The following is a 57,124-nucleotide window of genomic DNA, read 5'->3' on the forward strand; positions in this document are numbered from 1 at the left end:
TTAAGGCTAAGGAGCAGGACAAGACACCGCGCACCCGTGCCATCGTCATCTATCCGATGAACGCGCTGGCAAATAGTCAGCTCGAAGAACTCGATAAGTTTTTGCATGATTACCCGGATGGACAGCGGCCGTTCTCGGTAGCCCGTTACACTGGACAGGAGACACAGACCGAACGCACCGCCATTGCCGATAACCCGCCGGACATTCTTCTGACCAATTTCATGATGCTGGAGCTCATCCTGACGCGTTTCGACGAGGATGACCGACGCGTGGTCGAACATTGTCATGGCCTGGAGTTCCTGATCCTCGATGAGTTGCATACATACCGCGGTCGGCAGGGGGCGGATGTCGCATTGTTGGTTCGTCGCCTGCGAGAGCGTTTGCAAGCCGATGCCTTGGTCTGTATCGGCACCTCGGCAACCATGTCGAACGCAGGTAGTCACGCCGACCGCAACAAAACCGTAGCAGAGGTGGCCAGCAAGCTCTTCGGTGTCAGCATTACCGAGCAGGATATCATCGGAGAGACATTAGAGCGGGTAACGGACCCTCTCAAGGACGTGTCTTCCATACAGGCGCAACTCTATTCGGCAGTGACTCGGCAGGTTTTTGAGTGGGGTGATTTTGACGCGTTTCGATCCGATCCCCTGGCAATTTGGGTAGAACTCAATCTGGGCATTGAACTCCCGGACGATGAGCCACCGCGCCGCGCCAAGCCCATGACGCTGCAAGCAGCCAGCCAGAAACTGGCCCAGGACTGCGGAAGCACCGTTGAAGAAGCGCGTAATGGTTTACAGCGTTTTCTGATTGCCGCACACGAGGTCCAGACCCCGCAAGGCCGGCCACCTTTTGCCTTCAAGCTCCATCAGTTCATCAGCGGCCCCGGTAAAGTGCTCGCCACGCTCGAAGCGCAAGGCAAGCGCCACATTACGCTGGATGCCCAACGCTTTGCGCCGGGCCGCCAAGACGAAGGCGTTCAGCTGTACCCTGTGCATTTCTGCCGTGACTGCGGTCAGGAATACCACCCTGTCTGGAGGTCAAGGCAAGACCCTGCCCGCTATCGGCCGCGAGAGATCGACGACATCGCCTCGGAGGACCGGGACGACATGGCGTATGGATTCCTATGTCCCGTTCGGGCAAGCCAACAGTACCGGGGGCAATTGGAGGACTTGCCGGAAACCTGGCTGGATCTCAGTCGAGCCGAACCCAAAGTCAAACAGAATTACAAGAAAGCCGTGCCATATCGGGTAACGGTCGATACGCAAGGCAGCGAAGGCGGCGGCGAACAGTACTGGTACATCCCCGGCAAATTCCGCTTCTGCCTGAGCTGCGGTCAAGTTCACGAAGCCCACGGCAAAGACATCAACCGCCTATCCAGCCTCTCGGGTGAAGGCCGCTCGTCTGCAACCACCATCCTCACACTCAGCGCACTACGTCAGCTCTTTACCGAGACCGAGTCCGCACTCCCGGGACAACCCGATCCACGCAAGTTGCTCGGCTTTACCGACAACCGCCAGGATGCTGCCCTGCAAGCCGGGCACTTCAATGACTTCGTTTTCCTGCTGACTTTGCGCTCCGGACTGATCGGCGCTTTACAGGTCAGCAACGGCGAGTTGAATGAGGAGCAACTGGCGGATGCGGTCTTCAAGGCGCTGGGCTTTGACCAACTCGATGAAGCGACCCTCGTCGAGTACCTGCGCACGCCAAAGCTCATGGGTCTAGCGCGGCAGGAAGCACAACGGACGCTGCGCTTCATCATCGGCTATCGGCTGCTGCGCGATCTCCGCCGCGGTTGGCGATTCAACAACCCGAATCTCGATCAACTCGGCCTGCTCGCCATTCGCTACCGTAGCCTGGACGAGTTTTGCGCCGACGATTCGGCATTCACCAAGAGCGCCACGCTCGCCAAGCTGAGTGCTGGCCATCGTGCGGCTTTGTGTCAACTCATCTTCGATGCCATGCGCGGCAGTCTCTGTCTGGAAAGCCGCTATCTGGATGCCGTCGAGCAGGATAAGGCCCGCACCAGCGCCTATTCCTACCTGAACGACCGTTGGGCTTTTGCGCCGGACGAACAACTGGAAACCGCGAAGTATCTGATTCTCGGTAAACGCCCGGAGTACAGGGGTAAGCCACGGACCGACCTCGTTACCGGAGGGCCACGCTCGCGCCTGTTGCGCCGAATAAAATCGGCCGGCTTTTGGAAACAAACCGCCTTCGCCGGCCAGATTCCGCTATGGAAAGATCCGGAGTGGACTGAACTGGTTGAAGCCTTGCTTCAGGCTGCCAACCTATATGGCTATGTGCAAAAACACCCGATCGAGCAACAATTGGTCGGTTGGCGTCTGAATGCGGCGGCGCTGGACTGGCGCCTGACCGCCGATGAGATGCCGGTCGAAGACAGCCGCGTCAATTTATTCTTTCGCGAACTCTACCTGAATGTCGCTGATTTGCTGCGCCGGCCCGGCCACCCTCTGTTTGATTTCGAAGCGCAGGAGCACACCGCGCAGGTCGATGCGTCCCGCCGCCAATGGCTGGAGCAGCGTTTCCGCTACACCGAAAAGGATCGCCAGGACTGGGCCAGTAATCCGGCGCACGAAGCCCCGCTGGAACGGCTTCCCGTCATGTTCTGCTCGCCCACCATGGAACTGGGCGTCGACATTTCCGCGCTCAACACGGTCTATCTTCGCAATGTGCCGCCCACACCGGCCAATTATGCACAACGCAGCGGCCGGGCCGGGCGTTCCGGCCAGCAAGCCCTGGTCATTACCTACTGTGCCTCGTTGAGTCCGCACGATCAATGGTTCTTCCACCATGCCGACGAGATGGTGCATGGTGTAGTACGGGCGCCTACACTGGATTTGGTCAACCGCGATCTGGTTGAAAGTCATCTTCACGCGGTCTGGCTGGCATGCGCGCAAGTCGAACTGGATTCCAGCATCGCGCCCATGCTCGACCTCGATCAGCCGGACAAGCCGCTGATCAAGCATTACTACGACTGCCTCAATGACCCAGCGGTGCAGGAGCGGGCGCAAGAAGCTGCGGCCCGCGTTATCGATCAGCTTCGAAATGAACTCGATGGCAGCGACTGGTTCTCGCCGGCCTATGTTCGGCAGGTGATCGAACAAGCACCGCAACGTTTCTCCAAAGCCCTGGAACGTTGGCGTGTGTTATTCGATGCCACCCGCACGCAAATGAGCATGGCCGATCAGATCGTCAAGAGTCACACGGCTTCTCACAGCGAGAGGCAAAACGCCCAACGTCGTTATAGTGACGCAGCACGTCAATACGCCGTGTTGCTCAAGAGCGGTAATACCCAGAATTCTGATTTTTACACCTATCGCTACCTGGCCAGCCAAGGATTCCTGCCTGGGTACAATTTCCCCCGCCTGCCGCTGATGGCCTGGATTCCCGCCACTGGCAGCAAGGGTGGTACGGGCCAGGATGACGAAGGCAGCATGGTCAGTCGCCCGCGTTTTTTGGCGCTTTCCGAGTTTGGCCCGCGCAGCCTCATCTACCACCAGGGTCGGACGTACCGCGTGGTACGAGCCAAGCTCAACGTGGGGTCGGCCGACCACATCTCCGGCAACAGCCAGTTGGCCACCATCTCATCATTGATTTGCAGCCAATGTGGCTACGGCCATCTGGGCGAACCTGGCGGCGCTCACCCCGTGGTCAACACCTGTGAAAACTGTGATGCTCTGCTGACCGAGCACGACTGGGTACGCGAGCTTTACCGCATCGAGACCGTCGAAACCGTGCCCGTCGAACGTATTTCCATCAACGACGAAGAGCGGCAGCGCCAAGGCTTCGAGCTCCAGACCACCTATCGTTTCCTACCGGGGCCGGATGGGGTCGTCCAAAAGCGCAAGGCAATCGTCACAAGCGGTGACGAGATATTAGCCGAGCTGACTTATGCGCCGGCTGCACGCCTGTGGCGGATCAATCGCGGCTGGCGCCGCCGCAAGGACAAGGAACAACTCGGTTTTTACATCAATCCGATCACCGGCACTTGGAGCAAGCAGGATGCTCCCGACGACAGTGACGAGGGCGGTAACGATGAAGCCCTGCTCGACAAAGTGCCTAATCAGCGCATCGTTCCATTCGTCGAGGATCACCGTAACCTGCTGATCCTGGCGCCGCTGCATCCATTACCAATTGAGACCATGGCCACCTTGCAGGCGGCGCTCAAGCGCGGCATCGAGATGACGTTTCAGATCGAGGAATCAGAACTGGTGGCGGAACCGTTGCTCAAGGCCGACCAGCGTCAGGCACTTTTGTTCTATGAAGCGGCGGAGGGTGGCGCAGGTGTTCTCACCCGGCTGGCCAGCGAGCCCGCCAGCCTGGCGCAAGTCGCTAGCAATGCCTTGCAGCTCATGCACCACAGAGCGCCGCAAGGGCTGTGGCAGCTGGACGAGTTATCGAGCTTGGAGCAGACCGACACCCTGGGCAACCGCATCTGCGAGGCCGGGTGCTATCAGTGTCTGCTCTCTTATTTCAACCAGCCGGACCACGAGCACATCAACCGCCGCGATACCGATGCGCTCAAGCTGTTGGTGGCGCTTGCCAATGCCGAGGTGCAACCGCCCAAGCCGGCGCAAAGCGCCGAACCGGCCGTCACGGCCCGAATTGGAGACAATGGCCGACTCGACCAGTGGCTGCAGGCACTTGCGGATGGCGGCTTGAACCCGCCGGACGCGACCCAGGTTACCGTCAATCAGGGCGCCGCCACTGCCGCCGGCCAGTACAAAGCTACCCGAGCACTGGTTTTTCTTGAACCAATATCGCCCGAGCTACAGAGCCTGCTGACCGATAAAGGCTGGCAAGTGCTCGACTTTTCCGATCCGGGCCAATGGCCCGCTCAATTTTCCACCCATGCCGACGTGTTCGGCCCGCACGAAAAACAACAATGACCACTCTCGAACACGACTTCATGCCCGGTAATCTCGTTCGCGCCCGGGGCCGCGAATGGGTGGTGCAAAGCGAATCGCGTCGCGACTGGCTGCGCCTGCGTCCCTTGGGCGGTGCCGACGACGACATCGTTGCCCTGATTCCCGAACTGGAATTGCAACCGGTCGAGCCCGCCACATTTCCCTGGCCGGAGCCCGATCAAGCCGGCAATCACGCCGCCGCCTTGCTGCTCCGCGATGCCCTGCGCCTCAAACTGCGCGCCGGCGGCGGGCCGTTCCGCTCATTCGGCAATATCGCCGTCGAGCCGCGCGGCTACCAATTGGTGCCGTTGTTGATGGCCTTGCGCCTGACAACTGTGCGTCTGTTGATTGCCGACGACGTGGGCATCGGCAAAACCATAGAAGCCGGCCTGATCGCCCGCGAATTGATCGATCGTGGCGAAATCGCCCGTCTGGCCGTGCTCTGCCCGCCGCATCTGGTCGAGCAATGGCAAAGCGAGCTGGAAACCCGCTTCAATCTGCATGCGGTAGCGTTGACGGCCAGTTCGGCTTCGCGCATCGAGCGCAACCTGCCTCATGGCATCAGCCTCTTCGATCATTACCCCGTGGTAGTGGTCAGCCTGGACTACATCAAGAGCGAGCGTCACCGGGAACATTTCCTCGCCATCGCGCCGGAATGCATCATCGTCGACGAGGCCCACACCTGCGCCGCCAGTGGGCAGGGCAAACAATTGCGGTTTGAATTACTGCAACGGCTGGCGCAAGATTCGCACCGCCACCTGCTGCTACTGACGGCCACCCCGCACTCCGGCGACGAAAGCGCGTTCTACAACCTGTTATCGCTGCTCGATGCGCGCTTTGCCGCGCTGCAAGGCCGCCTATCCTCCGGCGATCCACTGCGCCAGGAACTGGCCCGTCATTTCGTGCAGCGTCGCCGCAAGGACATCGCCGAATGGCAAGCGGAAACCGGCGACGGCCGAGGTTTCCCACGCCGCATGAAAACCGAGGTCACCTACCCGCTCAGCGGCGACTGGGGGGCATTCTTCGATAATGTACAGAGCTACTGCCGCGAGCTGGCCGAAAGCATCGAGCAGTCCGGCGGCGGCAGCGCCCGCCTGATCTGGTATGCCACGCTCGCCCTGTTGCGCTGTGTCGCTTCCTCGCCGGCGGCTGCGGTCAAAGCCCTGACCACCCGCCTGGAAGGCGGTGTGGAAACCGACGAACTGCTCACCGATGAGCGCCTGCACGATGGCCAAGCGGACGATCTCGGTAGCAGCGACCTCGAACCCCCGGCCCAATTGCAGGACGCCAGCCGCCTGCAAGCCCTGATTGCCGAGGCGCAGCGCCTCTCCGGCAAAGCGGGCGATCCCAAGCTCGCCGCGCTGATCCGGCATCTCGAAGCCCTGCTGGAAGACGGCTACCAGCCGGTGGTGTTCTGCCGCTACGTCGCTACCGCCCACTATGTGGCCGAGCACTTGCGCAAAGCCTTCCCGAAAACCGGCGTGGAAGCCGTGACCGGCGAATATACCCCGGAGGAACGCCGCGAGCGGGTCGAGGCGATGGAGGAAAACGAATCGCGCATCCTGGTCGCCACCGACTGCCTCTCCGAAGGGATCAATCTCCAACACCTGTTCACCGCCGTCATCCATTACGATCTCGCCTGGAATCCCACCCGCCATGAACAACGCGAAGGCCGTGTCGACCGTTTCGGCCAGCGCGCCGGCGAAGTACGCTGCACGCTGCTCTGGGGCCAGGACAATCCGGTGGATGGCTTCGTGCTCAACGTGATTCTGCGCAAGGGCGAGGCTATCCAGCGAGAGCTTGGCGTGTTGGTGCCGCTGCCCGAAGACGAAGTGCGCATCAACCAGGCCTTAGTCAAGGCCGCGCTGATGAAACGTAGTGAAACTCAACGCCAGGGGCCGCAGCAGATGAGTTTCGACTTCGGCGAGCCCGAGCGGATCCTCGCGCCGCTGGAAGCCCAGTGGAAGGACGCGCTGGAAAAAGCCAAGGCCAATCGCACGGTGTTTGCCCAGCGCCGCATTCGCCCTGACGAAGTGTTGCCGGAATGGCAAAAGCAACAAGAAGCCCTCGGCACCCAAGCGGATGTTCGGCGCTTTGTGCAGAGCGCCTGCGCCCGCTTGAATGCCCCGCTGGAGCCGGCGCCCAGGCAGCAATTCCGGCTATTGCCCCAGCATCTGCCTGAAGCGCTGAAGCAGCGCCTGGCCGACGAAGGCATTACCAAGCCGCTGCTCATCGATTTTCACGAACTGCACCGCAGCCATCCGCTGGTCTCAATACTGGCCGAACATTTGCTGGAAGACAGCCTGACCGGCGAACGCCCGGTCGCCGCCCGCTGTGCCGCCACCCTGACCGAGGCGGTGGACGTGGTCACCACGGTGTACCTGCTGCGCCTGCGCCACCAACTCGGCTACGTGCGCCGCCGCGAACCCTTCCAGATGATGGCCGAGGAAACCGTGGCGCTGGCCGTGCGAGGCCGCAGCCAGCCGCAATGGCTCAGCGACGACAGCGTGGCCCGGCTGCTCGAATGCACCCCCAGCGGCAACCTGCCGGCGGAAACCCTGCGGCGCGAAATCCGTACCGCGCTGGACTTTCTCGCCGGCCACCCGCGGCAGCTCCAAGCGCTGGCCGAGCAGCGCGCCAAGGCCCTGCTGGAAGATCACCAGCGCGTGCGCGAAGCCGCCCGCGATATCGGCCAATACAGCGTCCAGGCCTGCCTGCCGGTGGATGTGATGGGCGTTTATGTATTGTTACCGGACGCGCTGTGAATGGCGAGTGGTGGTCGAATGCGCTATAAATGTGACCATTCTAGTCATGCACGGGAGGCTATCATGCATACCTGGCCGCTCAATGAAGCCAAAGCCAAAATGTCGGCGCTGCTCCGGGAAGCCCAGCACAGCCCGCAGGAAATCACCTCGCACGGCAAATCCGTTGCTGTCGTGCTCTCGCGCGAGCAATTCGACCAACTGGCCCAACGACAAAAATCCCTCGTCGAGTTCATGCGTCAATCCCCCCTTTGGGGCGATGAAGATCTTGCTCTGGAGCGGGACCGCAGTCTCACGCGAGAGGTCTCGTTTTGAGCTATTTGATCGATACCAATGTGCTCTCCGAACTGCGGCGCAAGAATCCCAACCCGCGACTGGTCGACTGGCTGGCCGCCAAACCCGCCAGCCAGTTATACCTCAGCGTGTTGACACTGGGCGAAATACGCAAGGGCATCGAGGCATGTCCCGATGCCTTCCGTCGTCAAATTCTGCTCGACTGGCTGGAAACCGAGCTTCCTGCATTTTTCTTCGGCCGCGTTTTACCCATCGACGCGGCGATTGCCGATCGCTGGGGGCGCGTGCTCGCCCGGGCAGGCCGGCCCTTGCCGGCCATCGACAGCCTGATCGCCGCGACGGCCCTTGAACATGACCTGACGCTGGTCACACGTAACATCCGCGATTTTGAACAGATCCCCGTCGAACTGTTCAATCCCTGGGATAGTCCCTGATCTTTACCCACCGCCCTCCAACATGAAGCGCACCCGCAAGACCGCCGGCGCCCTCAGCCTGCCGACGCTCACCCTCGAAGGCGGCCTGTTCCTCCCCGACCAGTTGGAAAAAGCCGCGCTCGGCGTCGCCCAGCACCAGACCGAGGCCGATTACGCCATCCCGAAAGGGCTCAAGCTCAAGGATGAATACGGCCGCGCCTTTCAGATCGCCTGTGCCGAGTGGAAGCACTTCGCCGTCCAGATGGAGCGAGCCGATCTGGACACGGCCGCTATCACCCAGAACTTTGTGCGCGAACTGCTGCGCGATGCCTTCGGCTACACCCAAATCCAGCCTGTATCCGATATCGCCGTGGCAGATCGCCGCTACCCGGTGTCGCTGCTCGCGGGCCAGGTGCCCATCGTCGTCGCCCCGCACCCGTTGGGGCTGGATGAGGCCGACCCGCGCTTCGCCGTGATGGCGAATGGTGAATGGCGAGTAGCGAATGGTAAGAAGGAAGACCATTCGCCACTCGCCATTCGCCACTCGCCGACTTCCCATTCGCCACTCGCCACTCGCCATTCAGCCACGAAGGGCAACGCCCGCAAACTAACCGGCAGCTACTACACCCCCGACAGCCTGGTGCAAGAGCTGATCCAATCCGCGCTTGATCCCGTGATCGAACAGCGCCTCAGTGAGGCGGGGCGAATGGCGAACAGCGAATGGTCAATGGTTTCTCCCCAATACCGTGAGGTGTTTATCCACTATGCAAATCCAAAGTTACCGGAATCTGGAGGTTTGGCAGCGCGCGCGCAAACTGGTCACGGAAATTTATCGGTTGACCGAAGCCTTCCCGACGAGCGAGCGGTTTGGGCTGATCGCCCAGATGAGGCGGGCGGCGGTGTCGATTCCGAGCAACATTGCGGAAGGATGGGGGCGGCATTATCCGGCGGAGTTCACTCAGTTCCTCAGAACCGCCAACGGGAGCAGGGTCGAATTGGAGACACAACTGATTTTATCGACCGATCTGGGGTTCAGCACGGAGACCGACCTAACGCCGCTGTTGGAACAAACCACGATTCTCGGCAAACAGCTACTGTCACTGGAACGCCGCTTGAAGGGGCGAATGGAGAATGGCGAACGGTAAATGGAGAGAACAGTGACCATTCGCCACTCACCACTCGCTATTCGCGATTATGGGAAGAAACGCCTTCCTCCATTCGCCATTCGCTATTCGCCACTCACGCACTACTGAGTCTCCGCGTGATCGACCCTGCCTGCGGCAGCGGTCACTTTTTGCTCGCCGCCGCCCGCCGCTTGGCGGAAAAGCTTGCCCAGTTACAAAGCCCGGAGGGTGCAGTTACACCTCAGGACTACCGTCATGCCTTGCGCGAAGTCGTGGCACGCTGCATCTTCGGGGTGGACCGCAACCCGATGGCGCTGGAACTGGCCCGCACCGCCCTGTGGCTGGAAGGCTACGAGGAAGGCCGGCCGCTGTCCTTCCTCGACCACCATTTGCAATGCGGCGATGCGCTGCTGGGCCTGACCGATCTGAAGGCGCTGGAACAGGGCATCGCCAAGGACGCCTACAAGCCGCTTTCGGGCGATGACAAGGACGTGTGCAAGCGGCTGGCCAAGGCCAACGCCGTCGGCCTCAAGCAACTGGAACGCGACCTCAAAGGCAAGCAAACCCGGCTGCGCTTCGACGACGCGGATAGCCTGGCCGCCTTGCAAATCCTCGAAGCCCTGCCGGAGAACAGCACGCAGGACATCGCCGCCAAGGAAACTGCCTACCGCGATTTCTTGCAGCAGGCGAAGGAGAGCCGTCTCGCCCACGCCGCCGACCTCCTGCTGGGCGCCTACCTGCTGCCGAAAACGGCGAATGGCGAAGATGAGGCGAACAGTGAGTGGCGAATGGCGAATGGTGGGGAAGAAGCGAATGGCATTCACCACTCGCCATTCACCATTCACCACTCGCCCGTCCCTACCAGCGCCACGCTGTATCTGGCCCTGTTGACCGATACCCTCGACGCCGGCCACCGGCGGCAATTGGCCGCGGCGCAGGCCGTTTGCCGCGAAGCCCGCGTGCTGCACTGGCCGCTGGCCTTTCCGCAGGTGTTCGCGACGGGGGGCTTTGACTGTGTGTTGGGCAATCCGCCCTGGGAACGGATCAAGCTGCAAGAGGAGGAATTCTTCGCCACCCGCCACCGCCACGTGGCCGAGGCGAAAAACAAGGCCGAGCGCGCCCAGCGCATCCAATGGCTCTCGGAGGGCATGCTGGCCCGCCATCTCTATCCGCAAATGGATCATCCGCCCCACGAGTGCGAGGCGGAACAGCGCCTGTACGCCGAATTCATTGGCGCCCGCCGCACCGCCGAAGCCGCCAGCCTGTTCGCCCATGTGAAGGGGGAAGACGGTGGTCGCTATCCGTTGACCGGAGTGGGGGATGTGAACACCTATGCCTTGTTTGCCGAAACCATCAATCAGATAACGGCGCCTCGGGGCCGTGCAGGTTTTATCGTGCCAACAGGCATCGCCACAGACGACAGCACCAAAGCTTATTTTGCCAATATCACCCAAGCTGGACGCTTGGTGAGCCTGTACGACATTGAAAATCGTGAAGCAGTGTTCGAAGACGTGCATCGCAGTTACAAATTTTGCCTCCTTACGCTAGGGGCTGCCGAGCAGGCGGAGTTCGTCTGCTTTGCCACGCAAGTCGATCAGTTGAAGGATTCTCGCCGCCGCTTCCGTCTCACTCCGGACGAATTCCGCCTCATCAACCCCAACACGCTCACCTGCCCGGTGTTCCGCAGCGAGCGCGATGCCGAACTCACCAAGAAGCTCTACCGCGCCGCGCCGGTGCTGATCGAGGAGGGCCAGCCCGATGGCAATCCGTGGGGAATTTCCTTCATGCGTATGCTGGACATGGCCAACGATAGCCACCTGTTTGCCGATGCCCCCAGCCCCGGCCTGCTGCCGCTGTACGAGGCCAAAATGATCCACCAGTTCGACCACCGCTGGGCGAGCTACGGTTCCGACGGAAACAGCGGCGATGTCACGCTCGACGACAAAAATGATCCGAGTTTCACCGTCACCCCGCGTTACTGGGTCAGCGAGGCGGAAGTCGAACAACGTCTGAGCGATAAGAACTGGTCACGCGGCTGGCTGATGGGCTGGCGGGATATTTGCCGGGCGACGGACGAACGCACGGCGATTGCGTCGGTGGTGCCGAGGGTTGGGGTGGGACATACCATGCCGCTCTTCATGACTACTGCGGAACCGATGAGGGTGGCGGCGCTACTGGGTAATTTCGGCGCATTGGTACTGGATTTCATTGCCCGTGTGAAGGTAGGCGGCACACACCTGACATACTCCTGCCTCAAGCAATTCCCGTTCATTCCGCCCGACCGCTACACAGAAACCGATCTCGCCTTCATCGTCCCCCGCGTCCTCGAACTGACCTACACCGCCCACGATCTGCAAGCCTGGGCCGAAGACCTGGTGAGCGAATGGGGCGCGGCGAATGGTGAATGGCGGATGGCGGGGGTGGCGGGGATGGCGAATGGTGAATGGCGAATAGCGAATGGTAAGAAAGAAGACCGTTCGCCACTCGCTACTTACCGTTCACCGTCTTCCCATTCGCCACTTACCATTCGCCATTCGCCCGAAAACCCACTCGCTATTCGCCACTCGCCACTCACCCCTTTCCCCTTCGACCCCGAACGCCGTGCTCACCTCCGCGCCGAACTGGACGCCTATTACGCCCGCCTCTACGGCCTGACCCGCGACGAACTGCGCTACATCCTCCACCCCGCCGACGTGATGGGCGAGGACTACCCCTCCGAAACCTTCCGCGTGCTCAAGAACAACGAAGTGCGCGCATTCGGCGAATACCGCACCCAACGCCTGGTGCTGGCGGCGTGGGATCGATTGGAGAAGGGCGAATTGTCATGAAGGCTTTGTCACCTCCTTCGGATAGCCGTGGCGAAACCTATAGACATACTTACCATCATGGTAAATACTAGGAAAAACCTGAGCGCTTATGCCGGTACGCCGCCGTCGGACGATCAGGCCGACCGCCGCATCCCCGGCGGCCCGCTGTACACAAGGGAGGAAGTGCTGGCCATACTGGCTACAGGCGAGGCGGCAATTAAGCTTTGGACGCAAAAGTGCATGCGTGATGTCCAAAAATACGATATGGAGCCCGCCGATGTCGTCGATCTGGTGAAAATCGCTTTGAATGGTGGAAAGTTCAAAGGGAGCCAGTGGTGTACCAATAAACCGGGCGGCGCCTGGGCGGCTTGCGACAGTTACCAACTGTTCTTTCGGCAATGGATAGAAACCGCCAACAAGCACATGGATGTTGAATATTATGTGAAATTTGCGATTGGGCGCTCCGGCAACATGATGTTGATCATCTCTTGCCACCCGCCCGAGGAGAGGTAGCCAGTATGAACCCTCAAACCCAACTTTGCCCGCTATGCGAAGAAGGACAACTGCATGAGCGCATGGACTTCAGCGAGGTTGAATACAAAGGACAACACGCATCGTTGCCTCTGTACTTTGCCGAGTGTGATGCTTGCGGATCGGAGCAGGGTAGCGCCGAGCACATTCGCCGTAACAAACGCGCCATGATTGCCTTCAAAAAGCAGGTGGACGGTCTGCTGCCTGGTGCAGAGGTGCGTGCGATCCGGGAGCGCTTGGGTATTACCCAGGCGCAGGCCTCGCAGATTTTCGGCGGCGGGCCGGTGGCGTTTTCCAAATACGAAGGCGACGATGTGATGCAATCCGAAGCCATGGACAAGTTGCTGCGGCTGGCGTCTGAGGTGCCCGAGGCATTCGCCAAGCTGGCGCGTGATGCGGGCGTGGAGATACCTGCGGTCGCCGCGCGTTCGGCCGACTGGCAAGCCGTGGATTGGCAGCCGGATCAGTCCAGCCTGGCGACGCCGCGAAAAACGCCCCGCCTGCGCGTGGTTCACAGCTCGAAACCCGAACCCGCCGCACACTACGAAAACGCCGCATGATCAGCGCCGACCTGCAAAAAGCTATCGATGGCCTGAAGATTGAGGACGTCTATCTGCGCGGTGCTTTTGCCCATTGCAGCGACGATTTCGACCCGAAATACGCTCCCGACCTTGCGGCATTGACGGTACAGCAGATGCATGCGGTCAAGCAGTCCACCCTCGTCGAGGTGGAGGGAGAAGGGCGGTTGCTGCGCGTGTTTATGGTGCTAGGCACGCGTTGGATTGAGCCATTACGAGAGGCCGAGGACCCCAAGGTTCTCGCGGTCATCGAAGCCGAGTTCGTAGCCGAGTATCGCCTGCAAACCGAACTCGCCCAGAGCTGCATCGATGAGTTTGCGCTGAAAAATGCCAGCTACCATGTCTGGCCCTATTGGCGCGAATACCTCGCCTCGCAATGCGAGCGCATGCGCCTGCCGCGATTGGTGCTGCCTGCAGTTCAACTGCCCCATCACCGCCATAATGATCCAGCGGCAGAGTAAGCCGCCTTGATGTATTGGCCGTGAACCCGCTGCAACGCGCCCTAATCGAAAAAGTCGGCGTTGACAACGGCTTCGAACACACCCTGGTAGCCGACGAGCATGACGTCACACTTGCATCAGCGCGGCATCCCACCCGTTCCACCATCTCTGTGCTGGACGCCGGCTTCGGAGTCCGTTTCACGTCCGGTGCCGCCGCGTTGTTACCGGAGTTATCGCGTGGCTTCCCCCAAGCTGTCCGGGATCGGGGCGACTTCGTAGTGGGCAATGAGGCTGCGCTCGCCGCGCTGTTGCGCCGAGCGGCAAGTTTGTCACGCGCATTGCCCACTCAGGCCGCAACCAGCTATCAGAAGGCGCTGGATGAGGAGTTGTCGGCTTTGCCCCCGGGATTGGCCGGGACGGAAATCGAACGCATGGTTCGCCAGCGTGTGGGGCAACAGAAGTTCCGCGAAGCAATGCTGGAATATTGGGGAGGGGCCTGCGCGGTAACAGGAGTGGCTGTCCCTGAAGTTCTGCGCGCCAGCCACGCCAAACCTTGGGCGGAATGCGAGTCCGATGCCGAGCGTCTGGATGTGTTCAACGGCTTTCTGCTGACCGCCAACCTCGATGCCTTGTTTGACCGATTCCTGATCAGTTTCGATGAAGGAGGTCGGTTAGTGCCATCGCCTTCTCTTGCGGAGACCGATTTAAAGCGACTCGGAATCGTGCCGGGCTTGGAACTGCGCTGGGTGGCTCCCGAGCATCAAAGCTATCTAAGCTTTCACCGCGCCCGATTCTTGCTTTCTGTCAACCAAACAGCTGATTGCCAAGCGCTCGCTTCTGCGACGCAATAATGCAGGGCGGGGTTGAGGTGAGTTATGCTCGAAAGTTGACGGGGCGGCAAAAAGTCCTTGGCCACCGCTCCGAGCAACGTGGTCAAGATCATGTTTCCGGGCTTGTTCGGAGAAATTTGAGGGTTCGAAGAATTCAGAAGCGTTGAATTCATGAGTCACGGATAGAGATCGGATAGTTAAATGGTTTTAGGTCGCACAAATCTGATCTGAAGAGTATTTTTGCGAGAGGCTCTATGCCTGCTAACGGCATGGTAGCCCTTGGAGTTTTCACCATGAAGCTTCCGATCTTTGGATGGTTCATGCACCGGTCGCCAGCAGCCCCGGCTGCGCTGTCGCCTGAACCAACTGATTGCCGGCCAGCCGGCGCTTTGCCGGTTTTGTCTCCCCAGGAACTGCTGCTCAGTCGCCGACAGCATGTCAACCTTATCGAGGAGTTGGCGGGAGCAACTCGGCATCATTTTCAAGTCTATTACGTCGCGGCCATCAACCGATTTGCCGAATTCGTGCAGCAGCTCCCCGCCTCGGAAGCTCACCATCATGCCTATGCCGGCGGCCTGCTCGATCATGGATTGGAGGTCGCTACGATCGCGCTGAAACTGCGACACGCCTACCTGTTGCCGCCCGGCGCTGTGCCGGAGGACATAAACCATAAGCGCGATCTTTGGACCTATGCCGTTTTTACGGCGGCCTTGCTGCACGACCTGGCGAAACCGGCCGTCGACCAGGTTGTTACAGTGTTCGACGAACGCGGCAAAGACTCCGGGCAGTGGGACCCCTGGATAGGCAGTCTGACGGACGATCCCCATGCTCGGTGGTATCGCACGGCATTCGTGCCGAAGCGGCAGTATCGATTGCATGAAAAAGCTTCGCTGCTATTGGTGAATCGAATCATCCCCGCCGAAGGCTTGACTTGGCTCGCCGGCGACCGCGAGGCGTTTTCGGCCTGGCTTTCCTGCCTTGGTGGAGATACGGCGGAGGCCGGAGTAATGGGCGAGATCGTCAATAAGGCCGATTCCGAATCGGTGGCGCGGAATCTGGGAGCGGAGCCGGGGCAGCGCGCAGCATCCAGCGCCGTCGTTCCGTTGCATGAAAAGCTGATCGCCGCCTTGCGGTTTCTGATCGACGAAAAGGAACTGCCGCTCAACCGAAACGGCGCAGCCGGATGGCGAGTCGGTGACGATCTCTGGATGGTCAGCAAGCGCACCGTCGATGCCATACGTTTGCATCTCGTGCAATCAGGACACACCGGCATTCCGACCCAGAACGACCGCATCTTCGATGTCTTGCAGGAACACGGCGTTCTGGTGGCCTGCAACGATCGCGCGATCTGGCGTGCGATGGTCAATGGCGAAGGTTGGGGGCATGAGTTGACGCTGATTCGAATTCCGGTCCCCCGGCTTTGGCCGAATCGGGATCGCTGGCCCGACGAATTCCAGGGTACCGTCACGCCGGATTCCCCGCCTCAATGCCAGCCGCCGGTGCAGGTGGATAAAACTCCGGAAGGCACGGTTTCCGGCGAGCCTCGACCCACTCCAATCCCAGAGATCCCGGAATCCGTGACTGCCCCGGTGAATGCCAGCCCCAACCCACCCGGCCATTCAGCCGAGCATCAGCACTACGAGCTAAAGTCGCCTCTGTCTTTCGCTTCTCCCGATGATCTCGGTGAAGCCTTCCTAGCCTGGCTGGTTGCGGGAATTGCCAGCAAAAAACTGGATTACAACAATCCGGGCACCCGGATTCATGTCATACCGGAAGGCGTGTTACTGGTCAGCCCGGGTTTATTTCAGGATTTCGCCAAAGAGCCCGATGCATCCGATGGCTCCTGGGACAAAGTGCAGAAGCGTTTCCTGAAGCTGGGCTTGCACGAACGGACCGCGAACGGCATGAACGTCCACCGCTATATCGTGACCGGACAGAACCGTTCGACGGCGATCAACGGGATTCTGGTGAGGGACGTGGGACGAATCTTCAGGACCACCAATCCCCAGCCGAACCCGCATTTACGGCGAGCGTCTTAATGAAGGTCTGATTAAGTCCTTCGACAGGCCTGTCCTGAGCCCTTCGACTGGGCTCAGGACAGGCCTGTCGAAGGGCATGAGCGGAATCCACTTATTCAGAGCTTCCTTAACGAATCTACTGTTTGGATTGAATGTTGTGCGGTCGATTTGCGCTGATCAGTTCGCCGGACATCCTCGCCGAGTTTTTCCGCCTGGAGGAACGTCATATCACCGATCTTCTCCGGCTCTTCCTCCTGCACGCGGGGGCGGAGCAGGAAGTACACGTTGCCCTCGTCGAGTACGGTCGACTTGCACCCCTGTCATAAGCCCCTCCGGAATTTGATATATCGCAACTCATTGGGCCGGATGATAGGGCCGGTGTTGCTAGTAGGTCCGCAAACGAAATCGTACCGCTTCAAGCCGGTCTAATATTGTACCGACCGAATTCGGCCTATCTCGAACGCAACGATGATGCCTACTCTGGTTCTGGTGGCGCTCACCGTGTTCTTCTTGGCCGGCTGCGATTCCCTTCCGCGCGACAGTGCCGGGGCGCTAAACCGCGTGCGCGGTGGCGAATTGCGTGTCGGCGTGGCGGACAACCCACCCTGGGTACGCTTCGAGGGCGGCCGCGTCACGGGACTCGAACCCGAGCTGATCGAGGCTTGGGCGAAAGGCCTCGGTGCCCCCGTGACCTGGCGGAGCGGCGCAGAAGCGGAACTCATTGAAGCGCTGCATCGCCGAGAGATCGATGTACTGGCGGCGGGGCTCGACAGCGAGACGCCTTACAAATCCAAGCTCGGTCTTACGCAGCCTTACATTGAGATCGAGGATCGATACGGAACCGAGAAGAAACACGTGCTCGCCGTGACGCCGGGCGAGAGCGCGCTGCTTTTTTCGCTGGACCGATTCCTTGCCGCCCAGGACAAAGCCATGTTGCGACGCCGTGCTCAGCAGGCGCAGCAGGAGAACGCGCAGCCATGAGGCCCCTCGATGCTTTTGACCTGCCGCCCGAAAAGGAACGCGACCTAAAAAAGGCGCGGCGGTTGGAAACGTGGACATTGATCTATATCGCCTCGTCCACGACCTTTCTCGGTCTCACCATGGGCACCTCGCAAGCCATGCGGACGAGCTTCTTTGAAGACGCGTTTTCATCGGTGCCGGCGATCGCCTTTCTCGTCTGCACGCGCATCGCGCGCCGCAGAGCGAACGAGGATTTCCCTTACGGTTACCATGGCGTCGTCTCGATCGGCTATCTCACCGCCTCGCTCTCGCTCGTCGGTCTGGGCGGGTTTTTGCTGGTTGAAGCCGTGACCAAGCTGATAGCTGTCGAACGCACGACGATCGGCGGGATGACGCTTTTCGGCCATACGCTCTGGGCCGGCTGGCCTATGCTCGCGGCAATCGCTTACACGGCGATACCGAGCGTCTTTTTCGGTCGCGCGAAACTCAAGCTCGCACCCCAAATCCATGACAAAATCCTTTACGCCGACGCGAAGATGATGAAGGCCGACTGGATGGCGGAGACGGCGACGGCCGTCGGCGTGCTCGGTGTCGGCCTCGGTCTGTGGTGGCTCGATCCGGTGGCAGCCGCGCTGGTTTCCGCCGATATTCTCAAGGACGGCGTGGTCAACGTGTACGTGGCCGTACACGACCTCATGGAGCGCCGCCCGATGAAAACCGATCGCTCGGGTCCCGAACCGCTCCCCGATGAGTTGCGCGCATGCATCGAAAGGCTCGACTGGGTCGCCGGCGCCACGGTCAGGCTGCGCGAAGTCGGGCACGTATTCTTCGGCGAAGTGTTCGTGACGCCGCGCGGTTCGCCCGAGGACTTGCCCGCGAAGATTCGTCACGCTGTGGCGGATGCGAAGTCGATCAACTGGCGGCTCCACGACGTGACAATCACGGTGCTGGACCGGCCGCCTGAGTGAGCCTGACGCTTGCCGGAGGAGGAGATTGCATGTCGAGGGCAGCGCCACTTTCGGAATTTCGGCGCCCTCGCGCAATTTTCGCCCATCCTAGAAATCTAGGATGCGGCCAGCCAGATACGTAGGTCGGCAATCCCTTGCCGACAAAGCCCTTCGCCGAGCCGATACGTCGGCAAGGGATTGCCGACCTACGTTCTCCCCTCCTGGCACGAATCCGTACACCGGGATGGAAAACGCTCTAAGTACATTCAGGGAAGTCTTGCGGCATAGGCAACCTGCAGGACAACCCCGCCAATCAAGCCAAACAGTCGAGATTCCGCAAGTATTTGCGGAATGTACTTAGGTGCGGCCAGCCAGCTTTTGTCCGTCTGCTGTTGTTTTTCCGAGATGATCAGATCAAATCAAGTCATGCTCGACGGCATACCGGATCAGGTCGGCGTTATTTTTGACGCTGAGTTTCCGCATCAGGCGCGTTTTGTGGGTGCTGACGGTTTTTTCGCTGAGGGATAACGCGTCGGCGATGTCCTGAACTCGCTTGCCCGAAGCGAAAAGACGGAGAATCTGCCGCTCTCGCTGCGAAAGTGCCGCGTGAGGAAATTGGTCCGGCACCATAGTGAAAACGATTTTTTCCGCCAGCGAAGACTCTATGAAGCGTTGACCGCTCGCTACTCTTCTTATGCCGGCAACCAAGATGCCCGGTTCGCAGTCCTTGGTGATGTAACCCGCGGCGCCGGCTTTGATCGCTTCTGCGGCGATCTGTTCCGAGGTATGCATGGTCAGGATCAGTATGGGAAGCGATGGTCTGATCTGCTGGACGCGTCTAATCAAGTCGACGCCTTGAGTGCCCGGCATGGACAAGTCCAAAACCAGAACGTCGATATCGGTACAGCGGCACTTGTCCAAGACTTCGGACGCATCCGCGGCTTCATCCACGACCGAGAAATTGACGGTTGAAGACAAAATATGAGTTATTCCATGGCGAATGATAGGGTGGTCGTCGGCTACCAGGATCTTGATCATCAATCATTCCGATTTTCAAAAAGGAGAACTTCTAGGAGGAAGCCGAATCGCAAGCCGGGTGCCTTTCCCGGGTGTACTATGGATGTCGAACTTGCCGCCCAATGCCGACACCCGTTCCCGTATTCCCAAAAGGCCAAAGGACTTGGGTTTGTGCTCGGCCGTCACATCGAAGCCGCAGCCGTCATCCTGTATTTCGACGCGAATATGATCATTCCGGGAAACCAGGAGTACGGAAGCGTGGCGGGCATTGGCATGCTTTGCCACATTGTTCAGCGATTCCTGGGCGATACGGAATATCGCGATAGCCAGTTGTTCATCAAGGACGATATCGCTCATTGTGGTTAAGACACATGGGATACCGGTGCGGGTCTCAAACTCTTTGACCAGCCATTCCAGTGCGGCTGCAATGCCGAAGTCGAGTGCGCTGGGGCGCAAATCGGTCGATATGTTGCGTACGACCTGAACCGCTCTATTTACCAGGACGCCCAAGGCCTGGATCTTTTTTGCCAATTCGGAGTGGTTTTGAAGAAAGTTCATTCGTATGAAGGAAATATCCATCTTCATGGCCGTCAGGATCTGGCCCAGTTCGTCATGGATTTCCCGAGCGATCCGTTTTTTCTCTTCTTCCCTCAAATTTTCCCTGTGAGCGGCCAGGCGTTGCAAAAGTCGCCGGGAGTCGCGGATTTCTTGCTCCCGTTCCCGCAGCATGAATTCTGTTTTCTTGAGGACCGTGATGTCTCGGCAGTTCAACAGCACGCTGTGCACTGTGCCATCGGGCGAGAGCTCAGGTACATGGCGGGACTGAAAGTGCTGTTCGCCGTCAGGGGACGGCAGGACGAACTCGGCGATTTGTTCCTTACCGCTGGCGAAAACGTTTTTTAGCGGCGACTGTAGGCATCTCACCAGATCGTCAGGTAATTCGAGGTCTTGATACGTCTTGCCCGGAAAGCTCGACGCCGGTCGGCCCAGAACGCGTTCTATGGCCGGGTTGACATAAATAAAGCGCAGAGCTCGATCGAAGCGAGCGATGATATCCGGCGAATTTTCCACGAGTGCCCGGAATTCTCGCTCGCGCCTATCCAATTCGCTTTTTAGGTACGCTCTCTCGGTAATGTCCCGTGCAATGATCAGGAAATGCCGCTCGTCCTTCGATTCGAGTTCGTCGATGGCCATTTCAACCGGAAAGAAGGTGCCGTCCTTACGCTTGCCTTGCCAAGAGCGGAATCCGGAGCCGTGAACTTTGCGCATCTCGGAATTCCGATGATTTTGGATAGGAGCGTAGTGTTTTTCGGCCTGTGTTTCCGACATCAGTTGATCGGTGCTGAGCGGCAGCACTTCGTTCAATCCGTAACCGAACATCCGGGTTGCAGCCGGATTGACGATCTCGATTCGTCCGTACCGGTCGGTGACGATCACTCCTGATGGCACACGGTCCAGAATTTCGTGTAAATAGAGCTCGGCTCGCAGCAAGCGTTTCGACAGTAGCCGCATCCGATGTCCGAATAGAGCGAAGAGCCCTAAAGTGGCTATGACGAGAGTGAGATTCACTTGAGGATTGACTGGAGAAAGCGAGTTTCAGGCATGTTCGGAGTTATAGCTCGCGTTTGCTTGCTTGCGATAGGCGATGGAGAAACGTCTGTGGACGTTGATGGATTGCCATACGGTCGAATATCGGCCGTCAGGCCGACGCGGTCAGCGGCGACAGCGATTTCGGAACCGTAAACTCGAGCGTTTTGCCGGTCCGCAGCATCGCTTCGACTTCATCGGCGGGCGTCGGTTTACTGAAGTAATACCCCTGTATTTCGTCGCAATGGCGGGTCTTCAGGAACTCGGCTTGTTCCGGCGTTTCGACACCTTCTCCGATCACCCCGAGATTGAGGCTATGGGCCAGAACGATGATGGCTTCGACGATGCGTGCATCATCGGGATCCTTGGCTAGATCGCGTATGAAAGACCGGTCTATCTTGAGATAGTCCAGCGGAAACTGTTTCAGATAGCTCAAGGAGGAGTAGCCCGTTCCGAAGTCGTCGACCGCCAACGAGATACCGAGTTGCTTCAACCGGCCCAGCACATCGGCCGCTATGGACCGGTCGCGCATCAGCATGCTTTCAGTGATTTCCAGTTCTAGGGTCTGCGGCGGAAGACCCGTTTGTTCGACGACGGCGGTAACGACCTCGACCAGATCCGGCTGTGCGAATTGGCGTGCCGATAGATTGACGGCCATTCGGTTGAAGGCCAGCCCTTTATCGCGCCATACTTTTGCTTGCGCGCAGGCAGTGCGGAAAACCCATTCGCCGATCTGAGCGATCAGACCGGTTTCCTCCGCGATCGGGATGAATTTGGCCGGTGCAATGAAGCCTTTTTGGGGATGCTGCCAACGTATCAGCGCTTCGACACCGCAGATTCGACCGGTGACAAGACTGACTCTGGGCTGATAATGCAAGGTGAATTCGCTTCGGTCCAAAGCCGTGCGCAGGTCGTTGACGATGTCCAGTCTTTCCCGAAGACAAGCGCCCATTTCGGCAGTGTAGAACCGGAACTTGCTCCGTCCTTCGTCCTTAGCCTTATACATGGACATGTCGGCATTGCGCAACAGTCCGTGAACATCGTCGCCGTCGCCGGGATAAACGGTAATACCGATGCTGGCGCTGATAAGAATATGGTGGTGCTCGATCCTGCAGGGCTGCGCAATGGCGTCCAGCAGTAATTGCGCCTTTTGCGCCGCGCACGAGGAATCGGTGATGTGGGGCAGGAGTACCGCGAATTCGTCGCCGCCCAGCCGCGCTACGGTATCTTCCTCGCGCAGGGCTTCTCTAAGGCGGCCTCCGATCAGCTTTACCAACTCGTCGCCGAAATCGTGTCCCAAGGTATCGTTCACATCCTTGAAATTGTCCAGATCGACCAAAAGCACTGCGACCAAGCTGCCATTGCGGAATGCTCTCAGCATCGCCTGCTCCAGCCGCTCGCGAAACAGGAAACGATTGGGCAATGCGGTTAGAGGATCGTGGGTGGCCTGAAATTTCAGCATCGTCTCGTACTGTTTCTGATCGGCGATGTCGCGAGCCACCGTCGACCAGTAAGCGACCCGCCCGTCGTTCCCCTTGTGGGCTATGATGACCTGGGAGAGCGGGATTTTGTTGCCGAACCGGTTGACCAGTTCCGTCTCGCCCCGCCAGACGCCGCTCTTCTCCGCCTCCGCAAGTCCTCCCCTCAGTAACGTATTGAATACTTGAGGCGGGTGAAACTGTTCGATATGCAGGGCGGAGATGTCTTCCTCCCGGCCGAGTCCCAGCATCGCGCGTCCGGCCTGATTGATGTAGATCGGTTTGTAGTCGGCGTTGACGATACCGATAAGATCCGAGGTCCCTTCCAGAATGGCCACGAGTCGGTCTCGCTCCTCCTCGCGTTGTTTTCGTTCGGTGATGTCGCGTACGGCGACGATGGTCATCAATCCTTGTTCGGTATGCAATGGACCGAGCGTTACTTCGGCGGGAAAATCGGATCCGTCGTTGCGGCGTCCCCATACTTCCCGTCCTACCGATAAGGTTTGCTTTTCCTTGCGATGAGTGTGCCATCGCGCTGAGTGCTTTGCCCGGCAAATCTCAGGAATCAATGTTTCTATCGACCGGCCGATGAGTTCCGCTCGCGGACAGGCGAAAATGGCCTCCGCTTTGGCGTTGGCCATGGCGATGCGACATGCGCTGTCGGCCAGCAAAACCCCGTCCGGCTCGAATTCCAGCAGATCCTGAAAACGTGCCTCGCTTTTCCGAAGCGCCTCGCGGGAGGCCTGGAGCCGCAGATAAGGTTCGTGCACGCCTTCGACGAAGATTCCCCGGTAGACGAGAAAATAGGCGATCGCTTTGTAAACATGACCGACAAAATTGCACAGATCGTCGACCGCCCGATATCGCGAGAAACACAACTCGCTCAAGGCCGTAACCGCCGAGGCGCCCATCAAATACGCCAGAACCCGGGGCTGCGGTCGGCGCAAGCGATAGAGCAGAACGAGAGTGACAGTGAAATAGATGAGCGTCAGCGCATATTCCGCCTTCATTTTGAAAGGCGTTAAGCCTTGTCCTGACAGAAACGTCCGCGGCCAAAAATCTTCCCGGAATAGGCCAAGCCAAACGATGAGCGAAGTGAACGCCAGGCATCCGGCCAGTATGGCGCATCGAAATGAAAGCCGCTTCATCGGGCGCCAAGGCAGCAAGCCGGCGGCCAGGAACGTAACGGCAGCCAGGTAGCGTGCGGACAGCCAGAAATTGATGGCTTTTTCCGGGCTGCTCGGCGTAATGAAATTCGGCATTCCCGGAAACGACAGTACGTGCATCAGGTCGAGCAAACCGACGGTCAGAAAGCCGCAGGCGAGGATCGGCAAGGTCAACGGACGATTCTCCTCGTAGGCGTTCCAGCCGATGCCGAATACCATTGCGGCGATCACGATGGCGGGAATCTCCACAAGCGTGTGAAGAGCGGAATAATCGGCGAAACGGACGCCGTGTTCCTGTACGCACAGCCAGAGTCCGAAGGAAAACAGGCCGAGAGGAAGGAGCAGCAATACAATCTGCCTTACCGTCTTCTCCGTATCGGTACCGAATACGAATACCGAGTGCCCGGACCGATCAAAGTCTATGTCTGTCATAACTTCCGTTTCCGAGAATGATGCTAATCACGATGTAGGGTTCTAAAGACCAATCGTTCAGAAAATACCGCGGTGATGGCGATGTTCGTGTATGGAGCGAGTAACTTACCTGCTCGCGCCATAATCCAGGATCGCTGACGGGATATCCGAAAGCGCGATGCTGCGTTCCACCGCTCCGAGTCTCACGGCCTCTTTCGGCATGCCGTACACAACACAGGTTTCTTCGTCCTGAGCCAAGGTTCGGCTCCCGGCCTCGCGCATCTCCTTCAGGCCGCGGGCGCCGTCGTCGCCCATGCCGGTCATGATCACCCCGAAAGCATTTTTTCCGGCGGTATTGGCCACGGAGCGGAACAACACGTCCACCGACGGGCGGTGCCGATTGACCAGCGGGCCGTCAATCACGTCCACGTAATAAAGAGCGCCACTACGTTTGAGCAGCATGTGGCGGCCGCCGGGTGCTATCAGTACCCGGCCGGGCAAGACCCGGTCGCCGTTGGCGGCTTCTTTGACTTCGACCGCGCTGAGCTTGTCCAGGCGGTTGGCAAAAGCGGTGGTGAATTTTTCCGGCATGTGCTGAACGACGACGATGCCGGGACAGACCCGAGGCAGAGCCGTGAGCACCGCTTCCAGAGCCTGCGTGCCGCCGGTGGAGGCGCCCAGGGCGACCACTTTGTCGGTTGTCTGCGTGAGAGGGCGATGAGAATAGGACAGCACGGCATCGGCTGTATGCTTGGGTTCGGCCTTGTGCGGCAGGCCCGCGAGCGTCAGCCGCTTGAGATCGGCCAGGGCCGCGGACTTGACGGCGTGGATCAGTTCTGCGGCGATGCTTTGCAGATGTTGCTTGATTCCCAGCTTGGCTTTGGCGACGACACCCACCGCGCCAGCGGACAAGGCTTGCAAGGAGGTTTCTGCGCCTTTCTCCGTGAGCGAGGAACAAATCACGACCGGGGTCGGGTGTTCCATCATGAGCTTCTTCAAAAAGGTGATTCCGTCCATGCGGGGCATTTCCACATCCAGGACGATGACGTCCGGCCACCGCCGTTTCATTCGCTCCATGGCGAAGAGGGGATCGGAAGCCGCGCCGATGACTTCCAGGGCGGGATCCTGGCTCAAGATATCACTGATGACCTGGCGCACTACGGCCGAGTCGTCCACGAGCATGACGCCTATTTTTTTCATTTAGATTCGTTCTTTCTTCTCGTCGTGGAAAATTCGATGAGCTCCTGGCGATGTTCGAGGCGGGTCTCGCCGCTCCAAAGTTCGAATGCCAGCTTCCTATACCCAACGCCACCCAAGTGTGCCTCGTCGATCCGGGAACCGAGGCGATTTGCCAGGTTTCTTGCGGCTTCCACGTTGCGTGCGCTCACGTTCAGGACGGCGGGTACGGAACGGTTCGAAAACATGTTTCCGCCGCCGAACAATCGAGCACGGTATTCGGACGACGGCGCTCCGGCGCGCAAGATTTCCCGGCGAAAGAGTTCCATAGCCTCGTCGGCATAGCGTCCGTCCGGTTCCGACGCCCGCCCGTGGCCGCGGGCCGGCAACATGTAATGGCACATGCCGCCGAGGCAGAGGCGCGGATGCCATAGAATCACGGCCACGCAGGAACCGAGCAGGGTAACCAGGCGCACTGCTCCTTGCCCGAAGTAGAAGTCGCCCGGACGCAAATGGATTTCCTGAAATCCGGGGGGCGAAACGGCGATGCATCTCATGGTTTGCGGTAAATGGTGGGGGCGACGGGTTTCAGAGTTTCATCGACACCGTTCAGGGTTTCCGCATGGCCGACGATAAAATGGCCGCCGGGTTTCAACGTCTGGATCAGACGGGCCACTATCCGTCGTTTTGCCGCCAGGTCGAAATAGATCATGACATTGCGCAGAAAGATGGCGTCAAACTCGCCGATCTTGGGGAGCGGTCCGTTCAGATTGATCTGAATGAATCGCATGCGGCTCTTCAGCGGGGTGTCGATGAGAAAAGTGCCTTTCTGAGAGCCGACTCCCTTGAGGCAATAGCGGGTCAAATGATCCTTGGGGATGTGTCTGGCCCGCTCCATGGAATAATGGCCGAGCCGGGCTTTTTCGAGGACGCGCCGACTGATGTCGGAGCCCAATACTTCCCAGGAACCGCTACCCAATCGATCGGCCAGCACCATGGCGATGCTGTAAGGCTCTTCGCCGCTGGAACAGGCCGCACTCCAGACCCGGAAGGTTTGAGCCCGGCGGTGGGAGCCGAGGATGTGGTTCTGCAAAAAATCGAAATGCCCCGGTTCGCGAAAGAAATAGGTCTCATTGGTGGTCAGTAGGTCGAGCGCGTGCTGAAGCTCCTCCGCCTCCCGTCGGTCGGTCAAGAGGCGAAAATAGTCCCCGTAACTGGTCAATCCGTGCTGGGCGAGACGCCGGGCTAATCGTCCGCATACTAGGGCTTTTTTCGCCGGCGACAGATGGATGCCGGCGATGTCGTAGAGGAGCTTTTGGTATTGGCGGAATTCATGATCGCTGAGGGTCAAAGCGTCCATGGTTCAAGAACGGTCGTTTTTCGGATAGACGATTTTGGTTTTGCGGCTCGCTCCTGCCGCCGGGAAGTTCGATGGCCGATCCGGACCGACTGGGCCGTCTTGCCGCCTATTCCCCGTTTCCATGGTCTCCTTGTCCCATCTCGGCGAGCAGAGCCATCTCGTCCACGGACAGCACCTTGGCGAGATCCAGCAAGATGACGAAGCGGCCGTCGAGTTTGCCCATACCGGCGATGAAATCGGTGCGGATCTTGGCGCCGAAGGCCGGCGCCGGCTCGATTTCGGCCGGCGGAAGCTCAACGACCTCGTTCACGGCATCGACGGTCACCCCGATGTCGTGGCGTTCTTCCTCGTGTTGCACCTCCACGATGACGATACAGCTTCGCCGGGTCACCTCGGCTAGGCCGCGGCCGAAGCGCGCATGGAGATCGATGACCGGCACCACCGCGCCGCGCAGATTGATGACGCCGCGGATAAAGGTCGGGGTCATGGGTACCGGCGTGACGTGGCCGTACTCGAGGATTTCCTTGACGTGAAGAATATCTAGGGCGAACAGCTCTCCGCCCAGTTGAAAAGTCAGGTATTGCTGTGCGCTGTCCGATTCGTGGTCGATCTGCGGCGACGACTTTTGGTGCGCAATGATATTCGCCATAGCGGCTCCTCGTTATTCGGATGCTTGTCTCAAAATTTTTCGAATTCGTGCTGGCTCATGGCGTAGGTTTCCAAGAGACGTGGCGCTTGGGCGGGTTTGGGTTGACGAACGGAGGGCTTGGCCGGCGCGTCCCGGTTCTCGCCTTGTGCCAGCCTGAAGAATTCCATGAGCTGTTGCAATTGCTCGGCTTGGCTGCTCATTTCCTCGGCGGTGGCGGCAAGCTCTTCCGAGGACGAGGCGTTCTGCTGCGTGATCTGGTTGAGCTGCATCATCGCCGTGGCGATCTGGTTCACGCCGGCGGATTGTTCGTTGGAAGCCGCGGTGATCTCCTGCACCAGATCGGAGGTCTTGGCGATGGAGGGCACGATATCATCCAAGAGCTTGCCGGCTTTCTCTGCCAGTTTCACGCTGCTGTCGGCCAATTCCCCGATCTCCTGGGCGGCGACTTGGGAGCGTTCGGCCAATTTCCGCACTTCCGCCGCCACCACGGCGAAGCCCTTGCCGTGATCGCCGGCGCGGGCGGCTTCGATAGCGGCGTTCAGGGCTAGGAGATTGGTTTGGTAGGCGATGTCGTCGATGATGCCGATCCTCTGGGCGATCTGGCGCATCGCTTCGACCGTGGACTGAACCGCCTCGCCGCCTTCCTTGGCCTCGGTGGAGGCTTTGCCGGCCATGCCGTCGGTGACCCGAGCGTTCTCGGCGTTCTGGTTGATGGAGGCGGACATCTCTTCGACGGCGGCGCTGGTTTCCTCGACGCTGGCCGCTTGTTCGCTGGAGGCTTGGGACAGGCTCTGGGCGGTTGCCGAGACTTCTTCCGAGGCGCTCGACAACTGGCCTGCCGCGCCGCGCACATCGGTGATGATGGCCGAGAGCTTATCCACCATGAACTTCATGGCGGCAACCACGCTGGTGGTATCGCCGTGCCGGGTCTCGACGGTGGCGGTAAGATCACCACCCGCCACCCGGCGCGCCACCTCCGCGACATAGCCGGGCTCGCCGCCAAGTTGCTTGGCGAGGTTGTTGACGAGCCACAAGCCGACCAGGGAGCCGATGAGAATGCTCGCGACGATCGTACCGATGGCAAAACTGAAGACGACGCGATAGCTTTCTTGCGCTTTGTCGAACTCCTGTTCGGCGACGGTCAATTGCAGATTGGACAGATCGGCGATCTTATCGGTGACCGGATCGATCACAGCGTAGAGCGGGCCATCGAATTCGCCGAGTTGTCCCACGATATTTCCGGTCTTGGCATCCAGTACCTCGAGCAGACGATCGATCTTTCGGTCGGACTCGCTAAACATCGACTTGACCGCGCTGACCAGTCTGCTCTCCTCTTCGGTCATGCGGGTAGCGGCGTAGGCGTTCCATTCCGTCCGGATGCGTTCGTTGGCACTGCGTATCCGCTGCCGGGCGTCTTCTGCGGTAATCAATCCGGCATTGGCCTTGTTGACCGCATCTATGATGTGGACGGCATAAGCGTCGGAAATCCTCTTCAGCTTTCTGAGAGGCACGACGCGGTCGTTATAGACGGTATGGAGCCCGGCGTTGCTTTGCTTCATGCCGGACAAACCGTTCCAGCCGATCATGATCTGAAAGGCGCAGAGCAGGAAAACCAGTCCGAGTAACCGGGTTCTGACGGTGAATCGATGGAATGCAGTCATTTTTGTTCTTCCTTTTTGTCGTGTGGGAAGTGATCGTTGTGTGTTTGCGTATTGCCTTCTCGTGCTTCTGAGCTGTCGTTTGCCGTTGGCTAGAGAAGGGTTCGCTTTCAGGCTGCTTTTTGAGCTTCCAGACCGGCGGCATACTGGATCAGCGAAAGCACATCCAGAATCAGCGCCACTTCGCCGGAGCCCAGGATGGTGAAGCCGCTGACGCCGCGCACCTTGCCGAATAGCTTGCCGAGCGGCTTGATCACGGTCTGGAACTCGCCCATTAGTTCGTCTACCAAAAGCCCCGCCTTTTGCCCGCCGAAGTGCGTCACGACGATGTTCTGACGGCGGGAGGTTTGGCCGTGTATCTTGAAGTGTTCGCGCAGGTTGAGGATGGGCAATACCTCACCCCTAAGATTCACATAGCAGCCGTGGCGCTGTTCCCGTTCATCAAGCTCTACGCATTCCGATACCACTTCCAGGGGAATCACATAGGAGCAGCCGGCGACGCTCACCAGGAAGCCGTCGATAATCGCCAGGGTCAAAGGCAGGCGAATGCGTACGGTCGAGCCTTGGCCCTGACGACTGTTGATTTCCACCATGCCGCGGAGCGCTTCGATATTGCGCCGCACGACGTCCATGCCGACGCCGCGTCCGGACAGGTTGCTGATCGTGTCGGCGGTGGAAAAACCGGGCTCGAAGATCAAGTTGTAAATCTCTTGCTCGCTCAGGTTTTGGCCGGCGTTCACCAGTCCCCGCTCTATTGCCTTGCTCAATATTTTGTCGCGATTCAATCCTCCGCCGTCATCGGTCACTTCGATGACGATGCTGCTGGATTCGTGATAGGCGTTGAGCCGAACCGTGCCCTTTGCCGGCTTGCCGGCAGCGACACGCCTATCGGTAGACTCGATTCCATGGTCGATCGCATTGCGCACCAGATGCGTCAGGGGATCGCCGATCTTTTCCACCACGGTTTTGTCCAGTTCGGTTTCAGCGCCGCTGATCTGGAGTTCGATGTCTTTGCCGAGTTCTTTGGAAACATCCCGGACAATGCGATTGAAGCGGTTGAAGGTTTCGCCAATCTGCACCATGCGCAACTGAAGGGCGCCGCCGCGGACTTCCTCGACCAGGCGCAGAATGGTGGAAAGCGCTTCTTGCAGTTCGCTGTCGTTCGTTCTCTGCGCCAGCAGGGATGCCGTCGCGCCGGCAATGACCAATTCGCCCACCTGATTGATGAGTTGGTCCAGCTTTCCGGAATCGACACGGATGAATCGGGATTCGCCGATTTTTGCGTCGCGGATTTTCTTTTGTTTTTCAAGAGCCGCTTCGACGACCGGTTGTTGCAGCATGCCTTCCTGCACCAGTATTTCGCCCATGGGCGGATGTCTTTGGGTTCTGGCGTCAATCTCGTTTTGCAGGGCCAGCGCCTCTTCGATTTCCCGAGGGGTGACGGCATCGGCTTCGATCAGGATCTCGCCCACCTTGTCCGCTTCTGCTTTGAGAGCTTCGATGCGTTCAATGGCGACTTCGGCGAAAGCGGGCGGCGGGGTGATGCGGATATGGCAATCCTCCCGTACGAACTCGAAGACGTTTTCGATGGTTTGTTTGTCCGCAGCGCTTCTGAAGTCGATTTCGAAACCGAGGTAACAGCTCTCCGGATCCATGAGCTCGGCGGGCGGAAGCCGTTCCGTTTTGGTTGCGAGATGAACGATTTCCCCGAGATTGCAGAGGTAGCGTATAAACGATGCCGGGTCGAAGCCGTTGCGCAGGACGTTTTCGCCGAAATCCACGACGATGCGCCAGCAGTCGCCGGACACGGCAGCTTCGCCGCAAACCTCTACCGGTGGGGGCGCTTTGGCCGGTAGGTGACCGGCATCGCTGCTAGCATCGGATGTCTCAAGATAGGCGCGTAATCGATGGAGCAGCCCGACGCCGTTGGACGTTGGGTCGACGTCTGATTCGGAGCCCGCCGCTGCAGCGTCGATGAGCACCGAGATTTCGTCGCACGATTGAAGTAAGAGGTTGGTCAAATCCGGCTGAGTCAGGATTTCGCCGGCGCGCATCCGATCCAGCACGTTTTCCACGACATGGGTGAAGGAGACGATGCCGTCAAGACCGAACAAGCCTGCCGAACCTTTGATGGTATGGGCAGCGCGAAAAATCGCGTTCAGGATATCCGGATCGTCCGGCGTCTGTTCCAGCCCCAGGAGCCCTTCTTCCATTTCTTGGAGTAGGGCGCGACCTTCTTCGATGAAGACCGGTAGTGCTTGATCCAGGTTCATGACGACCGTCCTCCCGCACCGTGCGCGGCGGTGATGACCAGCGGATCGCCGAAGAACCCCGCCAGGTTATACAGCTCGATCAATTCCAGAACAGCCGGGCTGTGCGAGGTCAGGCGAAGATTGCCGCCGGTACGATCGGTTTCCCTCTTGGCCAGCATGAGAAGTTGAAATCCCGCTGTGTCGATTTCGCTGATGCCGGATAAGTCGATTTCCAGTTCGTTTCCGGATTGCAGCATCGTCAGGAGTGGCTGTTTGATCTCCGCGGCATGATAGATGGTCAGTTCGCCGGAGAGACGCAATGCGCCGCCGTCTTCTGTGAATTCGATGGCCATGGCTAACGCTCTCTTAGGGTGCGATCAATTTCGATACGGCATCCAGCATTTGGGCAGGCTGGAATGGCTTGACGACCCAAGCCTTGGCGCCGGCCGCCTTGCCTTCGGCCATCTTGCTTTCTTGAGACTCGGTGGTGAGCATGATCACCGGAGTGAACTTGTAAGCTGGGAGCTGTTTCGCTTCTCTGACGAAGCTTATTCCGTCCATATTGGGCATGTTGACATCGCTGATGATCAGGTGGATTCGTTGCCCGTTCAGCTTGGTCAGGGCGTCTTGGCCGTCGCGGGCTTCGACGACGTCATAGCCCGCTCCTTTCAGGGCGATGCTCACGACCTGGCGAAGCGAAGCCGAATCGTCGACGATGAGAATGGTTTTGGCCACGGAGCTACTCCTTATGGATTAAAAGAAGGTAATGTTTGCGGATCGATCGGAACTGACAGGCTGTACGCCGGGGTGGTGCCGGCGTTGCTCTTCGGTGGTATAGGTTTGCGCCAATTCCTTGAGCCAAAGCTTGGCATCGATCGTTTCTTTTCCGGATGCTTCGGAAATACATGCATGGAGCTTTTCCAAATCGTCGCGCACGTGCCCCAGAATTTGGCTAACCCGGTCTTGGAATTGCAGCGAAACCAGAATGTCCGATAGCTCGTTCTTGATCTCTACGCTTTTTCCTTGAAGGATCTCGGCGGATTGGCACAAAGCGCCGCCCGCCTTGCTGAATTGGTCGAGAACACGGTTGATCGCGGTCTCGGAATCGGTCAGCAATTTCACGTCTTGATTGGCAGTTTTTTCGGAAAGCTCCAATGCCGAGGTGATGGCCTCGTTGACGACATTCACCCGTTCGCTGATCCGTTTTCCGGTTTCTCCGGAAAACGTCGACAATTTCCGTACTTCATCCGCGACGACCGCAAATCCTCTTCCGGCCTCCCCCGCGCGTGCGGCTTCGATGGCCGCGTTAAGGGCCAGCAAGTTGGTCTGCCCGGCGACATTGGCGACTTCCGCTGCCATCTGTTTCAACTCTTCCGTGAAGTGGGACAGTTGCAGGATTTCCTGCATCGCCATCCGCCTCATGTCGAGAGCGGTCTTTAAAGAGGCGAGAACTGAGTTCAATTCGTTTTGGCTCTGCGTTAGAAGCGAAACCATGCCGCTGTCGCCCGCTTGTCCACCGATATCCAAGGCCGCTTCTTGCGAAGCGATCACCGTGGTTTGTAGGTCGTGCGCAATATCGGCAAAGCGGTCGCTGAGTATGACTATGGCCTCTTCCATCTGCGACCGCCCCATCTCGATACATGCCGGCTCTTGTCACGTCCTAGAACCGTTTTCATTAGTCAAAATAAAGCTCGCACCCTCGGTAACTGCATAGCGGTTAAAGAGGGCGTTATTTGGGTAAGGTTGTTATTTCAGTGCTGGGGATAAGAGGATTCGCGGCAAACTGCCACTATGTATCCCTAAAGGTCGACACTATCGGCACTCCTTATCGAGTCGGATATGTGGCCATGCGTGCATATGACACGATTGTCTATGACGCTGAGCACAGCCGTTTGTGTCGGCGGGAAGAGTCCAAGATGGCCCGTGCTGGGGCTGCTGTTCGAAAATTTTCCCGGTACATCGACTTGCGGCCGCAGCCTTGATTTCCGTGACGATTCCGGGGCTATATTCAAACTAATCAGACCAGGCGGTCGTAGCCATTAGCAATTGAAACTTTCCCGAGCATTTTTCCAGCGAATGTAAGTCTGGTACGGATATCACAGAATGAAAGTAAGAAAATTCTGATTTTTTTGTAGGAAAAACGGAATTAGATGTAGGGGTGTCGGATGCTTGCCGTCTCGAAGGTATGGTTCGCCAAAGCGTGCAGGCTAAGGGAGGGAGAGAGGGGGTGAGTCCGTCAAGGTGGTGTAAATTCCGAGGGTGAACTCCGGTTCACTCTCACAACTGGATTGCAGCGTGCGTCCATCCAAAATCGCAGCCTTCGGCTGCGGTTTTCGCCCCTGAGCCAGGCGCAAACCTTCGCGGAGATCGTGCACGATCGCGTCGAAGCAGCCCGCCGCGAGCCAACGCCGGGTCTGCCGATAGACGGCTCCCCACGGCGGCAAGTCATGCGGCAACATCATCCGCAGGGCTCACCGGTCCGCACCAACCAACGCAAGCAATTGACGATTTCGCGCAGATCGTGCTGGCGTTGGGGCGCGGCCGCCTTCATCAAGGTTAAATAAGGGACCGCGAACGTCCATTCGTCGTCTGAAACATCGCTGGGGTAAGGTTTTCGAGTAAGCATCCCTGCAGTACCTTGCCCACAGCAAAAAGTTCATAACACGCTCTGGAGTGTCAGACAGGAAACTGACACATTATTCGACAATAAGCACGCAAATCAGGAAAGCCGCGGGCTGTAACGTTTCTTTCACAATCTTATCCACGGACTTTTCCACCCGAACTGTGGATAAACGGATGCATTCCGAGGCTCTTGCCTTCCTCACTTTTTTATGTCAAATGGTTGTGCGAAGTCTGGGCGAATGGACGTGAGAATAACTGGGGTAGGCTGATTCCAGCACGGTCGATGCGTCTTCGTAGATTCGGTCCTGGTTACCCGCCTCGTGATACCGACGGAGTAGTGTGAGCAGATCGATGGCGTCCTTGGGATCTTCTCGGCCACGGTCAACCCAAGCAAAGAGTTTGAGGATGACAATCCCAGCGATGGAAGCTACCGATACGATAAGTCTAGGTTCAACTTCAACTGGCACCGCGGATACCAAGGCATCTCGGTAGCCGGCGACGTTCATTAGGATACTCATGTCCGGCGGCCAAGCGATGGTATTTTTTTCGACTTCGAGCCCACCAAACGGGATTAAATCCACGACGAATTTACGCCTACAGCCTGCTGGTTGGTAAAGCAGCCGCTGCATTACCCGCTCCATTTCTTGAAAACCGGAGCCGGTGACAAGATATCTCTTGATTGCCTTAAACTGGTCCCAGTTTTCAACCGCAAAAGCAAAATCGATATCGCGGGTAGCACGTTCAGCCTGCAGCCCGAATACGTGCTCAAGCAAGATGATTCTGGCGGTTGCTCCTACCAGGAAGGCTTCCAGACCCAGAGCAACTGATGCATTCTGAATTTCTCTCAGGACCGCGAGGGTAATGGGGTCGATCGGGCGCTCAGCCCTGGGTGCCAGAACCATCGATGCTCTGCTCGTAGATCATGTGCGCCGTTTCAAGATTCCGCGGATCGAGGGTGGCGAGAAGGTCCGCGTAGACGAGGATCGGTGGCACGGTTTCGGACAGGGTGTCATCGGCTGGAAAATTCCAGAAGGCATCCAATACCTCGATCTCACCTTTAGGATCAGCACGCAGCTTGTTTTCGACCACTAGCTTCGTGAGATTTTGACGAACGTTTTCGGGTCGGAAATACAGAGTGAAGGTGTTGGGCCTCAAATAGCCGGTCAGCTTGTCGGCCGCGACTTCGCCGCCCCATTGGGCTCCGTACCGGGTGACATCGACTTGCCGCCACCAGTCCGGAGTCGGAGCATGAAACCGTCTTGGGTTTAACTTCGGACGGAGCTTGATGGGGTAGTTGGTCACCCATTCGTCAATCAATCGCTTGCGCTCCAGAATGCGTCGCTCGCCCATTCCCTTGCCGATTATGGCGTAACCCCTGTTATTCAGATCTAAAAAAACCTCTCCCACCGTCCCCAGCGCAACGCCGGCCGCTCGATTGATCTCGCGATAAGGTGCATTGACCAACTCGGGACGGCATAGCAGGACGAATATCACTCTAAGGGCAGTTGCAGTACCTGCACGAGGTGGTTCCGCAGTTGTGATATCCATCCCCTCCTTGGCTCGAGGGCGCAGTCCTTTCACGAATATAAACAGGCCTAGGTCATGAAGATAGGCGTTGCCGTTGGCATCGATGAACTGCACGTCCAGTTCACGGCATTTGTCGGCCATTTCAGCGGTGATCCGCGGGGCCACGAGTAAGCCGGGCTGCTGAAATGAATCGAATTGGTTCCTGACTTGGCCGATCGCGGTAAAGCGATCGATTCGTTTGATTTCAGCCCTATAACGATGGGGCTGACCGGCTACGTCGATTTCCACGGCTGCATCGACTCTGACTCCCTGTTCCAATAAGGGCTCCGCGGCGATGATTTTCCCGGTCAAGCCAGTGGTTTCCTGCAGTGCGGCTAAGGCACGCTCTAGAAGGGCTTGCTCTTTGTGATGCAGGGATTCTTCTCGATAGCGAAGCGGCATGTTCACATTTAATCATTTGTTCACGTAACGTGAACATTATAAGACAGCGAACACAAGATCAAGCGAAATGTTCACGTAATGATCATGTTCACGATGCATGAACATGATCATTACGTGAACGTCGCGGGCAATCAGAAGACGGAGTATCTATGAACTGAAAATCGCGTCGGCGCCCGCCTCGATAGAGCCAAGCATGAGTTCAGATAGATTTCCGATAGCCACGGAAGAGCCCTATATGGCCAGAAATAGAGGCTGCTCTCATTGTCTGAAATTCGGCCATTTGCGGCCATTCAGTCTGTCCAATACCTGTCGGTCACGAACGACTGCTTTCCTCAACGTCGAGCGAGCAGCACGTGCCCGAATGAGCCACTCGGCCAGGGACTCCGAACAGTAGCAAACCGAGACAAAGCGGATGTTTGGTTGTGACAGGAAACCGTCCAAAGCTAGCGCAATGATGACGCGCTGCACGAGGGGGTGTCACTTTCGCCGTTCAGTCTTTTTCACGGGCCGGCCTCCGCTCGACCGACGCGCCTCAACCTTACATTGCTCACGCCCAGCAGGCTTTCCCTTTCTATGGTGGACAAATAGGGCGTGGCGGGGGCGGCTTACTGGATCTAGCGAGAAGATTGGACGGCGCCTACAGTCCGGGCAGCCAGTTGTGCGCCTCACTCTGGCAATGCGGCACTAGGCATAGTGACCCAGTGATTGTGGAGGCGTCTTCACCACCGCTTTAACCAGGGCTGGATGGCTTGTAGCTTTCGGGCCACCACCCCGTAATCGACGGGCATGGTTCTGAGCTGGTCGAGCTTCGGCACGTCGGGCGGGGTTTCCACGCCAGGGTGCAGTGGAATTTGGGCGCAGTCGGCGAAAGCCAGCTTGCGCTCGGTGTCCGGAGACAGGAGGTAATCGACGAGCTTGCGGGCGGCCTCCGGGTGCTGCGCGCCCCGGATCGGCACGACGGCGTTGGGCAGGATCAGGCAACCCGGTTCGCCCTCGCCCTGGTCCGGGCAGATCATCTCGACGGGTTTGCCCTGGCGCATGCGGTTGACCGCGTCATCGCTGTCCACCAAACTGAACTCGAATTCCCCGGCGGCCACCAGGTCCGCGCTTTCGCCATTGCTGGTGGAAATCTTGGTGCCGTTCCTTTTTAGGGCGTCCATAAACCCTTTGGTCCGCTCATCGCCCCACAGCGTGAACAGGGCCGCCACATGGGTGGCGGTCGTGCCGAACAAGGGATTGGCAATAACGCCTTTGCCCGCCCACTTGGGATCGGTATAGGCGGCGAGGCTTTGCGGCTTGAGGCGGGCCTTGTGGTGGACGATAAACACCCGCGCCCTTGCGGAAAAGCCGGTCCAGTACCCTTCGGGGTCCTTGAAGACCTTAGGGATGCCTTCGCCATTGGGGGACCGGTAAGGCGCCGAAACACCCCGCTGCTTCAGGACTTCCGCCCGGATCGGTTCGTTCGCCCAATAGACGTCCGCCTGCGGGTTGTTCTTCTCGGCGAGCAGCCGGTTCATGACGCCGGTACCCTTGGTTTCCTCGGTGTCGTACACCGCTTTGACGCGGATGCCGGTATCCCGCTCGAAATCCCTGAGGATCGGTTCCGAGAACACTTGATCCTCGCTGGCATAAACCACGACCGTGGCTTCCGCGCCCACGGCAGTCCGGACGAGCGCCAGGCTCAGCAGCAGCGATAGCCATCTGTAGGATTGCATTGTCATCGTTGCCTCCTTAAGGGTTTGGCGAAAACAGCAGATTCAGGCCGATGAGCAAAGTCAGTTCCGGCTCGTCCCGGAACGAGCGGCCGGCGGACACCATCAACACCCGGCCGGGGGCCATGACCCACTTTCCGCCCAGGTTGAAGCCGGCGTTGGGCTCGCCGCCGGGGGATGGGGACGTAATGGCGAACACCTCGCCGCCGAGCTTGAGCCGCTTGCCCACGGCGTGCTCCAAGGCCAAACCGAAAAACCAGTAACTTTTGCCCTCGGCCCCGGCCCACAGCTTGTAACGCGCATCGCCGTAGATCACGGTGTCGCCCCACTGCTTCTGATAGAGCAGCGGCAATTGCAGGGTCGCGCGCCCGGCACCGAGGCCCCTTTTCTCGTCTCCCGTGGGCAGGGTGAGCTGGGGGTTGATGCCGAAATACCCCGCTTCGGCGTCGAGGCCGAAGCGCCGCTTGTACTCGAACAGCACATCGCCCACGCCGGAGCGCAATCCGCCTTCGGCGGGGAGCCTGTAGGGCGCGGGCAGCTCGATGCTGAGCTGGGTGTAAGGGTCGTAGCCGTAATTGACGTCCACGCGCACGAATTCGCCGATCGCCGAACCATCCCGGCTGCGTTCCATGAACCAGGGCAGGTTGATCTCCCACTGGCCCGGTTCCGGCGGGTCGGGATCGTTGGTGAAGAAGGGCGGGCCGCCGAAGGCGGAGGCCGATCCGGCCAAAACCAAAGAGAAGACCCACCGAGTGGACGCCGGCGTGCCACGGCCCATCGATTATCGGGCGGTCACCACCAGATCGTCGAACGAACTGGCCGCATCCGCCTTGCTCCAAAAGCCGATCCCGCCCGCCTTCATAAAGGTTCTATCGGTAGTCTCCAGATATTTCCGGTCGTTCAAATAGGCTTCGATCTTGTCTCCCTGCTGAACGATCTTCAACCGGAACCATTCGCCGGATTTCACGCCGGAGATGTTCGCGCTGTCCAGTTGCTTGCGCCGCCCGTCCTTCACGAAGTACAGGCGGATGTTGTCTTCCAGGGGGTTATAGCGGGCGACGTAATAGTTATTGGCGTCCTGCACCCGCCAGATGAGACCACCCCCCTGATCTTCCTTGCCGCCGTCGGCGCGGAGGCTGACTTCGATGGCGCCGTCCCGGAATTTCACCGCGTTCGTCCAGCACAAGTTAAAAACATCCCCGGAATCGTCGTGAATCTTCGTGATCGCCAGAACATGGGGCGCGCTCGGCGCCTTGGGATCGGCCTTGACTTGCCACTCCGCCGGGGGACCGCCGGGATTCGTGGCCGCGATGGTCCAGCCGGGCGGAATGCCGCCCGGCGTCAGTTCATCGAAGCTCAGCCGGGATACCGCGGGACTCGTAGCCGCTTTCTCCTCGGCCGAGACCAGACCGGTGAATGTGCACAGCCCGAGGCACACAGCCAAATGGATGAGTTGTTTTGTCGCCATGATCAAGGGTTTCTCCTCTGGGTTTCCAAGGCGGATTGGAGCGCCCGCGCCAAATCGACCGTGGGGCCGACGCCCCAGTAGTGCAGGAAGACCGTTCGTGGCGATTCCATGGTCATGTGGCTGTGGATCGCTACGATCTGGATGCCGGCGCGGCGCAGCGCTTTGAGCACCGGCTGCAGTTCGTCCTCGCACATGACGAAGTCACCGTCGACGACCGCTTGCTCGTCGCTGCCTGCGAACGCGGCCCAGGTGTTGACGCCCATCGTGCTGCCGAGGGTGTTACCTTCCATGGTCGTGGTTCGCCCGAGGGTGATCTTGAAGACGCCTCCGGCCAACTCGCCTTTGGCGCCGATGACCGCCTCGATTTTCTTGGGATCGAGCGAGGTTTGGGCGGGGTCGATGGCAGCGAAGGGTACCTCGCCTCGGCCGCCGCGGGTCTCCTCGACTTTGGCGAATACCTCGCCCACGGCGGCCGCCAGCTTTTCTTCATCCCCCGTGCCGCCGATGTGCATGAACATCACCTTGGGGGAATCCCAGAAGAAATGGTTGTGCAGGGCGGTGATTTCGAGGCCGTTGTCGAGGGCCACGCTCATGACCGGATTCACCTGATCTTCGAGCAGGACCATGTCGCCCATGACCAGGGTTCGGCCCCCCGCCTTCATGAACGCGGCCCACGAGGTCAGCCCCAGGGGCGGCGTCATTTTGACGCCCGCCGCGGTCACCCGGAGATCGGCGCGTGGCTGGCTGACTTTGAATACGCCCTCCTTTTCGTCCAGTTTCCCTTTGACGCCGGTCAGCCGCTCGATTCTTGCCGTATCGAGCCCTTGCCCGCCGCTGGGGGCCTCCGCCGCAGCCGGGCCGGGCAAGAGGTTCAAGAGCGTTATCATGAAGATGGCGGTCAAGCGGTAAATCGTATCTCTGTTCATGGAGAATACCTCGATCGGTCTCACAGTGTGTTCACCGTTTGCCGGCAATAGGCATAAAGGGCCTCGTAGACGATGAATTCCTTTTCCAGAATCTCCCCATCATCCTTCAGTCCCAGGTGCTGAAATCCCTCGGCGATGGCCTTGAGCCCCGCGGCTTCCGGCCGCCCGTAGAGGTCCTGTTTCACGTCCGCGCCGTGCACGATTCTCGCGAGCAGGGCCACGGCGGGATCGTCGATCCGGTACTTGGCCACGACCGCCTCGAAACTGCACCGGCCCTCGTGGTGCCCGAGTTCCACGCCGGGGACATCGAAAGGAATAGCGCCGTGTCGCTCGGCCACCGCCAGGACCTGGTCGGCCGGAACGAACAAGAACTCGGCCTCAGGGTCAATGAACTTTTTGATGAGCCAGGGGCAGGCCACCCGGTCCACCTTAACGTTCTCGCGCGTGATCCACTTCATGATGTTTGACCTCCAGTGAGTTATGGAAGCAGTTTTTTATCGGCGCCTTTCTCGGTATGCGTGAGCACGCCTGCCGCGGCGAAGGCCGCGTAAACAGGTAGCACGCGCCCATGGCATCCAAGAGATCCACGATGAGGACCTTGCGGACGGGTTCGTCCACCTCTTGAGTTCTAACCACTTCGCCACGCGCGCTATCCCGTTGACCGATGCCATTCCGTCTTATCCCTTTACACCGGCCGATTCCGCCGTCCCGTCAGTACCCGAGGCGAGGAGTCCCCGGCGAACCTGGTCGAAGTGGGCGCGGATTTCCTCCACCGACCCCTGGCGGACGATGGCGCCCGCGCGCATCACCACGATCCGCTGGGCGATGGCGAACGCCTCGTCCAGATTGTGGGTGACGTAGAGCAGGGTGAATCCGAGTGCTTCCTGGAGCGCCAGAATCTCGCGGCGCAGTTCGAGGGCCAGTTCAAAGTCCAGGCTGGACAGGGGTTCGTCCATGAGCAGCAGGCGGGGTTGGGTGACGAGGGCACGGGCCAGGGCGACACGCTGCTGCTCGCCGCCCGAAAGTTCGCCGGGGCGCGCGTCCGGCCGCGATTCCAGGCGCACCAACCGCAGGGTTTCCCGGATGCGCCGTTCCCGCTCCGCCCTGGCAACGCCCTGCGCCTTCAGGCCGAATTCCAGATTCCCGCGCACCGTGAGATGCGGCCACAGGGCCAGGTCCTGAAACACCATGCCGAGACCCCGCTGTTCGGGTTCCAGGTCAAGGCGGCCGGCTTCCGCCGCGACCGCCCCGTCCAGCAGTACGGCGCCCCGCTCGGGCACGCGGAAACCGGCGGCGAGGCGCAGCACCGTGGTCTTGCCGCAGCCGGAAGGGCCGAGCAGCACGACCCGCTCGCCGGCTTCCACGTCCAGGGAAAAATCCCGCACCGCCGGCTTGCCCCGATAGGACGCCCAAACCTGCCGGAACTCGACGGCGCTCATGGCGAGTGCGCCTCTCTGCGAAGGCCAAGTCCAGTCAGGATGAGCGGCGGCAGTGCCGCGGCCACCAACAAGGCGCACAGCGCCGCCACCAACCCGAACGGGCTGTTGGCCATCACGGTGAAGATGCGCACCGGCAGGGTGTCCCCGCCGGGCGGGTACACCAGCAGGGCGAGTCCGGTATCGCGCAGGCAAAAGAGGTAAGCGACCAGCCAGGCGGTCAGGAGTCCTCGCCGGCTCAGGGGCAGCGCGATGAACAGGATCCGCCGCCACCAGCCAGCCCCGGCCACGGCCGCCGCCTGCTCCAGGGACGGCGGGAGGCGCGCCAGAGCGCTGTGGGCGATGCCCCCGGACAATGCTCCATACTGGATGAGATACCCCAACAGCAGGAGACCCGGCGAGGCGTAGAAGCCGGCAGTCGCAGGTTGGTTCCACAGTCCGATCAGGCCGATGCCTACAACTGAGCTGGGCAGGATCAGGAGCAGCAGGGCGGCGAATTCGGTGAGGCCTGCGCCGCGCGTCCGCTCGCGCCACAAAAGCCCCAGAAAAAATCCGAAGGCCGTCAAAAGGCTCGCCCCGAGCGCAGCGTACAACAGGCTGCGCCCGAGGGCATCGCCCGCCCGACGCCACGCGTCGCCGAAGTCCGCCGGGGCGGCTTGAAGCAGTAGTGCGCCGAGCGGCAACACCACGAGCATCAAAAGCAGACTGGATACGCCGACCGTCCATAGCCATTTGCAAGCGCCCAGGCGGATGGAAAGCGAGGTTCCCGCCGGCCGAAGATCGGGTGCCGCGAAGCGCCGCGAGCGCCATTCCGCCGCCAGCGGCAAGCCCACGACCAGCGCCAGCGGAGCCGCTGCCGCGATGGCCGCGTCGAAATCGTAGAAGGCCGCGAACTGGGTCAGGATTTCCACCGGGTACACGTCATAGCGCAGGAACATGGGCACGGTGAGTTCGCCCAGGACCAGCAGAAACACCAGGACAGCGCCGAATAGAACGCCCGGCCCAACGGCCGGCAGGGTGATGCGGCCAAGCACTTTCGGCCAGGCGGCGTACAGCCTCGCAGCCTCCTCCAGGCGGGGATTGACGCTATGGAGGAGGGTCGCCGTGAGTAGCACGATCAGGGGCAGAAACACCGTGGCCAGCGTTACGGCACAGCCCGGCAGTCCGAACAGCCATTCTGAGAGAGTTCCGGCCACTGAAGCGGGCAGCAGGCGGGCGAGCCAACCCTCCCGCCCCAGCAGGGCGAACCAGCCGAGCGCGAGGAAATAGGGCGGGAGCAGCAGGGGCAGGATGAACCCCGCGGCGAACAGGCGCCGCCCCGGCAGATCGGTCTTGCCGAGCAGCAGGCCGAGCGGCACGCCGAGTCCCAGCGCGCCCAGGGTGGCCAGTCCCGCGAGCAGCACGCTCCGACCGAAGAGCCGAGGCAGGCGGGGCGATGCCCACAGGTCCCGATAGCGATCCAGGCCGAACATTCCGTCCACGGTGAGACTCGATGCGAACATGACCACGAGCGGCGCCAATCCCAGCCCCAGAAACAAGGTTGCCGCAAGGGTCAGGGTGAGGCGTCTCGAACCCATGGAACCGGTGGTTTAATGCCTGACGGCAATACCTTCAGGCATTTTGGAGAAGGGAATGGTCTTCACCGCCTCGTCCCGCTTGGCGTCGATCACCCCCTGAACCGGGTCGAAAGGCGGCGGTGCTTCCGCGCGGGCCGGCAACATGGCGCACATCAGGAAAAGGAAAGTTCCTAGCGTAATCCTCGGAAAGACGATGCGGTTCATAACAGCACTCCCGCCTGGGCCAACCAGGGTTTGAGGAAGGTGAACAAGAAACCGACCAGGCCGCAGACGCCGATGACCGGGATGACGCCGACCCGGCAACGGAACAGGATCAGCAGCGCACCCAGGCCTACCAGAGCCGAAACGCCATCGAAGCGCCCAGAGAAGCCCTGCGGCCAAAATACGTGGTAGGCGAAAAACACAGCGAGGTTGAGGATGACACCCACCACGGCGGCGGTAATGCCGGTCAGGGGCGCGGTGAACTTGAGATTGCCGTGGGTGGTTTCGACCAGGGGGCCGCCCGCCAGGATGAACAGGAAACTGGGCAGGAAGGTGAACCAGGTCACCACGGCCGCGGCTGCGGTGCCTGCCAGAAAAAGCTGATCCGGTCCGAACAGTTGCTTGGCCCAGCCGGCGACGAAACCGACGAAGGTCACCACCATGATGAGCGGCCCCGGCGTCGTTTCGCCCAAGGTCAGGCCGTCGATCATTTGATGCGGAGCGAGCCAGTGGAAATGCTCGACCGCGCCCTGATAGACGTAGGGCAGCACCGCGTAGGCACCGCCGAAGGTGAGCAGGGCCGCCTTGGTGAAGAACCAGCCCATCTGCGTGAGCGCGCCGTGCCAACCATACTGCGCGTATAGGAAGCCGATCGCGCCACTCCATAGGATCAGGCCCGCTAGAATGATCTTGAGCAAGCTGGCCCAGGTGAAGCGGGCATGGGCGGGAACCGGCGTATCGTCGTCGATCAGCGCCGGACCGTAGCTTTGCTTGGCCGCACCATGGCCTCCGACCACAAATTTGCCGGGTGCAAACTTGCCGCCGATGCCGCCCAGAATCGCCGCTACCAGCACGATCAAGGGAAACGGCGCTTTGAAAGCAAAAATGGCCACGAACGCCGAGGCTGCCATGGCCCACAGCACCCAATTTTTCAGCGCCCGCGAGCCGATGCGCCAGGCTGCGAACAAAACGATGGCGGTCACCGCCGGCTTGATGCCGTACAGCACGCCGGCCACGGCGGGCACCTGGCCGAACGCCAGGTAAATCAAGCCCAGTCCGATCAAGATCAAGAGCGAAGGCAACACGAACAGCCCTCCCGCGATGATCCCGCCCCAGGTGCGGTGCATCAGCCAGCCGATATAGGTCGCCAGTTGCTGCGCCTCCGGCCCCGGCAGGAGCATGCAGTAGTTGAGTGCGTGCAGGAAGGCGGCCCAAAAACCTACGGCGACCGGGCGAACATTGTTCTTAGTGGGTGCGGTGACGTGGGAAGTTTCGCTCATGGCGCGGAATCCTTTTCAAATGCGGCCAGTAGCCCGTCAAACAGAACGCTGGCGGCCGTGAACAGTTGATCGTCATTGGCGCTGGTTTCACGCAGGCCCGCCAATACGCGCTCAATGCCTTGGGCCTCCGGAGGTTGGATGCCGCCGACGTCGAGGAAGTGCACGATGCCGGCGAGTCGCGCGAGCGGTGGCGACTCCAGGCCGAATCCGGCGAGGAGGGTCTCGAAGGTCACCTTGCCGCCCACATGGGAAAAGGCGGCACCGTCGAAGTCGAACCCCAACGCGTCCTCCGGGCAGTCGGCGGGTGAAGCCAACCAGAGAATGCGGGCGTCCGGGTCGATGAAGCGGCGAATCAGCCAGGCGCTCGCGAGTCGATCCACCCAGGGGCGGGCACGAGTCGCCCACACGCGGCCGCGATAGTCGGCAATATCCAAGCGTGGGATCGCACCGGCCGCCGCATGCGGTTCGTCGGGGGACAGGCAGCGGCTGACCGAACTTTCCAGCTCCTGCAAGGCGGCATCGGCTTGTTTCTGGGCTTCCCCCGGGAAAAAGTCGATGGCGGCCAGTTGTCCAAATGTCTTGCGGAGCTTTCTGGCTTGTTTCAGTGTCGCCGGCGCGGTTTCGCTCGTCAGCTGAGAGCCGCATTGGGCAATCTCCGCCAGCAATTCGCCGAATTCGGATGAACGGTCAAACAGACCCGAAAAACCGTCTTCACCTTTTCCTTCAGCCGTCAGCAAATAGGCCGTGCCGCCGTTCTCACGGAGATCGTCGGCGACCTCGGCCAGAATCTCTCGACAGCCGTCCTGTTCGGGCAGCAAATAGACGCCATCCCGGAGCACCGCGGCGCCCGAGGCTTTGAGCGCTCGCCAGGCCCGCATTCGGGCCGTGGCGTTCTCCGTCGGCAGAGTCAGTATGAGCAAAAGCCAAGACATGTGTAGCATTCTCTACAGTAATGTAGATTATGCTACTCATTAAGCTGAAGGGCTTCAAGTTGCGTAAACGCCTTTTAAAACAGGTTTCTCAGCAATAAGACCAAGCCATAGCACACGCTGGTAGCTATCGCCGCGAGGCCGAGTGCCAGCCAGAAATTCAGCGACCGTTCCAGCAGCAGGGGCAAGATCCAAAAGAAGGCCAGTGAAGGTATCACCAGCCAGACGATTTGCCGCGAAAGCTCAGTTATCAGTTCGGTGTCCCCGGTGTCGACATAGAGCCAGATGAAGGCCAGAATCGATGTGATCGGCAGTGATGCGATGAGGGCGGCAACCAGGCTGCTACGTTTCGCCGTTTCGGAAATTACTGCGATCAACAGCGCGGATATCAACACTTTGAGGTACATGGCCGTTTGTGTTATTTGCTTGCCGGCTTGCAGCGGAGGTTGGTACGCCAAGATCGTACCCATTTTCTCGTTATGGTTTGCGCTTACGCTCGTAGGTGTTCATACCGACTCGTCTGCATTCAAGTCCTTCTGAATCTTTCAGAATAAATCAGACGTCTCGGAGCGGGCGTGCTTTATTCATGCCTATCAATAGACCGTAGCGCATTCGAAGTCGTTGGCCCAATCACCATGGGAATATGAAAGGGGACGCATGTCATGAGAATAGGCTCTGCTCTCTCCGAACATACGAGGGCTTACACTGAGCGGACTTTCAGGGCGAGTCTGCTCATGCTATCCGTGGTAATCGACCGCTCGGAGTTCAGTCCATCTACCGTACGCTTAACAGGCAGACCTCGCCCTCTGCCGAACCGACGGCCAGCATGTTGCCCTGAGGACTCCAGGCCAGCCGGGTCAGCGGATTTTTCAGGATACAAAGATCCTTCATTATGCCTTCGGGGATATTCCACAGGATCAACATTCCATCCTGCCCGACCGTGGCGAGAACATCCCGCTTCGGATGAAACCTGAGGTCGGCGATGCGGTCGATGTGGCGGCTGAGCACAAAGGGCTCCCGATTGGCCGGACCCGGTCCCGAGAAATTCCACAGCACCGCCTCACGGTCCGCGCCGCTGGCCAGATATCGGGATGAGGCATCCCAGTTCAATAGGCTGATCTTGCCGGGATAGCCCGACATGCCGACGTTCTTGGCGGTCTTTACATTCCAAACCAACAGGCTGGCATCCTGGCAGCCGGCAGCGAGGTGTTCGTCGTTCGGCGAAAGGCTCAGGGAGAGAAACGAGCCTTTCCACTGGAAATGCTTTTTCGCTTGCACGGCGTCTATCCGCCACAGCTTGACCCCGCCGTAACACGCGGTGGCCAATCGGCGTCCGTCGCGCAGCCAGGCCAAGCCCGTCACCGTGCTGGCATGATCGCCGTAGACTCGACACAATTCGCCGTCATTCTTCCACAGCTTCACGAACTTGCCGGCCGCCGAGGAGAGGAGATCGCCGCGCGGCGACCAGGCCACGTGTTCCACCCAGCCGCTGCCGCCATCCAGTACCATGGCCTCTGCACCGGTACCGGCATCCCACACCCGCGCCTTGCCGTCCTGTCCGCCGCTGGCGAGCCAACGTCCGTCGCAGGACCAGTCCAGCGCCAGCGTTCCCAGGCCGTGACCGGGCAGTTCATGAACGACCCCGCCGGTTTCTCCCACGAGCAGCAGGATCGGACCGCCGGCCGATGCCGCTGCCAGCGTAGATCCATCAGGCGACCAGGCCAGAGCGGTGATGTAATCGTCGCCCACGACCCGCCATTGCGGCTCGATCAGCTCGAACGGTGCTTTCTCATTCAAGCCAGACATTGCCGAAATCCCTCGTTCAAAGCGTGCCGGTCCAGATTGCGGCCGATGAACACCAGCTGGTTGCGGCGCGGCTCGTCGCCCCAGGGTTTATCGGCCTGCATGTTGAACAGCATATGCACGGCATGGAACACCAGCTTCTTTTCCATGCCTTTCAGGCTGACGATGCCTTTGGTGCGGAAGATATCCGCCCCTTTTTCCCGGAGCAGCTCGCCGATCCAGTTGTTGAAGCGGCTGTAGTCCAGATCGCCGGGCTCGCTGATGCCCACCGACGTCACGTCATCGTCATGTGTGTGCCCGGCCTCCCATTCACGGGTCATCACCGGTTCGACCCCTCGATCCCCGCGCAGGAAGGTCATGCCGAACTCATCGGGATGATGCTGGGTGAAGCAGGCGTAATGCCCGTCCCGCTCGACCGAAACCCGAATTTGCTTTATGCCGCCGGCGCTCAGATCCAGCTCGTGCAGGCATTCCTCCGTTAGGCCGGCATCGGGCGCGAGCCGCTTGGGAGGGTCCGAGAACAACCGGACCATGCGCTCTTGCAGACCCATGAGGCAACTGTCGCTGGCATCGGCCACCGGCAGCCAAATCAAGCGGATGGCGGGATCGGGGCCGTCTTGGATAATCCAGCGGTAATCCCCGGCGGCGAGATGGAACAGCCCGGCCCATTCGAAGGGATATTCCGGATCCAGGAAACCGGGCTTGACCGTCAGCGCCCGATCGAGGTCGAACCCGCCGACGTCCAGTACCTCGGCCAGATCCACCTGGCCGTTCACCGTACGATGGATTCGGGCCATGGCATTCATGCCCCGCACCCGCTTTTCCAGGGCGGCCAGCTCCGGTTCCGAGACCAGGTCGGCCTTGTTGAGGAGAATCACGTCGGCGAAGGCGATTTGTTCCTTGATCTCCTCGCTGTCTTCGATATGCAAGTGCACATGTTTGGCGTCCACCACGGTGATCACGCCGTCCAGCCGGAGCTGCGAGGCGATTTCCTCGTCGACGAAGAAGGTCTGGGCCACCGGGGCGGGGTCGGCAATCCCCGTGGTCTCGATCAGGATGGCGTCGAACTTGTCGCGCCTCCGCATCAGATTGCCGAGGATGCGGATCAGGTCGCCCCGGACCGTACAACAGATACAACCATTATTCATCTCGAAAATTTCTTCATCGGCATCGATGACCAGGGCATTGTCGATGCCGATTTCGCCGAACTCGTTTTCGATCACGGCGATGCGTTTGCCGTGGTTTTCGCTCAGGATTCGGTTCAAGAGGGTCGTTTTGCCTGCACCCAGGAAACCTGTCAGCACGGTGACGGGGATGCGGTTCGAAGTGATGGCGGTCATGTCATGGCTCCGTTTTGTTGGGGAGATGAGTGGTGTAGATCGCGATCGATCCGCGCATAGGCAGAATGGTTGTGGATGGATTCGAAGTTCTCCGCTTCGACCGTGTAGGCCAGGATGCGGGGCTCCGCGTCCATCCGGGCGGCCACGTCGCGCACCATGTCCTCGACGAACTTGGGATGGTCGTAGGCGTATTCGGTGACATACTTCTCGTCGGGACGCTTGAGCAGTCCGAAGATCGGGGAGGAGGCTTCGGCCTCCACCCACTCGATCAATTCTTCGATCCACACGAAATCAGCGGTCGTCACGGTCACGGTGACGTGAGAGCGCTGATTGTGGGCGCCCCGTTCGGCAATCGTCTTGGAACAGGGACAGAGGCTGGTGACCGGCACCGCGACCCGGATTCGGGTCGTGACTTCGCCTTCGGCGATTTCGCCGACCAGGGCCACTTCGTAGTCCATCAAGCTGCGCACGCCGGTGACCGGCGCCGCCTTTTCGACGAAATACGGAAACCGCATTTCGATGTAGCCGGACTGGGCTTCCAGTCGCCGAATCATCTCGGCCAGCATGTCGCCGAAGGACTCCACGCCGATTTCGCGTTCGTAACCGTTGAGTATCTCCACGAAGCGGGACATGTGGGTGCCCTTGAAGCCGTGGGGCAGGTTCACGTACATGTCGAAGCGGGCGATGGTGTGCTGCTCGCCCTGGCTGAGGTCCCGGACCCGCACCGGATGCAGGATGTCCTTGATCCCGACCCTGTCGATGGCGATGCGGCGGGAGTCGGCCCGGCCCTGCACGTCTTCGATGCCGATCGGAGCGCTCATCGATCCTCCTCCGTATAGCGGACGCACGACGTGTCGGTTTCCCACAAGGTCACGGCGCTGACCCGGGCGAATTCCCCGTCGATCCGTTCGGCGAGCCGGCGGTAAAACCAGCCGGCCAGGTTCTCCGCCGTCGGATTGATCCGGTCGAACGGCTCGATCTCGTTGAGATAGCGGTGGTCCAGGCTGTCGGCAAGCGTTCGGGCTTCCGCCTTGATGGTCTTGAAATCCAGGGCGATGCCCAGCGCGTCCAGGATGCGCGCGGAGACCTCCACCTCCAGCTTCCAGTTATGCCCGTGCAGGCGGCGGCAATCGCCGGGATAATCGCGGAGCGAGTGCGCGGACGAGAACTGGACCTGCACGCGAAGCCTATAAAGGCTGCGTTTGCCTGAGGCGGCCGCGGCGAGGGACGAGTCGTTGCTATGGATGTCCATGGGTTGCGATAGGATCGTTAGTCAATGCAGGCGGATCGCATCCGGAACCGCGATGCCACCCACGGCCGCCATCAGTTCCTCGGCGAGTTCGTGAACGGCGCCTGCGGCGATGAAGACCAGGCGTCCGAGCCCGTCGTCGGATGCTCGGGCCGGCAAGGGAACCGGCGGATACAACCGGCCCGTCGCGGCTTGCACGATGACGGGCTCGGACCGGTCGGACAGGCGAACCACTCCCTTCACCCGCACCAGACGGGAACGATGCTGGGCCAAAAGGTCTTCCAGCACGGTTTGCAGGCGCGGCCAGGGAATCGGCGCGCTCAGGTAGAGGGACACGCTGCGGAAACCGTGATCGGGCAACTCCTGGCCCTGTGGCAGTCGGCGATTATCGGGAGCCACCGGCGCCAGAACGGTTTCCGGATCGATGACTCCCTGTACTGCGACCAGCCTGGGCGTGGCCGGCGCGAGTTCGTCCAGCCGGACAGCCAAGCGCACCATCTCCTCCGCGTTTGCCTGATCGGTGTGGGTGAGCACCAGGACATCCGCCCAAGCCACCTGGGCGCGGGCTTCGGGAAAACGGCCCAATTGTTCTTCGGCTGCCGGTACTGACACCATCGCGATCACCGCTTGCAGATGGTAGCGGGATGCCAGCCAGCGGTCCCGCAGCAGCGTGTCCAGAACGGGTTCGGGGCTGGCGACGCCGCTCGCCTCGATGACGATCCGGTCGAACCGCGGCGAGCGGGGATTCTCCCAGGCCAGCCGGAGGTTTTTGAGCACCGGCGCCAAGGCGCCCCGCATCTGGCAGCACAAACAACCGCCGGACCGATTGTGTCGCCATTTTTTGCAAAACCTTTTGGGACTTCCGAGTCACCAAAAGGAGCAAAAACTTGGCGACAAGTTATTGCCTGCGGCGCCCCGGACGCCCTGCGTTCGACCGGTCCCGACCCGACAAGGGGTCGGAACCTGGCTCCACAATGGCTCGACGCCCGGTCGCGATGCCTTGTGGATGGCCTACGACCGTTGCTAACGCAACGACCTTCGGCCATCCACCCGGCGCTCGGGCTTCCGGGGACTACTCGACTCGCTCGCATTCGCATCGCTCCATGTCTCGCAGCGAGGGTCATGAGCGGGATGTCCTGACGCTCGATCAGGGCCTGGTCCACCGGGGTGGAGCCGAACTCGTTGATCAGCACCGCCGTACGCGGTCCCTGATCCAGCAAACGATTCAGCAGCGTGGTCTTGCCGCTGCCGAGAAAGCCCGTCAGAACGATGACGGGAAGCGGGGTTTTGGGGCTTAGCGACATGTTTGCACCGGTGCTGGCCGGTTCGAAACGGGAACCGCCCGAAAACGTTCCGCATCCTTGAGGGCGAAGTCCACGTCGTTCACTTTGAAGTGATCGAGGGACAGGCTGTGGAAGCGGTCGAAATGAACTTTGACGGATCGCTCGATGCGGCGGTCGTATCCGGGTTGAATCACCTGCGCCGTCCCGTGGACGCGCTCGACCACTTCGCCGTCCCGCACCACCACGCGCCCGTTTTTCAACACCAGCGCGGCGTCGGCGAACATGGCGCGCCGGTCGGGTTGCGGCCGATAAACGGCGATGTCGGCGACGGCGCCGGGGGCGAGATGGCCGCGGTCGCCAAGACCCAGCAAACGTGCCGGGGCGGCGCGGGTCATGATCGCGATTTCAGGGAGCGAAAACTCCCGCTTCAGCTCCGGCAAGAGGGTCAGCGCCAAGGCTTCCTGATTAAGCCGTGCCATGCAGGACTGGCGATAGTCGGCGTCCATGAGCAGGCGGATCAGTTCCGGATAGGCGGTGAAGGGCGCGCCGTTGGGATGATCGGTGGTGAAGAACACCCGCCAGGGATCTTCCGCCAGCAGGAAGATTTCCAGGCCGATGGCCCACTGTAAGGTGTTGACGAAGCTTTTTTCCCGGTAGCGGTAGGGCACGATGCCGCCCGCACCGTCACATTCGGCGTCCCACATCACCCATTTGCCGGGGCTGGCATCGTCCCGGCGGCTGTATTGAGCGGTGACATCACCGGAAATCGTCACGGTCCGGCCGAACAGTACCTGGCCGACGTCCATCGTGATATTCGGATGGCGGCGGAAGGCTTCCATCAGGCGCGCCGCGCCCGAGGAAAAGCCTTTGGCGCCCTCCTGTCCGTAGCCGTAGAACTGGATGTGCGCCAAGTGCATGGGCAAGCCTTGCGCGGCTTCCATGGTGGCGACGGCGGTGTCCACGTTGCCCGGCATCCCCAGGTTGTTGCAGTGGACATGGACGGGATGCGGAATGCCCAGATCGCACACCGCACGCTGCAGGGCTTGCAGGATATGCCGGGAACTCACGCCGTAGAACGGCACCACATCATCCAGATCAAAACACCGCACATTCCATTTGAAGGCATTGGCCCCGCCGGCGTTGATGACCTTCAGGCCCAGGCAGCGGGTGGCGTTCAAGGTCCAGGCCACGTAATCGTCGACTTGCGCCTGGCTGGCCTTGTCGCGCAGCAGCCGCAACAGGAAATCGTCGCTGCCGAGGATGGCCAGGCCGGCCGTGTCGATGATCGGAATATCCGCCATTTGTAAGTGGGCATCCAGGGCGTTGGCCGGCAACACCGCCGGTTCGACCACGGTGGTGTAGCCCATTCGGGCGTAGCGGTAGCCGGTGTCCGTGCTCGACCATTTAGCCGTGCTGAACGGGTGGCCGAACCGTCGGGCCATGACATTGCGGTGCTGTTCCGGCAGCAGCACGCGGGCGGTGTTGACGTTGCCGCCCGCAATGTGGCTGTGGATGTCGATGGCCCCGGCCATGACGATATGTCCGGAGATGTCGTGAACCGTGTCGACTCGCGCGCCGGGACCGGGGTCGGAGACGATAAGGCCGTCCCGCACGAACAAGTCGCGGATTTCTCCCGCGAGCCCTTGGGTTGGGTCGTAGATCTCGCCGCCCGCCAATTTGATCAGCATGGTTCGGCGCTCACAGCAGATCCAGGGTCAATAGGAGACGGCGCGGTTCCGCCGGCGTCGGCTTGGGCGAGCGGTGCACCAGCCCGTGGCCCTTGTTGCCCTCCCACTTGCCGCCTTTCATCAGCCCGACCGCATAGGGCGGCATGGCGTGGATCGCGGTTTCATCCAGAATCAGCCCGGACTCCTCGTCGGGCAACCCTTGCGCACCGGGTCCCAGCTTGGTCCGGTCCACGCAGTCATCCGGCAGCCACTGGGTGCCGACGCCGCCGTAGGTGCAGACCAGACGAGCGGGCACATGATCGACGTGGAAGCGCGGACACATGGGCCTGGCCAGGGTGCGAAGGCGGAGGCCCGCCCGCTCGGATTCGAACAAGTCGCAATAGGCGCCGGTCAAGCGGGCGACATCGCGCCACCAGTCGTCATGCCCCGAAATGTGCTTGCACTCCGGCAACAGCGAGCCGAAATCGAAATGCTCGAAACGAATTTCTTCGGCCAGTTCGATTTCAATCGGGCTTCGCAGGAGTTCGGTAACAAACCTCCGAAGCGGCTCCTCGGGTTGCCGGTGAATCAGGCACAGGCTCACCCCGGGCTCGTAGATGCGGGCGAGGTCGGCCAGATCGTTCGACTGGACGGCGAAAGAAACGTTTTGAGCGGGTTCGATCCGGTGGGCGGATGCGGTCATGGAACCTCCTTATCCGGGTAACAACAGGTTTTCGAAAACGACGATGCCTTGCATGAAGCCGATCCCGAGGCCGAAGGTGGTCGCTTGTCCGACCAGGCCGGGCAGGGTGGGAATTTCGTGCAGGGCGGGAATCAGGTCGGAGCCGGCGATATAGATGAAACCGCCGGCGGCGAGGGGCAGCAGCAGGATCAGGGAGGACTCGGCCGCCTGACCCAGGGCCAGGGTGAAAACGACGCCAGCCATTACCGTCAGCGAGCAATAAAAGTTGTAGAGCACGGCCTGCCGCGGAGTGTAGCCGCCGTAGACCAAGGCGCCCACGTCGCCTAATTCCTGGGGGACTTCATGGGCCACGATGGCGAAGGTGGTGGTGAAGCCGAGGATCGGATCGGCCAGGAAGCTGCCGGCAATCAGGATGCCGTCGACGAAGTTGTGGATGGCATCGCCGATCAGGTTCATTCTGGCCAGGGGCCGAATATCTTCGGAGCCGGTATCGAGCGCGAAACGATGGTCATGGCGCCAGCGCACCGCTTTCTCCAGCAGGAAAAAGACGAATACGCCGACGAGGGCGGTCATGCAGACCGTCGACACCGAGCCGTGGCGCGCGGCCGCATCGGGAATCAGATGGATGAAGGCATCGCCCAGCAATACGCCCACCGCCAGGGAGACCAGATTAGGCACTATGGCCGCCAGCCGTTCCGGCTTTATCCACAGGACGAACAACCCGCTGAACGAGACCAGGCTGACCGTCAGTCCCGCGGCCAAGGCATAGATCGCGGTGACCCAGTCGTTCACGCGTCCGCCTCGTCCTGAGGCCACGCCGGGAAACGGTCTTCGCAGGCTCGCCAGACCTCGGAGCCGACGTCAGCCACCGTGACCAGCGTAGCGGATCGCGCCATGGCGGAGAGGCTTGCGCCGTCCTCGCCGCGAAAGGTGAATGCCGCGTCGGTGGGCAACGGTCCTGCGATACCTGCGGACCGATCACACGCATTCTTGTGTTTCATTCTGCGGGCCTCCATGCCCCCAAATTCGCTCCGGGCGAATTTGTCGATCGCCGGGTAGCCGAAGCGCCTCTCGTGCGGCAGTCGTCCGACCTCGCGTCGGTCGTTGACGATCACCGCCACCAGGCGCTTTTCCCGATTGGACAGAAGGTGATTGAGCAGGGTTGTCTTGCCAGGTCGAGCGAAACCCGACAATACGGTAACGAGCAGTTTGCGCGGCAAGTGATCCGAGTTGGCTGTACGCATCGACGACTGAAAAGTCATATAAAATGTTATAGCGTTACATTATTTGGAAATGAGGCGCACGTTACTCCGTTGGTTCCGGGACTTAAGGGCTTGTTTGCGTCAACAGCTGAAACGATCGCCGCTTTCCACGCAGCTGTTCGGCGGGGATGGCCCGGTTGCGACAGCCAGCGTGGTAGGTATGGGAGGATGAAACAGTTCCATGGGCGGCGAAACAGGGGTTGACATCATGGATCGATCACGTCCTGCCCAGATCAATGATGTGACTATATAACATAACTGATCTGGGCCGCAAGCTCATAGATCTATGTTGCGGCTACTGGCCGGCGTCAAGGCGGATGTCATCCTCGGATGACTCCGCCGAGGAGGGCCTCTGCATTCTTGAGTAGCCTGGGCCAGGAGTCACTGCTGGCCTCGACCGTGACATGAACCAGCTCCTGGTGAACGCGTAATAGCCCTCTGAAGTACTCCGGGTGAATATCCTCTTCCATGGCCAGGTTGCCGATGCAAGCGAACTTGCCTTTGCCGACGCGCCAAATGTGAAGATCGCAAATTTCGGCCTGGATCGGGCTTGCTTCTATGATCGCGCGGATTTCCGCCGTCACCGGGGCGTCCATTTCGCCATCGAGCACCGGACGGGTGGGCTCCTCGGGTTTTTGGCCGCAGGCGACCGCTAGCATCGCCGTTCCGACCCATACGATCCACGCTGAGATGGGGACCCGGCCCTTCAGTGATGCGTTCATCAGAGACCTCCCGTCTCATCGTTCGGGAGGAGTTCGTAGCTGACGACCCGGTGGACCGGATCCACCTGGAGGCGAAAGGCCGGCCCACCGAGGACCCGCAAGGCGTCCTGCACGGTGAGCGGTCCGAGATGGCGCTGGACATCGGGAACCGTCTGATTCAGCAGCACCTGCACCTTTGGGCCGTGTTCATCGGGATCGGCAAGCCGATACCCGGAATGCCGCAACAGATACTCCGCCGCGTCCCTGACCGTAAAAATGTCCCGCGGGAGGCGGACATCGATGACCATGAGAAGCGGATCGATCTGTTCCGCGCTGGGCCTCGCCGTCACCACCGAGTAGCGCCCGGTTTGGACCCGGATCGGTTCGAGGGTCTTCACCGGACGGTTCCCGGAGGCTACCGGATTCGCTTGGGCGTCAGAACGATTCGCTACCGGTCTTGCAGGCGGCCCGGACAGACGCTTCGTGTGTCCGGCACAGCCGGTTAACGTCAGGCTGAGCGCCAGGATCGGAAGCAGTGTCTGGTAGGGAAGCTGTCGCATCGGCGGCCCGTATCGATGGTGTTGCGCCGATGGTGCAAGCATTATCCGGTGGATTCAAACGGAAACCGTTCATCGATTCGTGGGCGGTTTGGCTACAGGCGTTTCCATATTCCAATTCCATTTGTTGGAGGACGGGTACCCTTTCCATTCAAGCCCTGTCCGGTACCTTTTTCCCTTCTTTTCCGGACCTTTTGGCTCTTTACCGTTTGTTTTGTCGAACATCCTATTGGTCGGTAAGGTGTGATTGTATTTTCAAGATGGGTGAAGCCTATGCCTATTTCGGTCAGACTCGATCCGGCGTTGGAGGCGCGGCTGGATCAGGAAGTCCGGCGCCTCGGCGTCACCAAGTCGGAATTCGTCAAGGATGCGCTTGAGCGGGTTTTAGGGCTCAAGAGCCCGGCAAGCCTGTTGCAACAGGTCAGGAGCGGCACTCCGACGGGCGTTCCAGCGTGTCGGAAGACGTCTCAGCCAAAGTGAAGGCCAAGTTGCGCGCGAAGCGTTCTGATTGATGCCGGTCCGCCAGTGTACCTTTTGCGGTGAGCGAAGCGCGTTTTCAGGAATGACTGGTTATCGGCAACTTGTGGTCGCACAACATCTGTCCCCACATTGAAATTCTTTTCGGTGCCACATTTGAAGAATCGCTAAAAAGCCTTCGCGAGAGTCAACGGGATCCAGTTAAAGCCTCGGATCGACCGGTTCCGACTCCAGCGCCAGCACGCCGAACACGCATTCGTGTACCCGCCTTAGCGGCTCTCCTGCGACGAAGCGTTCCAAAGCCTCCAGCCCCAATGCAAACTCCCGGACGGCCAGCGCCCGTTTGCCGGACAGGGCGCGTCTGCGTAGCCGCTGGAGATTGGCCGGTTGGGTATATTCCGGACCATAGATAATGCGCAGGTAATCCCGGCCGCGGCATTTCAGTGCCGGCTGAACCGGTTTGCCGGAAAGCTTCGGTATGAAGTCCACCGGTTTGACGACGATGCCTTCGCCCCCTTCATCGGTGAGTCCGAGCCACCAGTCCTCCAGACCTGCACGGGCAGCGTCGTCGCTCAGATCG

52 protein-coding genes and 3 pseudogenes are annotated in these 57,124 nt (G+C 60.0%); 14 read left to right on the forward strand and 41 right to left on the reverse strand.

The genetic code is table 11. The features are described 5' to 3' along the window. The 4 genes from B2A78_RS23025 to B2A78_RS23040 all read left to right on the forward strand — a co-directional run. Nucleotides 1-4,907, forward strand: a 4,907-nt coding sequence (locus B2A78_RS23025) for a DEAD/DEAH box helicase (protein WP_077732394.1), incomplete at its 5' end; no start/stop codon positions are given. Next, nucleotides 4,904-7,690: a helicase-related protein gene (locus B2A78_RS23030; protein ID WP_077732395.1), complete on the forward strand. Its 2,787-nt coding sequence runs from the start codon at nt 4,904-4,906 to the stop codon at nt 7,688-7,690. The genes B2A78_RS23025 and B2A78_RS23030, both read left to right, overlap by 4 nt. Before the next feature lie 63 nt (nt 7,691-7,753). After that, the gene (locus B2A78_RS23035; protein ID WP_077732396.1) at nt 7,754-8,002 is read left to right on the forward strand and encodes a type II toxin-antitoxin system Phd/YefM family antitoxin; all 249 of its coding nucleotides are present in this window, start codon (nt 7,754-7,756) and stop codon (nt 8,000-8,002) included. Next, nucleotides 7,999-8,415, forward strand: coding sequence for a type II toxin-antitoxin system VapC family toxin (locus B2A78_RS23040; RefSeq protein ID WP_077732397.1), 417 nt, complete (start codon nt 7,999-8,001; stop codon nt 8,413-8,415). Before B2A78_RS23035 ends, B2A78_RS23040 begins: the two co-directional genes overlap by 4 nt. On the opposite strand, the gene B2A78_RS25885 is transcribed toward B2A78_RS23040, so the two are convergent. Then, on the reverse strand, nt 8,393-8,917 hold the full coding sequence (locus B2A78_RS25885; protein ID WP_168175532.1) for a hypothetical protein: 525 nt from the start codon (nt 8,915-8,917) through the stop codon (nt 8,393-8,395). The two genes, B2A78_RS23040 and B2A78_RS25885, sit on opposite strands and share 23 nt — an antisense overlap. A gap of 241 nt (nt 8,918-9,158) precedes the next feature. On the opposite strand from B2A78_RS25885, the gene B2A78_RS23045 reads away from it, so the two are divergent. The 7 genes from B2A78_RS23045 to mobH all read left to right on the forward strand — a co-directional run bounded on the left by B2A78_RS23045 (nt 9,159) and on the right by mobH (nt 16,743). Continuing rightward, on the forward strand, nt 9,159-9,539 hold the full coding sequence (locus tag B2A78_RS23045) for a four helix bundle protein (RefSeq protein WP_077732442.1): 381 nt from the start codon (nt 9,159-9,161) through the stop codon (nt 9,537-9,539). Between the two features lie 104 nt (nt 9,540-9,643). Then, a complete protein-coding gene (locus B2A78_RS23050) occupies nt 9,644-12,346 on the forward strand; it encodes a DNA methyltransferase (RefSeq protein ID WP_346425857.1) in 2,703 nt (900 codons plus the stop codon). Between the two features lie 27 nt (nt 12,347-12,373). Further along, nucleotides 12,374-12,838, forward strand: coding sequence for a hypothetical protein (locus tag B2A78_RS23055; protein WP_205780882.1), 465 nt, complete (start codon nt 12,374-12,376; stop codon nt 12,836-12,838). 5 nt (nt 12,839-12,843) lie between these two features. Then, on the forward strand, nt 12,844-13,416 hold the full coding sequence (locus B2A78_RS23060) for a type II toxin-antitoxin system MqsA family antitoxin (RefSeq protein WP_077732399.1): 573 nt from the start codon (nt 12,844-12,846) through the stop codon (nt 13,414-13,416). Then, nucleotides 13,413-13,895, forward strand: coding sequence for a preprotein translocase subunit SecB (locus tag B2A78_RS23065; protein ID WP_077732400.1), 483 nt, complete (start codon nt 13,413-13,415; stop codon nt 13,893-13,895). The genes B2A78_RS23060 and B2A78_RS23065 overlap by 4 nt, the downstream gene beginning before the upstream one ends. Nucleotides 13,896-13,915: 20 nt before the next feature. Continuing rightward, nucleotides 13,916-14,725 (forward strand): HNH endonuclease, encoded by an 810-nt coding sequence (locus tag B2A78_RS23070; protein WP_077732443.1) that lies wholly within the window; start codon nt 13,916-13,918, stop codon nt 14,723-14,725. 272 nt (nt 14,726-14,997) lie between these two features. Further along, complete coding sequence (mobH, locus tag B2A78_RS23075) at nt 14,998-16,743, forward strand: MobH family relaxase (protein WP_168175533.1); 1,746 nt, start codon at nt 14,998-15,000, stop codon at nt 16,741-16,743. 95 nt (nt 16,744-16,838) lie between these two features. Here the strand turns inward: mobH and B2A78_RS26220 are convergent, their stop codons facing one another. Beyond that, nucleotides 16,839-17,006, reverse strand: coding sequence for a hypothetical protein (locus B2A78_RS26220; RefSeq protein WP_168175534.1), 168 nt, complete (start codon nt 17,004-17,006; stop codon nt 16,839-16,841). Nucleotides 17,007-17,190: 184 nt separating this feature from the next. Between B2A78_RS26220 and B2A78_RS23080 the strand changes: the two genes are divergently transcribed. Then, nucleotides 17,191-17,703, forward strand: coding sequence for a transporter substrate-binding domain-containing protein (locus B2A78_RS23080; RefSeq protein ID WP_077732402.1), 513 nt, complete (start codon nt 17,191-17,193; stop codon nt 17,701-17,703). Then, nucleotides 17,700-18,650, forward strand: coding sequence for a cation transporter (locus B2A78_RS23085; RefSeq protein WP_077732403.1), 951 nt, complete (start codon nt 17,700-17,702; stop codon nt 18,648-18,650). The genes B2A78_RS23080 and B2A78_RS23085 overlap by 4 nt, the downstream gene beginning before the upstream one ends. A gap of 393 nt (nt 18,651-19,043) precedes the next feature. Here the strand turns inward: B2A78_RS23085 and B2A78_RS23090 are convergent, their stop codons facing one another. The 38 genes and pseudogenes from B2A78_RS23090 to B2A78_RS23280 form a co-directional block, all read right to left on the reverse strand. Further along, a complete protein-coding gene (locus B2A78_RS23090; RefSeq protein ID WP_077732404.1) occupies nt 19,044-19,667 on the reverse strand; it encodes a response regulator transcription factor in 624 nt (207 codons plus the stop codon). Between the two features lie 15 nt (nt 19,668-19,682). After that, nucleotides 19,683-21,158, reverse strand: a complete 1,476-nt coding sequence (locus B2A78_RS23095; protein WP_077732405.1) for a PAS domain S-box protein — start codon at nt 21,156-21,158, stop codon at nt 19,683-19,685. 187 nt (nt 21,159-21,345) lie between these two features. After that, a complete protein-coding gene (locus B2A78_RS23100; RefSeq protein ID WP_077732406.1) occupies nt 21,346-24,309 on the reverse strand; it encodes an EAL domain-containing protein in 2,964 nt (987 codons plus the stop codon). 105 nt (nt 24,310-24,414) lie between these two features. Beyond that, nucleotides 24,415-25,488, reverse strand: a complete 1,074-nt coding sequence (locus B2A78_RS23105; protein ID WP_077732407.1) for a chemotaxis response regulator protein-glutamate methylesterase — start codon at nt 25,486-25,488, stop codon at nt 24,415-24,417. Next, a complete protein-coding gene (locus B2A78_RS23110; RefSeq protein ID WP_077732408.1) occupies nt 25,485-26,021 on the reverse strand; it encodes a hypothetical protein in 537 nt (178 codons plus the stop codon). Before B2A78_RS23110 ends, B2A78_RS23105 begins: the two co-directional genes overlap by 4 nt. Continuing rightward, on the reverse strand, nt 26,018-26,824 hold the full coding sequence (locus B2A78_RS23115) for a protein-glutamate O-methyltransferase CheR (protein WP_077732409.1): 807 nt from the start codon (nt 26,822-26,824) through the stop codon (nt 26,018-26,020). Before B2A78_RS23115 ends, B2A78_RS23110 begins: the two co-directional genes overlap by 4 nt. Before the next feature lie 106 nt (nt 26,825-26,930). Further along, the gene (locus tag B2A78_RS23120) at nt 26,931-27,473 is read right to left on the reverse strand and encodes a chemotaxis protein CheW (RefSeq protein ID WP_077732410.1); all 543 of its coding nucleotides are present in this window, start codon (nt 27,471-27,473) and stop codon (nt 26,931-26,933) included. Between the two features lie 29 nt (nt 27,474-27,502). Then, entirely contained in the window at nt 27,503-29,134 is a 1,632-nt protein-coding gene (locus tag B2A78_RS23125) for a methyl-accepting chemotaxis protein (protein ID WP_077732411.1), read from the reverse strand. A gap of 107 nt (nt 29,135-29,241) precedes the next feature. Further along, a complete protein-coding gene (locus B2A78_RS23130; protein ID WP_077732412.1) occupies nt 29,242-31,404 on the reverse strand; it encodes a chemotaxis protein CheA in 2,163 nt (720 codons plus the stop codon). After that, nucleotides 31,401-31,736, reverse strand: a complete 336-nt coding sequence (locus tag B2A78_RS23135; RefSeq protein ID WP_077732413.1) for an STAS domain-containing protein — start codon at nt 31,734-31,736, stop codon at nt 31,401-31,403. Before B2A78_RS23135 ends, B2A78_RS23130 begins: the two co-directional genes overlap by 4 nt. A gap of 13 nt (nt 31,737-31,749) precedes the next feature. Further along, complete coding sequence (locus B2A78_RS23140; RefSeq protein ID WP_077732414.1) at nt 31,750-32,118, reverse strand: response regulator; 369 nt, start codon at nt 32,116-32,118, stop codon at nt 31,750-31,752. Between the two features lie 18 nt (nt 32,119-32,136). Then, a complete protein-coding gene (locus B2A78_RS23145) occupies nt 32,137-33,000 on the reverse strand; it encodes a methyl-accepting chemotaxis protein (protein WP_276205419.1) in 864 nt (287 codons plus the stop codon). Between the two features lie 650 nt (nt 33,001-33,650). Further along, nucleotides 33,651-34,009, reverse strand: a pseudogene (locus tag B2A78_RS26775) (transposase); the annotation flags it as partial. A 208-nt stretch (nt 34,010-34,217) separates the two neighbouring features. Continuing rightward, nucleotides 34,218-34,907 (reverse strand): nucleotidyl transferase AbiEii/AbiGii toxin family protein, encoded by a 690-nt coding sequence (locus B2A78_RS23160; protein ID WP_077732418.1) that lies wholly within the window; start codon nt 34,905-34,907, stop codon nt 34,218-34,220. Next, on the reverse strand, nt 34,885-35,973 hold the full coding sequence (locus B2A78_RS23165; protein WP_077732419.1) for a type IV toxin-antitoxin system AbiEi family antitoxin: 1,089 nt from the start codon (nt 35,971-35,973) through the stop codon (nt 34,885-34,887). Before B2A78_RS23165 ends, B2A78_RS23160 begins: the two co-directional genes overlap by 23 nt. Before the next feature lie 719 nt (nt 35,974-36,692). Then, nucleotides 36,693-37,694, reverse strand: a complete 1,002-nt coding sequence (locus B2A78_RS23170; RefSeq protein ID WP_143735296.1) for an extracellular solute-binding protein — start codon at nt 37,692-37,694, stop codon at nt 36,693-36,695. 10 nt (nt 37,695-37,704) lie between these two features. Further along, complete coding sequence (locus B2A78_RS23175) at nt 37,705-38,463, reverse strand: transporter (RefSeq protein WP_077732421.1); 759 nt, start codon at nt 38,461-38,463, stop codon at nt 37,705-37,707. Between the two features lie 3 nt (nt 38,464-38,466). Continuing rightward, nucleotides 38,467-39,153, reverse strand: coding sequence for a family 16 glycoside hydrolase (locus tag B2A78_RS23180; protein ID WP_205780883.1), 687 nt, complete (start codon nt 39,151-39,153; stop codon nt 38,467-38,469). A 2-nt stretch (nt 39,154-39,155) separates the two neighbouring features. Next, on the reverse strand, nt 39,156-40,079 hold the full coding sequence (locus tag B2A78_RS23185) for a DUF1259 domain-containing protein (RefSeq protein WP_077732422.1): 924 nt from the start codon (nt 40,077-40,079) through the stop codon (nt 39,156-39,158). Nucleotides 40,080-40,099: 20 nt separating this feature from the next. After that, on the reverse strand, nt 40,100-40,537 hold the full coding sequence (locus tag B2A78_RS23190; RefSeq protein ID WP_077732423.1) for a chromate resistance protein ChrB domain-containing protein: 438 nt from the start codon (nt 40,535-40,537) through the stop codon (nt 40,100-40,102). 219 nt (nt 40,538-40,756) lie between these two features. After that, nucleotides 40,757-41,596, reverse strand: coding sequence for an ABC transporter ATP-binding protein (locus B2A78_RS23195; RefSeq protein WP_240502648.1), 840 nt, complete (start codon nt 41,594-41,596; stop codon nt 40,757-40,759). Further along, nucleotides 41,515-43,092: an ABC transporter permease subunit gene (locus tag B2A78_RS23200; protein WP_077732425.1), complete on the reverse strand. Its 1,578-nt coding sequence runs from the start codon at nt 43,090-43,092 to the stop codon at nt 41,515-41,517. The genes B2A78_RS23195 and B2A78_RS23200 overlap by 82 nt, the downstream gene beginning before the upstream one ends. A 12-nt stretch (nt 43,093-43,104) precedes the next feature. After that, nucleotides 43,105-43,296 carry a hypothetical protein gene (locus B2A78_RS23205; RefSeq protein WP_077732426.1) on the reverse strand — a complete coding sequence of 64 codons (192 nt, stop codon included), beginning with the start codon at nt 43,294-43,296 and terminating at the stop codon, nt 43,105-43,107. Then, nucleotides 43,293-44,573 carry a chromate transporter gene (locus B2A78_RS23210; RefSeq protein WP_077732427.1) on the reverse strand — a complete coding sequence of 427 codons (1,281 nt, stop codon included), beginning with the start codon at nt 44,571-44,573 and terminating at the stop codon, nt 43,293-43,295. The genes B2A78_RS23205 and B2A78_RS23210 overlap by 4 nt, the downstream gene beginning before the upstream one ends. After that, on the reverse strand, nt 44,570-45,505 hold the full coding sequence (locus tag B2A78_RS23215) for a chromate resistance protein ChrB domain-containing protein (protein ID WP_077732428.1): 936 nt from the start codon (nt 45,503-45,505) through the stop codon (nt 44,570-44,572). The genes B2A78_RS23210 and B2A78_RS23215 overlap by 4 nt, the downstream gene beginning before the upstream one ends. 74 nt (nt 45,506-45,579) lie before the next feature. Continuing rightward, the gene (locus B2A78_RS23220; RefSeq protein WP_240502649.1) at nt 45,580-45,972 is read right to left on the reverse strand and encodes a DUF3147 family protein; all 393 of its coding nucleotides are present in this window, start codon (nt 45,970-45,972) and stop codon (nt 45,580-45,582) included. A gap of 304 nt (nt 45,973-46,276) precedes the next feature. Continuing rightward, entirely contained in the window at nt 46,277-47,308 is a 1,032-nt protein-coding gene (locus tag B2A78_RS23225) for a WD40 repeat domain-containing protein (protein ID WP_077732429.1), read from the reverse strand. Next, a complete protein-coding gene (locus tag B2A78_RS23230; protein WP_077732430.1) occupies nt 47,296-48,645 on the reverse strand; it encodes a GTP-binding protein in 1,350 nt (449 codons plus the stop codon). Before B2A78_RS23230 ends, B2A78_RS23225 begins: the two co-directional genes overlap by 13 nt. Next, nucleotides 48,642-49,466, reverse strand: a complete 825-nt coding sequence (gene folE2, locus B2A78_RS23235) for a GTP cyclohydrolase FolE2 (protein ID WP_077732431.1) — start codon at nt 49,464-49,466, stop codon at nt 48,642-48,644. Before folE2 ends, B2A78_RS23230 begins: the two co-directional genes overlap by 4 nt. Further along, nucleotides 49,463-49,897, reverse strand: coding sequence for a 6-carboxytetrahydropterin synthase QueD (queD, locus tag B2A78_RS23240; protein ID WP_077732432.1), 435 nt, complete (start codon nt 49,895-49,897; stop codon nt 49,463-49,465). The genes folE2 and queD overlap by 4 nt, the downstream gene beginning before the upstream one ends. Nucleotides 49,898-49,918: 21 nt before the next feature. Beyond that, entirely contained in the window at nt 49,919-50,704 is a 786-nt protein-coding gene (locus B2A78_RS23245; protein ID WP_276205420.1) for a GTP-binding protein, read from the reverse strand. Between the two features lie 362 nt (nt 50,705-51,066). Beyond that, nucleotides 51,067-51,198, reverse strand: a pseudogene (locus B2A78_RS25895) (GTP-binding protein); the annotation flags it as partial. Next, nucleotides 51,189-52,865 (reverse strand): formylmethanofuran dehydrogenase subunit A, encoded by a 1,677-nt coding sequence (locus B2A78_RS23255; RefSeq protein WP_077732435.1) that lies wholly within the window; start codon nt 52,863-52,865, stop codon nt 51,189-51,191. The gene B2A78_RS23255 and the pseudogene B2A78_RS25895, both read right to left, overlap by 10 nt. Before the next feature lie 10 nt (nt 52,866-52,875). Beyond that, complete coding sequence (locus B2A78_RS23260; protein WP_077732436.1) at nt 52,876-53,547, reverse strand: DUF1826 domain-containing protein; 672 nt, start codon at nt 53,545-53,547, stop codon at nt 52,876-52,878. 9 nt (nt 53,548-53,556) lie between these two features. Beyond that, on the reverse strand, nt 53,557-54,339 hold the full coding sequence (locus tag B2A78_RS23265; RefSeq protein ID WP_077732437.1) for a ZIP family metal transporter: 783 nt from the start codon (nt 54,337-54,339) through the stop codon (nt 53,557-53,559). Next, nucleotides 54,336-54,791, reverse strand: coding sequence for a GTP-binding protein (locus tag B2A78_RS26780; protein WP_168175536.1), 456 nt, complete (start codon nt 54,789-54,791; stop codon nt 54,336-54,338). Before B2A78_RS26780 ends, B2A78_RS23265 begins: the two co-directional genes overlap by 4 nt. A 338-nt stretch (nt 54,792-55,129) precedes the next feature. After that, entirely contained in the window at nt 55,130-55,531 is a 402-nt protein-coding gene (locus tag B2A78_RS23275; RefSeq protein ID WP_077732439.1) for a hypothetical protein, read from the reverse strand. Next, nucleotides 55,531-56,070 carry a pili assembly chaperone gene (locus B2A78_RS23280; protein ID WP_168175537.1) on the reverse strand — a complete coding sequence of 180 codons (540 nt, stop codon included), beginning with the start codon at nt 56,068-56,070 and terminating at the stop codon, nt 55,531-55,533. Before B2A78_RS23280 ends, B2A78_RS23275 begins: the two co-directional genes overlap by 1 nt. A 270-nt stretch (nt 56,071-56,340) precedes the next feature. On the opposite strand from B2A78_RS23280, the gene B2A78_RS23285 reads away from it, so the two are divergent. Beyond that, nucleotides 56,341-56,547 carry a CopG family transcriptional regulator gene (locus B2A78_RS23285; RefSeq protein ID WP_077732441.1) on the forward strand — a complete coding sequence of 69 codons (207 nt, stop codon included), beginning with the start codon at nt 56,341-56,343 and terminating at the stop codon, nt 56,545-56,547. A 198-nt stretch (nt 56,548-56,745) separates the two neighbouring features. On the opposite strand, the pseudogene B2A78_RS23290 reads toward B2A78_RS23285, so the two are convergent. Next, nucleotides 56,746-57,124: pseudogene (locus B2A78_RS23290) on the reverse strand (polynucleotide kinase-phosphatase); the annotation flags it as partial.

This window comes from Methylocaldum sp. 14B (genome assembly GCF_002005105.1).
Taxonomy (GTDB): Bacteria; Pseudomonadota; Gammaproteobacteria; order Methylococcales; family Methylococcaceae; genus Methylocaldum.

Bases quoted from the DNA above. Each gene is read 5' to 3' on its own strand.
- B2A78_RS23095 (WP_077732405.1), bottom strand. From the start codon at position 21,158: ATGCGGCTACTGTCGAAACGCTTGCTGCGAGCCGAGCTCTATTTACAC.
- B2A78_RS23210 (WP_077732427.1), bottom strand. From the start codon at position 44,573: ATGAGCGAAACTTCCCACGTCACCGCACCCACTAAGAACAATGTTCGC.
- B2A78_RS23030 (WP_077732395.1), top strand. From the start codon at position 4,904: ATGACCACTCTCGAACACGACTTCATGCCCGGTAATCTCGTTCGCGCC.
- B2A78_RS23175 (WP_077732421.1), bottom strand. From the start codon at position 38,463: ATGGGCCGTGGCACGCCGGCGTCCACTCGGTGGGTCTTCTCTTTGGTT.
- B2A78_RS23285 (WP_077732441.1), top strand. From the start codon at position 56,341: ATGCCTATTTCGGTCAGACTCGATCCGGCGTTGGAGGCGCGGCTGGAT.
- B2A78_RS23090 (WP_077732404.1), bottom strand. From the start codon at position 19,667: ATGATCAAGATCCTGGTAGCCGACGACCACCCTATCATTCGCCATGGA.
- B2A78_RS23135 (WP_077732413.1), bottom strand. From the start codon at position 31,736: ATGGCCATCGAATTCACAGAAGACGGCGGCGCATTGCGTCTCTCCGGC.
- B2A78_RS23035 (WP_077732396.1), top strand. From the start codon at position 7,754: ATGCATACCTGGCCGCTCAATGAAGCCAAAGCCAAAATGTCGGCGCTG.
- B2A78_RS23045 (WP_077732442.1), top strand. From the start codon at position 9,159: ATGCAAATCCAAAGTTACCGGAATCTGGAGGTTTGGCAGCGCGCGCGC.
- B2A78_RS23085 (WP_077732403.1), top strand. From the start codon at position 17,700: ATGAGGCCCCTCGATGCTTTTGACCTGCCGCCCGAAAAGGAACGCGAC.
- B2A78_RS23190 (WP_077732423.1), bottom strand. From the start codon at position 40,537: ATGAAGTGGATCACGCGCGAGAACGTTAAGGTGGACCGGGTGGCCTGC.
- B2A78_RS23220 (WP_240502649.1), bottom strand. From the start codon at position 45,972: ATGGGTACGATCTTGGCGTACCAACCTCCGCTGCAAGCCGGCAAGCAA.
- folE2 (WP_077732431.1), bottom strand. From the start codon at position 49,466: ATGAGCGCTCCGATCGGCATCGAAGACGTGCAGGGCCGGGCCGACTCC.
- queD (WP_077732432.1), bottom strand. From the start codon at position 49,897: ATGGACATCCATAGCAACGACTCGTCCCTCGCCGCGGCCGCCTCAGGC.
- B2A78_RS23110 (WP_077732408.1), bottom strand. From the start codon at position 26,021: ATGAGATGCATCGCCGTTTCGCCCCCCGGATTTCAGGAAATCCATTTG.
- B2A78_RS23205 (WP_077732426.1), bottom strand. From the start codon at position 43,296: ATGAACCGCATCGTCTTTCCGAGGATTACGCTAGGAACTTTCCTTTTC.
- mobH (WP_168175533.1), top strand. From the start codon at position 14,998: ATGAAGCTTCCGATCTTTGGATGGTTCATGCACCGGTCGCCAGCAGCC.
- B2A78_RS23230 (WP_077732430.1), bottom strand. From the start codon at position 48,645: ATGACCGCCATCACTTCGAACCGCATCCCCGTCACCGTGCTGACAGGT.
- B2A78_RS23115 (WP_077732409.1), bottom strand. From the start codon at position 26,824: ATGGACGCTTTGACCCTCAGCGATCATGAATTCCGCCAATACCAAAAG.
- B2A78_RS23065 (WP_077732400.1), top strand. From the start codon at position 13,413: ATGATCAGCGCCGACCTGCAAAAAGCTATCGATGGCCTGAAGATTGAG.
- B2A78_RS23105 (WP_077732407.1), bottom strand. From the start codon at position 25,488: ATGAAAAAAATAGGCGTCATGCTCGTGGACGACTCGGCCGTAGTGCGC.
- B2A78_RS23255 (WP_077732435.1), bottom strand. From the start codon at position 52,865: ATGCTGATCAAATTGGCGGGCGGCGAGATCTACGACCCAACCCAAGGG.
- B2A78_RS23165 (WP_077732419.1), bottom strand. From the start codon at position 35,973: ATGCCGCTTCGCTATCGAGAAGAATCCCTGCATCACAAAGAGCAAGCC.
- B2A78_RS23260 (WP_077732436.1), bottom strand. From the start codon at position 53,547: ATGACCGCATCCGCCCACCGGATCGAACCCGCTCAAAACGTTTCTTTC.
- B2A78_RS23275 (WP_077732439.1), bottom strand. From the start codon at position 55,531: ATGAACGCATCACTGAAGGGCCGGGTCCCCATCTCAGCGTGGATCGTA.
- B2A78_RS23280 (WP_168175537.1), bottom strand. From the start codon at position 56,070: ATGCGACAGCTTCCCTACCAGACACTGCTTCCGATCCTGGCGCTCAGC.
- B2A78_RS23180 (WP_205780883.1), bottom strand. From the start codon at position 39,153: ATGGCGACAAAACAACTCATCCATTTGGCTGTGTGCCTCGGGCTGTGC.
- B2A78_RS23225 (WP_077732429.1), bottom strand. From the start codon at position 47,308: ATGTCTGGCTTGAATGAGAAAGCACCGTTCGAGCTGATCGAGCCGCAA.
- B2A78_RS23215 (WP_077732428.1), bottom strand. From the start codon at position 45,505: ATGTCTTGGCTTTTGCTCATACTGACTCTGCCGACGGAGAACGCCACG.
- B2A78_RS23125 (WP_077732411.1), bottom strand. From the start codon at position 29,134: ATGACTGCATTCCATCGATTCACCGTCAGAACCCGGTTACTCGGACTG.
- B2A78_RS23130 (WP_077732412.1), bottom strand. From the start codon at position 31,404: ATGAACCTGGATCAAGCACTACCGGTCTTCATCGAAGAAGGTCGCGCC.
- B2A78_RS23120 (WP_077732410.1), bottom strand. From the start codon at position 27,473: ATGGCGAATATCATTGCGCACCAAAAGTCGTCGCCGCAGATCGACCAC.
- B2A78_RS23200 (WP_077732425.1), bottom strand. From the start codon at position 43,092: ATGGGTTCGAGACGCCTCACCCTGACCCTTGCGGCAACCTTGTTTCTG.
- B2A78_RS23145 (WP_276205419.1), bottom strand. From the start codon at position 33,000: ATGGAAGAGGCCATAGTCATACTCAGCGACCGCTTTGCCGATATTGCG.
- B2A78_RS23080 (WP_077732402.1), top strand. From the start codon at position 17,191: ATGATGCCTACTCTGGTTCTGGTGGCGCTCACCGTGTTCTTCTTGGCC.
- B2A78_RS23170 (WP_143735296.1), bottom strand. From the start codon at position 37,694: ATGACAATGCAATCCTACAGATGGCTATCGCTGCTGCTGAGCCTGGCG.
- B2A78_RS23160 (WP_077732418.1), bottom strand. From the start codon at position 34,907: ATGGTTCTGGCACCCAGGGCTGAGCGCCCGATCGACCCCATTACCCTC.
- B2A78_RS26780 (WP_168175536.1), bottom strand. From the start codon at position 54,791: ATGCGTACAGCCAACTCGGATCACTTGCCGCGCAAACTGCTCGTTACC.
- B2A78_RS25885 (WP_168175532.1), bottom strand. From the start codon at position 8,917: ATGGTCTTCCTTCTTACCATTCGCTACTCGCCATTCACCATTCGCCAT.
- B2A78_RS23100 (WP_077732406.1), bottom strand. From the start codon at position 24,309: ATGACAGACATAGACTTTGATCGGTCCGGGCACTCGGTATTCGTATTC.
- B2A78_RS23060 (WP_077732399.1), top strand. From the start codon at position 12,844: ATGAACCCTCAAACCCAACTTTGCCCGCTATGCGAAGAAGGACAACTG.
- B2A78_RS23185 (WP_077732422.1), bottom strand. From the start codon at position 40,079: ATGAACAGAGATACGATTTACCGCTTGACCGCCATCTTCATGATAACG.